Origin of the sequence: Pseudomonas cichorii (assembly GCF_019719005.1) — a bacterium.
Taxonomy (GTDB): domain Bacteria; phylum Pseudomonadota; class Gammaproteobacteria; order Pseudomonadales; family Pseudomonadaceae; genus Aquipseudomonas; species Aquipseudomonas cichorii_E.
Genome location: NZ_JAIGPJ010000041.1, coordinates 1 through 48,741 on the forward strand (window position 1 = coordinate 1; position 48,741 = coordinate 48,741).

Sequence of the window (48,741 nt, forward strand, 5' to 3'; positions counted from 1 at the left end):
CTGTCGTTGACATCTATAGGATGCCACCGTGGCGCATAGACGCCTCGGCGGGGGCGAGTCCATCTGATTACCGCGAATTCATTCGCGAAACCCCGACACCCCCTGTCTACTTGCCCTACAACACTCAACGCCCCGCCTGATTCTCCCTTCCCGTACAGCTCGTAAACTCACCTGTAACTTCAATGCCCATTCAATAAAGGAATCAGGGATGAATCCTCGCACCAGCGCGTCCGGCAACTATCAGCAGACTGAAAAAAATACCGCTGAGGTCTACGAACCTCTGCCCGTTGCAGCCCGTTTTGAAGCGGGTCAGGGCGAAAAAACCAAGGCCACTCACGGCTCGATCGAAGCGATCCTTGAAACGGCGGGCTTCAACAAGCATCAAATACGCGCCATCTATTTCGGTAACTGGCTGCGCGATTACTCGCAACTGCTCGACCCGAAGATCGTCCGCGCCACCACAACACCCAAGAACTTCCCGGACGTGCTGTCTCGCGAGGCCCTGACCCGAATCGTGGACGTGCTGGCCGTAAAGGAATTCACCGACCTGATGAAAGCCGACCGGTCGAGCTTCACCGTAACGCAACAAAGGCTCGGCGTTTACCGCCCCAGCGAACACATAGATAACCCCAGGACCGTCAACCCGAGCCCCGCCAACCCCAAGGAGCGTGACGCCGATTTCGAGGATTGGGTAAAACCCGACGACCCAGCCTTGCAGGTCGACTTCCAGACATCCATGAAGCGCTATATACAGCGCTCCGTGGATGTCATGAGCGCCGAGCTGAACATGGCGACGCAGGCTGGCCCGCAATCCACCGATGGCTTGCGGGCACTCGGTTCGGGTTTGCATATCCTCGAAGACTTTTTCTCCCATTCCAATTTCGTCGAGTTGAGCCTGATAAAGCTTGGCCACACCAACGTGCTGCCATGGACATCCGAAGCAGACTGCAGGCATCGACTGCCACTGGTGACCGGCATGTTTGGCGGCAGCGACATCATTGCCAGCCTGGCTGCACCGCTCGGCAAGATCCTGTTCTCGACAGAGGAAAAACCCTTTGAAGCCATCAAGGCCGGAGAACGCTACGAGCGCGACCAGATCATTCAGATCCTGCTCAGCGAACACCCCAACGAGGAACTGCTTCAGGGCTATGAAACATTCCTGGCCACCCGCGACCAATGGGCCAGCCTGCCTTTCTCGGAACAGGTTGAACGGTTCTATGCATTCATTGGCACACCGGGAAGAATCGTCAGCAACGCAATCGGCACAGCCATGCAAGGCCTGACCACCTGGCTTGGCAACAGCATCGACGATGTCCAGACAGCCTTGGGGGATGACCCGAATACCAGCGGCTCTACTGACCCGTCGCACTCACAGCTTGCCAAGGACCATGCTGAGCATCCGCTGCATTCTCTGGCTGCACTGCTGGCAGAAAAAGCGGTATTGCAAGTGGGTCAGGCGATATTGGGTCAGTGGCTCAACAAGGACGGAGCAGAGCATCCTGCACAAGTGGCCGCGAAATTCTTTGCTCATCCCATGGACAGCGACTGGCAGGACGCACTGGTTCGCGACTGGGCAAGCAAGAACCCTGGACGGGTGAAACATGCGACGACCAAAAGCGATCTGGACCGTACTCAGGAGCAACTGCGAATCAGCACAGCAAAAGCGCTGCAGACATTTAATAAGGAAAGCTCCGGCTTCCTGCAGACCTTCTACGAAAGCACTTCGCTGTCAGACCTGTGGAATAAAATCACGGGCAAGTAAGAGCGTTGTCCGACTCCTGACAAATGCGGCACTATCCGCTGTCTATCTGCACGTTGATATTCAGAACGGTTATTGCCGCACTTTGCGAGGGGTTTCATGGGACATACGATCTTCAAACCGCTGCTGTTGACCACTGCCCTGCTGGCCTGCGCTCCTTTGGCTCAAGCCGCCAGCACTCTGGTGTACTGCTCCGAAGCCAGCCCGGCCGGCTTCGACCCGAGCCAGTACACCAGCGGTACCGATTTCGATGCTTCGGCCGAAACGGTGTTCAACCGCCTGACCCAGTTCAAACGCGGTGGAACAGAAGTGGAGCCAGGGCTGGCGACTCGCTGGGAAGTGTCTGCCGATGGCCTGACCTACACCTTTCATCTGCGTGAAGGTGTGAAGTTCCACACCACCGACTACTTCAAGCCAAGCCGGGCTTTCGATGCCGACGACGTGCTGTTTACCTTCAACCGGCTGCTTGACCCCAATCAACCGTTTCGCAAGGCCTACCCGTCCGAATCGCCCTACTTCACCGATATGGGCCTTAACACCACCATCAAGAACATCGAAAAGGTCGACGCACACACCGTCAGGTTCAACCTGAACAATGTCGATGCCGCGTTCGTGCAGAACCTGGCCATGAGTTTCGCCTCGATCCAGTCCGCCGAATATGCCGCGCAACTGCTCAAGGAAGGCAAGGCCGCCGACCTGAACCAGAAACCCGTCGGCACCGGCCCCTTCGTCTTCAAGCGCTATCAGAAAGACTCGCAGATCCGTTATGTGGGCAACAAGGAGTACTGGAAGCCCGAAGACGTGAAGATCGACAACCTGATCTTCTCCATCAACAGCGATGCCGCGGTGCGCCTGCAAAAGCTCAAGGCTGGTGAATGCCAGGTCAGCGGCTACCCTCGCCCGCAAGACATCGAAGAGTTCAAGAAGGACCCGAAGATCAAGGTCCTGAGCCAGCCGGGCTTCAACCTGGGCTTCCTGGCTTATAACGTCACTCATCCGCCGCTGGACCAGCTCAAGGTTCGTCAGGCGCTGGACATGGCCATCGACAAGCCAGCCATTATCAAGGCCGTCTACCAGAGCGCCGGGCAACTGGCCGAGAACGCGCTGCCGCCAGGCCAGTGGAGCTTCGACCCGACCATCAAGGACGCACCTTACGACCCGACCAAGGCAAAGCAGTTGCTCAAGGAAGCGGGCATTGCACCGGGCACCCAAATCAACCTGTGGGCCATGACGGTGCAGCGCGCCTCCAACCCCAATGCGCGGATGTCGGCGCAAATGATCCAGTCCGACTGGGACAAGATCGGCATCAAGGCCAACATCGTTACCTATGAATGGGGCGAGTACATGAAGCGCTCCCGTGCAGGCGAGCATGACGTGATGATCTACGGCTGGACGGGCGACAACGGTGATCCGGACAACTGGCTGGGCGTGCTGTACAGCTGCGCGGCGGTCAAGGGCAGCAACTTCGCAAAATGGTGCGATCCGGCCTACGACAAGCTGGTGCAACAGGCCAAGGTGACTACCGACCGCGATGAGCGGATCAAGCTGTATCAACAGGCGCAGCGCGTGCTCAAGACACAGGTGCCGATCACACCGATTGCCAACTCCAAGGTCTTCCAGCCCATGCGCCAGGAAGTTCAGGACTTCAAAATCAGCCCGTTCGGCCTGACACCTTTTTATGGTGTCAGCCTGAGCAAGTAAGACAGATCCGGTAACAACCTCACGCCAATCGGGTGCATTCAACACGCCCGGTTGCGCGTTTATGGTGCGATAAACGGCAAAAATCCTTTGCGCAAACGATCAACTGCGCAGAAATTACACTTACGCGACATTCATGTACGCTCGTTCCACTTTTTACCGCCCCTTTGTCGTCAGCACCTTGCTTCGGGTACGACCCCTGCATAAGTATCGGATGGATCGGCTCACGAGGTCGTTCCCTCCAAATGACAATAACTGAGGCCTCCATGCTCAAACACGCAGTCATCCCGTTCATCGTCGGCGCAAGCCTGCTCGCCAGCGCACCCTTCGCTCAGGCGGCATCCAACCTTGTGTTCTGCTCAGAAGGCAGCCCGGCGGGCTTCGACCCGGCCCAATACACCACCGGTACCGACTTCGACGCCTCGGCAGAAACCATCTTCAACCGGCTCGCCCAGTTCGAGCGCGGCGGCACGGCTGTCGAACCAGGTCTGGCGACCAGTTGGGACGTTTCCCCGGACGGGCTGACCTACACCTTCCATCTGCGCAAGGGCGTCAAGTTCCACACCACGCCGTACTTCAAGCCAAGCCGCGATTTCAATGCCGATGACGTGCTGTTCACGTTCAACCGCATGATCGACAAGGACCAGCCGTTCCGCAAAGCGGCTCCGACCGAATTCCCGTATTTCACCGACATGGGCATGGACAGCAACATTGCCAAGGTCGAGAAAGTCGACGACAACACCGTGAAGTTCGTCCTCAACACCGTCGATGCAGCGTTCATCCAGAACCTGGCCATGTCTTTTGCCTCGATCCAGTCTGCCGAATACGCCGACCAGTTGCTCAAGGAAGGCAAGGCTGCTGACATCAACCAGAAGCCTGTGGGCACTGGTCCGTTCGTCTTCAAGAGCTATCAGAAAGACTCCAATATCCGTTTTACCGGCAACAAGGATTACTGGAAGCCTGAAGACGTCAAAGTCGACAACCTGATCTTCGCCATCACCACCGACCCGTCGGTACGCATGCAGAAGCTCAAGAAGAATGAATGCCAGATCACCGCTTACCCTCGCCCGGCCGATCTTGAGCCACTCAAGGCTGACAAGAACCTGAAAATGCCCGATCAGGCCGGTTTCAACCTGGGTTACATCGCCTACAACGTGATGGACAAGATCAAGGGCAGCGACACGCCAAACCCGCTGGCGCAACTGAAAGTTCGTCAGGCGCTGGACATGGCGGTCAACAAGCAGCAGATCATCGATTCGGTTTATCAGGGCGCGGGCCAACTGGCCGTCAACGCCATGCCGCCGACCCAGTGGTCCTATGACACCACCATCAAGGACGCCAAGTACGACCCTGAAAAAGCCAAGGCCCTGCTCAAGGAAGCCGGTATCAAGGAAGGCACCGAAATCACCCTGTGGGCCATGCCTGTTCAGCGCCCTTACAACCCCAACGCCAAATTGATGGCCGAGATGCTTCAGTCCGACTGGAAGAAAATCGGTATCAACGCCAAGATCGTCAGCTATGAATGGGGCGAGTACATCAAGCGTTCCAAAGGCGGTGAACAAGGCGCGATGCTGATTGGCTGGAGCGGTGACAACGGTGACCCGGACAACTGGCTGGGCACCCTGTTCGGATGCGATGCCATCAATGGCAACAACTTCTCCAAGTGGTGCGACAAGCCTTACGACGCAATCATCAAACAGGCCAAGGCAACACCTGACCAGGCCAAGCGCACCGAGTTGTACAAGCAGGCGCAACACCTGCTCAAGGATGCCGTGCCGATGACACCTATCGCGCACTCGACCGTCTATCAACCGATGCGCAATACCGTTCAGGACTTCAAGATCAGCCCGCTTGGCCTGAACTCCTTCTACGGTGTCAGCGTGAAGTAATAGCAATATGCCTGCGCTGTTATTGCAGCGCAGGCAATTGAATGTCGGCCTGAAAAATAAATTCGCCAAGTTGCGTAATTGCAGCTAAAAGCAATTACCTACTTGGTGAAAGTTTTTTTCCTACAACAACTAGAGCCTGCGAACCTATTTACCGAAAGCGCTGGCCGACATACCGTCGTGGCAGTTTTACTTACTTCAGATATTGTTTTCGGACGCGTCGTTACATATGAGCGCTATCACTCGCCCGTGGAAGGACAGGAATCCTTATGCGTAAAACAATCGCAATAACATCATTAGTTGGCCTTGGGCTACTCAATGCGGCGACTGCAACCCAGGCCGCCAGCAGCCTGGTGTTCTGCTCGGAAGCCAGCCCTGCCGGCTTCGATACGGCTCAGTACACGGCAGCCACGGACAACGATGCCGCCGAGCCGATCTACAACCGCCTGACCGAGTTCAAGCCCGGCGATACCAGCGTCTTGCCGGCACTGGCCACCAACTGGGATGTATCACCCGACGGCCTGGTCTACACCTTCCATCTGCGCGAAGGCGTCAAATTCCACAGCAACAAAGACTTCAAGCCCAGCCGCGACTTCAATGCAGACGACGTGGTGTTCACGTTCAACCGCATGCTCAAGCCTGACCACCCGTTTCGCGTGGCTTATCCCACAGAGTTCCCTTATTTCAACGGCATGGGCCTGAACAAGAAGATCAAGTCCATTGAAAAGACCGGGCCACTGACCGTCGTATTCACGCTTAATACCGTCGACGCCGCGTTCATCCAGAACATCGCGATGAGCTTCGCCGCGATTCTTTCTGCCGAATACGCCGAGCAACTAATGGCCAAGGGCGACCCACGGGATATCAACCAGCAGCCTATCGGCACTGGCCCGTTCGTATTCCAGCGCTATCAGAAGGATTCGCAGATCCGCTACAAGGCCAACAAGGAATACTGGGACCCGAGCCGCGTCAAAGTCGACCAGCTGATTTTCGCCATCAATACCGACGCCTCGGTACGCATGCAGAAGCTGCGCAAGAACGAATGCCAGGTCACGCTCAACCCAAGGCCCGCCGATCTCGAAGCCTTGAAAGCCGACAAGCAGTTGCAGGTACTGCAACGTCCCGGCTTCAACCTGGGTTACATCTCCTACAACGTGCGTCATGAGCCGCTGGGCAATCTGCAAGTGCGTCAGGCGCTGGACATGGCCGTCAACAAGCAGGCCATCATCAACGCCGTTTATCAGGGCTCCGGGCAACTGGCGGTCAACGCCATGCCACCGACCCAGTGGTCTTATGACGACAGCATCAAGGACACGCCTTTCAACCCGGAAAAAGCCAAGGAGCTGTTGCGCGCCGCAGGCGTCAAGGAAGGCACGGAGCTGACACTCTGGGCCATGCCAGTCCAGCGCCCCTATAACCCCAACGCCAAGCTGATGGCCGAAATGCTCCAGTCCGACTGGGCCAAGGTCGGGATCAAGGTCAAGATCGTCAGCTACGAATGGGGCGAATACCTCAAGCGCACCAAGAATGGCGAGCACGATATCTCGCTGATCGGCTGGACCGGCGACAACGGTGACCCGGACAACTGGCTCGGCACCCTCTACAGCTGTGCGGCCATTGGCGGCAACAACTACTCGATGTGGTGCGACGAGAAATACGACGCGCTGATCAAGTCGGCCATCTCCACCACCGACCGGGAAAAACGCACCGACCTTTACAAACAGGCGCAGCGTTATCTCAAAGAACAGGTGCCCATCACGCCGGTTGCCCACTCCACGGTCAACCAGCCACTGCGCACTGAAGTCGAAGGTTTCTACGTAAGCCCCTTCGGTCGCAACAGCTTCTCGGGCGTCAGCGTCAAAGACTGATCCTCAATCCCTCCGCTTGCATCACTCACGCTCAGACGTTGAGTGATGCAAGCGGGTGGCCGGATACATAAAAAAAGCCGGTTCCAAACCCGGCACCACCAAGCCAGACAGAAAAAACTGGCGCTATAAAAGTGATAACAAAGGAGCGGTACCCCTTGAAAAAAACCAGCACGGCATTGCTTGCCCTCTCTCTGTCCTCCTTCGGTGCGGTCGCCCAGGCAGATGAAAGCAATACATTCGTCCCGACTCAACTGAGCACCTCCAACGCTCAGGACGAGGCAAAAGGTTTCTTTGAAGACCAGCATCTGACGGGCACTACCCGTAACTGGTACTCCAATGAGCTCCTCCGTGGAGACGACCGCTTCAGCTATCGGAAGAACGGTGTAGCTACTCCAACCCCTCGCCGCATCAACTGGGTGCAAGGCACTATCGTCAACTACAGTTCGGGCTTCACTCAAGGCACGGTTGGTTTCAGTACCGAAGTGGCGCTCTACAACGCCATCGCTCTGGACAGGGATCGCAAGCACATTGCCGGTGGCGGTAACCGTACACAGGCCGAAAACGACGGCGATGCAGTCGGGCAATGGAGCAAACTGGGCCTGGGCAACGTCAAGGCACGCATCTCCAACACCACCCTGACCGCCGGTCGCCAGTCGATCAACACACCGGTCGTTGCCTATCTCGGCAACCGGGCCTTGCCTTCCAGCTTCCAAGGTTTTGCCCTGCAGAGCGACGAGTTGAACAACCTGTCCATTCAGGCTGCCACCTTTGACCGGATTTCACCTCGTAGCGAGCAAAGCCTGACGAAGTTCCGCTCCACCTATACCAACATCAATGCCACCTCAGACCGCATGAGCATGGTAGGTGCCGACTACAAACCTTTCAGCAACGTGACCGCCAGCCTGTACGCATCGGATCTGGAAGATTTCTGGAAGCAGTACTACTTCGGTTTTACCCACGAGATCGGTGACAGTAAGGCGCTGGCTCTGAGCAGCAACCTGAACTACTACAAGACCAAGGACTCGGGCCAGAGCAAGCTCGGCGCTATCGATAACGATACCTACAGCCTGTCGTTCACCGCGACTCACCAGGCGCACAGCTTCGGCATCGCGTACCAGGAAGTCATGGGCAACGAATACTTCGACTATGCCCGGGAAACCAACGCCATCTTCCTGGCCAACTCCCTGCTGTCGGACTTCAACGGCCCGAACGAAAAATCCCTGCAGCTCAGCTATGTCATCAACATGGCCGACTACGGCGTACCAGGCCTGAAATTCAATATCTATCAGGCACGTGGCTGGGGCATCGACGGGACCCATTACAGAGGCACCGGCTACTCTGACGTCATCAATCTGAATGGCGAAAGTCACTACGAGTACGGCATCGGCACCACCTACGCCGTACAGTCCGGCCCACTCAAGGCCACAACAGTGCGTGCCACTTACACCACCCATCGCGCCACTGGTGCGCAGATCGATGGCGATATCAATGAATTCCGCCTCGTAACCACGATCCCATTCAAGATTCTGTAAACAGCCATGCCACTGCGGCGTGCGTCGTGCCTGGGCATGACACACGCCGCAGCCATAGCCTTCGCACTACTAAAGGAGGTTTCTATTGAAACTGCTCACACTACGCGCCTCGATTGCCATCGCTCTGTTCGGCGTCGCCGCCAGTGTCTGCGCCAAACCGCTGGTGGTCTGTACCGAAGCCAGCCCGGAAGGCTTCGACATCGTGCAATACACCACCGCAGTGACGGCAGACGCCTCGGCAGAAACCATCCTTGAGCGCCTTGTCGCGTTCACGCCTGGTACCACTGATACCGTTCCAGGTCTTGCCGAAAGCTGGGAGATCAGCCCTGACGGCCTGACCTATACCTTTACGCTGCGACGCGGGGTCAAGTTCCAGACCACCGATTACTTCAAGCCCACCCGCGACATGAACGCCGACGATGTGCTCTGGAGCTTCAAGCGACAGATGGACACCAACCATCCCTGGCATGCGCGCTCACTGGTGGGTTACCCCTATTTCGAGAGCATGGGCTTCAAGGACCTGCTCAAGAATGTCGAAAAAGTCGACGACTACACCGTAAGGTTCACCCTCTCGAAACCCGAGTCGCCTTTCCTGCGCAATCTGGCGATGCCTTTCACCTCGATCTACTCGGCCGAATACGCCGATCAGTTGCTCAAGCGTGACAAGACCGCCGAACTCAACAGCAAGCCGATTGGCACCGGCCCGTTCATCCTGACGCGCTATGCCAAGGATGCCCAGGTCCGCTATAAAGCCAACCCGGACTACTGGAAGCTGAAGGTTCCCAGTGAAGCGCTGATCTTTGCGATCACTCTGGACAACAACACTCGTTTACAAAAACTCAAAGCAAATGAATGTCAGGTTGCGCTTTATCCAAAACCTGACGATATTGCGAGCATCAAGGCTGACCCGAATCTCAAGATCGACGAGATGGAAGCCATGATGACCAGCTATGTCGCCATCAACACATCCCACAAGTACCTTGGCGATGTGCGTGTGCGGCAAGCGATCAACCTGGCTTTCGACAAGAAGTCCTACATCAGGGCTCTGTTTGGCGAAGGCAAGGCCACCGAGGGCGTCGGCCCATACCCACCGACCATGATCGGCTACGACAACGATAGCCAAAGCCCGCCGTACGATCCGGCCAAGGCCCGTACCTTACTCAAAGAGGCCGGTGTTCCTGAAGGACAGGTGTTTACCCTGTTCGCTCGCAATGGGGGTGCAGTGACCAACCCCAATCCGTTGGTGGGGGCGCAGATGCTTCAGGGCGATCTGGCCAAGGTAGGCATCAAGCTGGACATTCGCGTCATGGAATGGGGTGAAATGCTGAAGCGCGCCAAGAATGGCGAACATGACATGGTTTTTGCGGGCTGGGCAGGCGACAACGGCGACCCGGATAACTTCCTGACGCCGAACCTCGGCTGCGAAGCCGCAAAAAATGGCGAAAACTATGCTCGCTGGTGCAACAAGGAGTTCGAAGACGCGATCACCCGGGCCAGGGAAAAAACCGACCCTGCCGAACGGGCCGCGCTCTACAAAAAGGCCCAGCAAGTGTTCAACCAGGAGCAACCATGGATAAGCCTGGCCTATCCAAAACTGTTCGTAGCAATGCGCAAGAATGTCGAAGGCTTTCATATCAGCCCGCTGACCAATAACAACTTCACCACTGCACAGGTGAAGTAAGAAAAACAGCCGCCCGCGTCCACAAGATCAAGGGCGGCATGCCTGAAAGGCTGATGAGGTACACCACAAGATGTTTAGTTTTATTGCCCGCCGGGTGGGGTTACTGATCCCTACCTTCTTCGGCATCACCCTGCTGACCTTCGCCCTGATTCGCCTGATTCCGGGCGACCCGGTCGAAGTCATGATGGGCGAGCGCCGGGTCGACCCGGAAATGCACGCCCAGGCCATGGAACGCCTTGGTCTGAACAAACCGCTTTATGCGCAGTACATCGATTACGTCAGCAAGCTCGCCCAGGGCGACCTCGGTGAATCCCTGCGTACCCGTGAAAGCGTCTGGACCGAGTTCACCTCGCTGTTTCCCGCGACCCTTGAGCTGTCGATTGCAGCGTTGATCTTCGCCGGCATTGTCGGCCTTCTGGCCGGGGTGATCGCCGCACTCAAGCGCGGCTCGCTGTTCGACCACGGGGTCATGGGGATTTCCCTGGCGGGCTACTCGATGCCGATCTTCTGGTGGGGCCTGATCCTCATCATGTTTTTCTCGGTATCCCTGGGCTGGACCCCGGTATCGGGACGCATCGACCTGCTGTATGACATTCAGCCGGTGACCGGTTTCATGCTGATCGACACCCTGCTCAGCGATGAAGAAGGCGCCTTCCTCGATGCCCTGCATCACCTGATTCTTCCGGCCATCGTGCTGGGCACCATCCCGCTGGCGGTGATCGCCCGGATGACCCGCTCCTCGATGCTCGAAGTGCTGCGCGAAGATTACGTGCGTACCGCACGGGCCAAAGGCCTGTCGCCCGCCCGCGTGGTGTTCGTCCACGGTCTGCGCAATGCGCTGATCCCGGTCCTGACCGTCTTCGGCCTGCAAGTCGGCGCGCTGCTGGCAGGTGCCGTACTGACCGAAACCATCTTTTCCTGGCCCGGCATCGGCAAATGGCTGATCGAAGCCATCGGCGCACGGGATTATCCGGTCGTGCAGAACGGCATCCTGTTGATCGCCTGTCTGGTGATCCTGGTCAACTTCGTGGTGGATATCCTCTACGGCTTTGCCAACCCACGCATCCGTCACCAGCGCTGAGATCCTGACCAATGAGCACACCTACTCCTGAGGTAGCAGTCGATCAAAGCCTGCTTTACCCATCGCCCTACAAAGAATTCTGGCACGCCTTTTCCCGGAACAAAGGTGCCGTTGCCGGCCTGATGTTCATGATCCTGATCGTGTTCTGCGCACTGTTCGCCCCCTGGGTTGCACCCCACGATCCGAGCGAGCAATACCGAGACTTCCTGCTGACCCCGCCGGTCTGGCTGGAAGGCGGTCAATGGCAGTTCATTCTCGGCACCGACGAGCTGGGCCGCGACCTGTTGTCCCGGTTGATCCAGGGTTCACAGCTGTCGCTTCTGATCGGCCTGTCGTCCGTGGTCATGTCACTGATCCCCGGTATCCTGCTGGGCCTGCTGGCCGGTTTCTTCCCGCGCTTCCTCGGCCCTACGGTCATGCGCCTGATGGACATCATGCTCGCCCTGCCCTCGCTGCTGCTGGCTGTGGCCATCGTCGCGATCCTCGGCCCTGGCCTGATCAACACCGTGATCGCCATTGCCATCGTGTCGCTGCCTTCCTATGTACGTCTGACCCGTGCTGCGGTCATGGGCGAACTGAACCGCGACTATGTGACCGCTGCCCGTCTGGCGGGCGCCACACTGCCACGCCTGATGTTCGTCACTGTGCTGCCCAACTGCATGGCGCCGCTGATCGTTCAGGCAACCCTGAGCTTTTCCTCCGCCATCCTCGATGCCGCCGCACTGGGTTTCCTGGGCCTTGGCGTGCAACCGCCGACGCCTGAGTGGGGCACCATGCTCGCTTCGGCCCGCGATTACATCGAACGTGCCTGGTGGGTCGTGAGCCTGCCCGGTCTGACCATTTTGCTCAGCGTGCTGGCAATCAACCTGATGGGCGACGGCCTGCGCGATGCGCTGGACCCGAAACTCAAGAATGCCGCCTGAGGAGATTCGTATGTCACTTCTGCAAATCCAGAATCTCAACGTCCGCTTCGGCGACGCCAAGGCCGTGCCCGTTGTGGATGGCCTGTCCCTGAGTGTCGAGAAAGGCGAAGTCCTGGCCATCGTTGGCGAATCCGGGTCCGGCAAGTCCGTGACCATGATGGCGCTGATGGGGCTGATCGATGCTCCCGGCATCATCACCGCCGATGCGTTGAATTTCGACGGTAATGACCTGCTCAAGCTCAATGCCCGTCAACGTCGCCGCATCATCGGCAAGGACCTGGCGATGGTCTTCCAGGACCCGATGACCGCTCTGAACCCCAGCTACACCGTGGGCTTTCAGATCGAAGAAGTCCTGCGTCAGCACTTGAAGCTGTCAGGCAAGGCCGCCCGCCAGCGCGCGCTGGAGCTGCTCGAAAAGGTGGAAATACCCGGTGCTGCTTCGCGCCTGGATGCCTACCCCCATCAACTGTCCGGCGGCATGAGTCAACGTGTGGCAATTGCCATGGCCATCGCCGGTGAACCCAAGCTGTTGATTGCCGACGAACCGACCACTGCGCTGGACGTCACCATCCAGGCACAGATCATGGACCTGCTGCTGAGCCTGCAAAAAGATCAGGACATGGCACTGGTGCTGATCACTCACGACCTGGCCGTGGTTGCCGAAACTGCCCAGCGCGTCTGCGTGATGTATGCCGGGCAAGCCGTGGAAGTCGGTCAGGTGCCGGGGCTTTTCGATGTCCCGGCTCACCCTTACAGCGAAGCACTGCTGGCGGCGATCCCGGAACACAGCATGGGTGCAGCGCGTCTGGCGACATTGCCCGGCATGGTGCCTGGCCGTTATGACCGCCCGTTTGGCTGCCTGCTGTCGCCGCGTTGCCCTTACGCCCAGGAAAACTGTCGCATCCAGCGCCCGGCACTGGACCCTAAAGCCCACAGCCTGGCTCGTTGCTTCTATCCGTTGAATCAGGAGGTGGCGTGATGAGCGTCGTACTTACCGCCCGCGACCTTACCCGTCACTACGAAGTCTCTCGCGGCCTGTTCAAGGGCAATGCACTGGTGCGTGCCCTCAACGGCGTCTCCTTTGAACTGGAAGCGGGCAAGACACTGGCTGTGGTCGGTGAATCCGGCTGCGGCAAATCCACCCTGGCCCGCGCCCTGACGCTGATCGAAGAGCCATCGTCGGGCTCCCTGAAAATCGCCGGGCAGGAAGTTGCGGGGGCCAGCAAGGCCGAGCGCAAGCAATTGCGCAAAGACGTGCAGATGGTATTCCAGAGCCCTTACGCTTCCCTCAACCCCCGACAGAAAGTCGGTGACCAGTTGGGCGAGCCGCTGCTGATCAACACGGACCTCAGCCGTGCCGAGCGCCGGGAAAAGGTCCAGGCGATGATGAGTCAGGTAGGCCTGCGTCCAGAGCACTACCACCGCTATCCACACATGTTTTCCGGTGGTCAGCGTCAGCGTATCGCTCTGGCCCGTGCCATGATGCTGCAACCCAAGGTGCTGGTGGCCGATGAACCGACTTCGGCACTGGATGTGTCGATCCAGGCGCAAGTGCTGAACCTGTTCATGGACCTGCAGCAGGAATTCAATACCGCCTACGTGTTCATCTCCCACAACCTGTCGGTGGTGCGTCACGTGGCCGACACGGTATTGGTGATGTACCTCGGGCGGCCTGCGGAAATGGGGCCGAAGGAAGAAATCTACAATCGCCCTCTGCACCCTTACACCCAGGCGCTGCTCTCGGCGACCCCGACCATTCACCCGGACCCGCTGAAGCCGAAGATCAAGATTGTCGGCGAACTCCCCAACCCGCTCGACCCGCCAAGCGGCTGCGCCTTCCACAAGCGCTGCCCCTACGCGACCGAACGTTGCGCCAAGGAAGTACCCGAGTTACGGGCGGTGGATAACCGTCAGGTAGCCTGTCATTACGCGGAGCAGTTTGTGGCCGCGTAATCCTTCGCGAATGAATTCGCTCCTACGGTACAGACCGTGTGAAAACGTAGCGAGCGAAGGTCAGGCAAGGCGAAAACAGGCGAGGAAGCGGAGTTTACGTATTGTAAATGAGCATTCCGAGCCTGTTTTCAACGCAGCATGACCGAGCGCAGCAGTTTTCACACAGTCTGGGAGCGAATTCATTCGCGATTTCCATCAGTAAACATCCCTTCTGTAACGCCCCTGCTCGACCAGCTCGGTCACCGCCTGTTCACCCAGCACATCCTTCAACACCTGATCCACACCCGCCGCCATCCCTTGCAGGCTGCCGCAGATATAAATGGCCGCGCCCTGATCCAGCCATGCACGCAACTCATCGGCGGCTTCGCGCAAGCGATCCTGTACGTAGACCTTTTGCGCCTGATCGCGAGAAAACGCCAGATCCAGCCGTTGCAGATCGCCACTGGCCAGCCAGCCTTGCAGCTCGCCGGAACAATAGAAATCATGGGCCTCATTGCGCTCGCCAAACAGCAGCCAGTTGCGCGATTGCCCCTGAGCGATGCGCGCCTTGAGCAGGCTGCGCAAGCCCGCAAGGCCAGTACCGTTGCCCAGCAGGATCAGCGGGACCGGCTCGCTTGGCAGGTGAAAACTGCTGTTACGACGCAGACGCAGGCTGATTGCGCCATTCAGCGCAGCATGCTCGGTCAGCCAGCCAGACCCCAGCCCCAGGCTGCCATCGGGATGCAGCTCCTGACGCACGATCAGTTGCAGCGCACCATCTGCCGGAATCGAAGCAATGGAGTATTCGCGAGCGGCCACTGGCACCAGCGCATTGACCAAGGCTTGAGCATGCAGGCCGACAAGGTGCGCCCGATGCTGCGGCAACTGACGGGTAGCCAAGGCCTGAGCCAGGGTTTCCTGCAAGCCATCCACAGTAACCGGCGCATCCTGAGCGATGCCCAGCCCGCTCAGGAAATGTTCGATGCTGCCTGCGCTGTTGCGTGGCAAGACCTCGATCAGATCACCGGCCAGCCAGGTCGCCGGCCCTGGTGCGACCAGGTCCACCAGAAAGACTTTTGCACCGCTGCTGCCAGGGTTCAACAGTTCGCGACGCACCAGCGTCCAGTTCTCGAAAACCGGGGCCTGCCAGGTCGTGGAAGGCTTGCTGCCGGTCAATAGCCCAAGCTGTTGTTGCCAGTGCTGCAAAGCAGTCGGATCGGCACTGTCGACTTCCACTGGCGCAAACAACGTACGGCCACCGCGCTCGGCCAGCCAGTCATGCAACCGGTGAGCGAAACCGCAGAAATGCTGATACTGCCGGTCGCCAAGGGCGAGGACGGCGTAGTTCAGGTTTTGCAGCGATAACGGGCTGCCCAGCAATTTACGCTCAAAACCACGAGCGCTGTCCGGTGCCTCGCCATCGCCAAACGTACTGACCACAAACAAGGCATTGCTGCTCTGGGTCAGGTCCTGCTCGGTCAGTTCGCCCAGGCGCTGCACACGCACCGGCAAGCCCGCCGCCTGCAATTGCCCGGCGGTCTGCCAGGCCAGTTGTTCGGCAAAGCCGCTCTGGCTGGCAAAACCGATCAGCCATGACGAAGCATCGTCGCTGGCCACCAGACCGCCACGGGCATTCTTGATCTCACGCTTCTTGCGGCGCCGGTCCAGATACAGCAACCAGCCGGTGATAAAGAACAGCGGCATCATCAACGACGCAGCGGTCATGACGATACGCCCGACAATGCCGAAATAACTGCCCACATGCAGCGCGTAATTACTGGCCAGCAGTTGCGCGCCCAGGCTCTTGTCCTCATAACGCACAACAAAATTGATCTTGCCGGTGGCCGGGTCCAGATTGAGGGTGCCAAAGGCACGCGGATGCGGCGAACTCTTTAGCAGGTAGAACACGGTGGCAGGCTGACCACCGCTCGCAGGCAGCCTCAGGTTATAGGAACTCAGTTCAGGCCCGGCCGCCTCCTGAATACTGGCCCAGACCGCATCGTAATCAACAACCAATGGGCCTGAAGGCTGCGTACGCTTCTCGCCTTTGCTCTGCACAACAGGCGGCGGATCGCCCAGCAGTCTGTTCATGCCATTGCTGAACCAGTCATAGGACCAGTTCAGGCCAGTCACGGCGAACAACAGATAAAACAGCAGGCACCAGGTCCCGAATATCGAATGCAGGTCCCAGTTGAAGCTGCGGCCCTTCTTCGCCCAGTCCAGGGTCAGCCAGACGCGCCAGTCAAGCGCCTTGCGCGGCCAGCGCAGGTAAAGGCCGGACAGGCAGAAGAACACCAGAATCAGGGTACAGGCTGCCGTGATCTGCTTGCCGACCTCGCCTGCCGCAAGATAGCGATGCACGTTCAGGATGAAATCGAAGAAACCTTCGCCCACACCACTGCCTCGGATCTCCCCGGTGTAAGGATCGAAATTGCGCTTGGGACCGCGTCGCTGGCCAGGTTCGGGCGTGAAATAGACCTGGGCAACGCGATTGCCCACCGTTTGAACACGAAGAATCGCCACCGTCAGCCCCGTGGCGGCCTCAAGCTTGCGGACCAGTTCAGGCGGCGGCAAGGTTGCGGCACGCTCCTGCACAAGCAGCACGTCAGGATTGAGCGCGTCGAGAATCTCATCCTCGAACGAATACAGCGCACCGGTAATGCCCATCAAGGCCAGAACCAGACCCGCCGTGACTCCGAAGAACCAATGAACCTGAAACAGGACTTTCTTCAACACACCCACTACCTCGCCGGCATTTTGCGGCGCGTAGTATGCGCTAAATGTTATTTGTTCTCATCTTTAAGAAATGGCGTTCCGCCACGCGTGGCGTTGCGCGCCGGGGGTTCATGGGGGCTCAAAACCCTGCACGGCATGTCGAGCGCCGTATGACAAAGACGCATTCTCATACCTTTTCCAACTTTCCACTTACTCAACAACACCAACTAACTTAATAAAAACCCATTCAACCACCGTCACAAAACCTTAACTTACCTACTTACCCACCCAAAATATTTATCCTACAAGACACGACTATCTTTCGCCTTTGACACTCACATTCAAAGCCCCCTAGTCTTCATCTCAAGCAACAAATGAAACACACAAACAGGGATCCAATAACGGTCCCCTTGGAAAATAAGGATATGTCCAATGACCGCACTACTTGAAAGATTAGCCTCTGATGATAATACAACCGGCGACCCGGTCACCGACGAAGCAGTAAAAGCACCCGAAGTGTTCTTTAATGTCTCTTCCGGTAATGACTCCGAGGTTCAACGCGCACCGGGCCTGATACTGACCAAGCAACAAATCGTCAACCTCAAACAATATGAACTGGTCGGTTTGGCATTGCCCACCGAGATTGACGCCGTCATTTCCTATCTGGGCTACAGCAGTGGAGCCGGTGCGGGGCTCGAACCTGAAGACTTTCTGAAAAGTTATAGAATTGTGCATGCGCATGCAAAACGCTGGAGCCCCCTGCGCACCCAATTACTGACGGTAGGCGACAAACTGAAACTGTTTGCCGGCCAGATGGTGGTCTACGGCACGAGCATGGACGACATTTATAACGACATCAGGAGTGGAGCTGTCGTAGAAAAGTTCGACATCAAGACACTGGAAGACGTAAAGCGACTGTCCCAGGAACTGGGTGATAAATTTCCGGGGATCGAACTGAGCGAGGGCGACAAGGAAACCGCAAAAGACATAGGGTTCTACCTCGCCGAGATACTGAGCAAGATCAAGAAAAGCCAGGAAGACGCTCAGGACATCAAGGAAGAGCTGGAGAAATTCGGCCTGGATCTGGCGCTTTACATCACGCCAGAGATCCAGCGCAAAGTCATCGCCATCGATAACAGCTCATTGCCCGCTGATGTAACAAAGCTCAATGACAGTATCGAGCGCAGAGCAAAAGATATCGATGAAAAGAACCGGGAGTACAAGGCAGCCGTTGAAAGATCCCTGGGATCAGTCAGCAAGCTGAATGTTGCCGGCCTTGCGCTGGGCATCTACTTTGGCGTTGAAGCTGAAGGTGTTCGTAAAGCAAGAAACGAACTGATTTCACAACAAACCAGAGAGATCGATGAACTGCAGCTAAAGAACAAGATCCTCGGCTCATTGAACAGAGTCAAATTTGATCTGCAGAATCTCGTGACCGTCGTGATTGACGCAGATATCGCGACCAAAAATCTGATCACCGTCTGGAACAAACTCTACATCTTCATTGAAGACTCCGCACAGTCGTCCGGCGAAATCAATGACGGCCTGTCACTTAGAGTCTTCATGAATCGTTTCAGAAAAGTTGTACAACCATGGAAGACCATCGAACAGGATTCCGATGCGTTACTTAACGTATTCAAAGAAGCCGACGAAGAATTCAAACGGATTTATGGAAAATAAACATGACTACTAGCATTAGCGCCATTGATACCCCACTGAATATAAAGACACCTGACCTGCTGGCCATGTCCGCTAGCCAGAATGCCTTGAGCAGCAAGCTGGTGATTGCAGATGTTCTTTATTCCAAAACTGCCTACCTGCCCAATATTTATCAACGCTTCAAGCGGATCAATAACGCGGTGATCGTTGAACGCCAACGCCTGGGCGGTGCTTGCATGAAGCTCAAGATCGATATCGAGTCCCGAATCGCCCAATTGAGAAAATACGATCAGGAACTCGCCGAAACCAAGGATCAGGATGATCTCAATGACATTCAGGCCGAACGTGCATACACCCTGAAAAACGCCATGACCGTGGCAAGTACAGAAGCAGTAAAGCAGGCCAATGCCCTGAACGAGATGAAAGAAGCCTCCGGTCGTCAGCAGACCCAGGAATTCCAGACAAGCCTTGAACAAGACGTGCTCAAGGCCACAACCGGGATCAACGATACCAACACACTGCTGGCCAGCCTTCAGGAAGAGCGCCGGGTGTTGACCGAAGCCATCGATGCCATTGAAAGCAAAGGGTTCGCCAGCATTGCCAAGGACACCCTTCTCACTGCAGAAAAAGTCATTGCCCTGGGTGTGCAGCCTCCGCAAATCGCGGTGATCACCCTGGCAATCGAGCAGATGAAAGCAACGCTGGAGTATGGTGCCGAGGGGATCAACTTCATCTCCATGATCAAGCGCCGTGACGGCATGCGCGAGCGAATCGACAAGCTGTTTGAAAAAGTGACCCAGAAGGAGAAGGACAAGCAGGCGCTGACTCAGCGTATCGAGTTGATCACATGCTTCCACGCCATGGACGATCAACGCACTCTTTACGTAGAGCAGTATCAGAAAATTGCTCAAACGATAGACAGCTTCCTTGCAATCAATCAGGCAGCCGCACTGGATGAAAAAGAGTTCAGCAGGCGCTTCATCAATACCGGGCTGCAACTGGCCAGCTATCTGCAACCCATCCGCTGATTAGTTCGCACGCTGAATACAAGGGAAATGGCATGTTCCATTTCCCTTGCCCACTACACGACCCATCAGGGACTCAATAATGACTGGGAATCTGATTCATCAAAGCGACCTCACGGGGCTCGACAACTACATGCAGGTCTTGCGCAGACTCCCGGACTCTACCCGCTCATTCAAGGTAGGCCTTGATCTGGTGCCGGCCCGAGAGTACGCCACCTACCGGATACCGGAAATTGCAGAGTTATTGACCAAGGCAAACCAGCACGCCTCCCTCTGGTCGAAAATCCTGCCAGCGATCACTGCACTGCACAGAGAACTTGAGACCTTCCTGGAAAAGCTCATTGAGTCCATCGAGAAGATCAGGAACAGTCAGGATGTCACTCAACAATTCATCGAGCAAAGCAGAAAACGGCTCAGCATGTTCCTGGATGAACTCGATGATCATATTAAAACGTTACAGTCGCTCACCGAAGGCATCTATGGCCTTCTTCCTCGCATCATCGACTTCATGAACAGCAACATCTATCGACACGCCAACGAATACAACCTGATCGTAAAAAACCAGGAGCTGGGTGCTGCGCTGCAAAAGCTCACCGCCTCAATCCCTTTCAATCAAAGAGGCCCAGCGCTTTCCCCCGAGGCCAGACTCAACGGAGCACAAAACTACACACGCCTCGTCCATAGGCAATATGCAGAAGCCTACTGCGCAGCAGCCAATATGAATGCCTACATGGCAAGGATGTCCGACTTGATGGGCGTTGCTTTCTCACACACTCTGAGAATGCGCAAAAACACGCCTGCTTCACGGCCCTATTTAGAGGCAAGGCTGATGCAGGTCAGCCTGAAGGAAATCCAGCGTTTCACACAATCGTTCAATAGCCTGACTGGCAGTTCCGCCTGAGCGGCTACCAGCCCGGCATCCAGAAAAAAGCCCACAATCGCTTGTGGGCTCTTGTGCAACAGGCTGAACGCTTAGACGTAATACGACTTCAGCGGCGGGAAGCCATTGAACTCAACAGCGCTGTAGCTGGTGGTGTAGGCACCGGTGGACAGCCAGTACAGGCGATCACCGATGGCCAGGTTCAGCGGCAGGCCGTACTTGTAGTTTTCGTACATGATGTCGGCGCTGTCACAGGTCGGGCCGGCGATGACCACTTCTTCCATCTCGCCTTTCTTCTCGGTCCAGATCGGGAACTTGATGGCTTCGTCCATGGTTTCGATCAGGCCGGAGAACTTGCCCACATCCGTGTACACCCAACGCTCGACAGCGGTACGCGACTTGCGCGCAACCAGCACGACTTCGCTGACCAGGATACCGGCGTTGGCGATCAGGGAACGACCAGGCTCCAGAATGATTTCCGGCAGGTCATCACCGAAGTCTTCCTTCAGGAAGCGGATGATTTCCTCGGCGTAGGTTTCCAGGCTGTTGGTACGGGTGATGTAGTTGGCCGGGAAGCCGCCACCCATGTTGATCAGCTTGAGTTCGATGCCGTCTTCTTCTTTCAGACGCTCGAAAATCACCTTCACTTTGGCAATGGCCGCGTCCCAGACGCTGATGTCGCGCTGCTGCGAACCCACGTGGAAGGAAATACCGTAAGGCACCAGACCCAGGTCACGAGCCAGGATCAGCAGGTCCATGGCCATGTCGGTCTGGCAACCGAACTTGCGCGACAGAGGCCAGTCGGCAGTGGTCGAGCCTTCGGTCAGGATACGTACGTAGACTTTCGAACCCGGCGCGGCCTTGGCGATGTTGCGCAGGTCAGCTTCCGAGTCGGTCGCGTACAGACGCACGCCCTTGTCGTAGAAGTAACGAATGTCCTTGGACTTCTTGATGGTGTTGCCGTAGCTGATGCGGTCTGCGCCGACGCCACGGCTCAGCACCTTGTCCAGCTCATAGATCGAAGCGATATCGAAGCTCGAGCCTTTTTCCTTGAGCAGGTCGATGATTTCGACCGCCGGGTTAGCCTTGACCGCGTAGTAGACCTGGGCGAATTCAAAACCGGCGCGCAGGTCATCGTAGGCCTGGCTGATCACCTGAGTGTCGATGACGACAAAAGGGGTCTCTTGCTTGTCAGCGAACGACTTGATCTTCTTGAAGGAAGCGTCAGAGAAATAGTCTTCGACCTTGATCGGCATGCTTGGGAACTCCACTTGGCAAACAGATGAATATAAATGGGTGCAAATGAACGCCCTCCGTATCCCCACTTTGGTTCGCCTACTTCCCAAGGCATGTCGCCGAAAGCAAAAAGGCCATGGGGATCATGCCCCTTGGCCTTGCTGTCTCGTCGTCAGTACTTGAGCCGGATGGATCGTTTCCAGCATGGACGTTCGGCGCGAACTTTAGGACCTGAGGGGCCATAGATCAACAAAAAATGTCGCGTTTTGACACACGTTCGGCAGATTGCCGGGTTGATCGTCGTTATAACCGACCCTCATGACAGGCTGATGTTCATTTTCAGGGAACTTGAGTGACGAACAGAGAGCCTTGAAAAGCCTCATTCGGGCACAAAAATGTGTCCACACCGAAAGACTGATCCCTATCTCTTGAGTGAAATTTCCTAGAAAATCCAACCCGCTTGCACCTGAAAACTTCTGCCACTAGCCTGCGCTGCATAGCTGAGAAATCAGTGGTCGGGGGTGAGAGCCCGTTTTCAAAGGTGCATCAATCTGCCAAACCAACGTCAAGACTCATGTATCGATGAGCACGTTATGGCAGCTGTGTGCAGGCAGACTTAAGTCTGGCCGGGTTCCCTTTGATCCGGTCTCTCACCCTGTACATAGCTGCCGCCCTTTGCCGTGTGAGAGCGACAAGTGGTGGTTCAAGACTTTCATAGGGAAAGAACCATGATCAAAATCTCCAACAAATCACCATCCAACCTCGAACAAGACCTCCAACACGCATCAGATCTGCTGCGCTGCGCAGTGGCCACGGCTTATGAAACCAGCGACCAACTCACCGGCCAGAAACGTGACTTGGCGTTTTCAGTGATGCATCTGGTTACTATGGCGCAAGGACTGGTTGAAAGGTCATTGTCAGCTGTCGAGACGTGATGCTGCCGTAGGAATAATGCCGATCAGTTAAGTCAGATTTTCAGGCCTTGTCGCCAGCAAGCTGCCTCCTACAAGTTTGTGCTGTGCCTTAACTGATCGGTATTACGCCGTAGGAGCGACTTCAGTCGCGAATACCGCCCTTCGCGAATGAATTCGCTCCTCCCCCGCATTAGCTCAGCGCTTCAGCCGGAGAAACAATACTGGTCTTCATACCCCGCGAACGGCCGGAGCTCAGGTAAGCGGCAATCGACTCTTGCGTCACCTCACCGAGGAACACTCGCTCGGCATCCAGCACTGGCAGCCAGGCGCGGTTGAACTCGTACATGCGCGACAGCAGGATACGCAAGTGCTCGTCGTAGGCGGCCGTGGCGTTGAACTCGCGCAGGAACTGGGCGCAGGTGCCCTGTTGGCGATGCAGGTCGCGGCGACGCACGTAACCCAGTGCTTTGTTCTCGGCATCGGTGACGACGATGTAGCGACGGTCGTTTTCATCCATCACTTCCAGCGCATCGGCCACCGGGGTTTCCGGGCTCACCGACGGGGCGTTGTCGGCAGCGTCTTCGGCCTTGACCAGCAGCAGGCGCTTGAGGGTGCTGTCCTGGCCGACGAAGTTGCTGACGAACTCATCCGCCGGGTGCGCCAGCAAGGTGTCCGGGTGATCGATCTGCAGCAGTTTGCCTGCACGGAAGATCGCAATCTTGTCGCCCAGCTTGAGGGCTTCGTCGATGTCGTGGCTGACCATGATCACGGTCTTGTTCAATGCACGCTGCATCTCGAAGAATTCGTTCTGGATCATTTCGCGGTTGATCGGGTCGACAGCGCCGAACGGTTCGTCCATCAGCAACACCGGTGCTTCGGCCGCCAGGGCACGAATCACGCCAATACGCTGCTGCTGACCACCGGACAGCTCCCGCGGGTAGCGATGCAGGTACTGCTTGGGCTCAAGCTTGATCATGTTCATCAGTTCGCGGGCACGGTCGTGGCAGCGCTTCTTGTCCCAGCCGAGCAGCTTGGGCACGACCACGATGTTCTCCTCGATGGTCATGTTCGGGAACAGGCCGATCTGCTGGATCACATAACCGATGTTGCGACGCAGGGTCACTTCGTCCAGGTCGGTGGTGTCTTCGCCATTGATCAGCACCTTGCCGGAGGTCGGCACGATCAGGCGGTTGATCATTTTCAGCGTGGTGCTCTTGCCGCAACCCGAAGGCCCGAGAAAGACGCAGATCTCACCTTCATTGACGGTCAGGCTTACCGAGTCCACGGCTTTGACGTCTTTGCCGTTGGAGGTGAAGGTTTTGGTCAGATTCTGAAGTTCGATCATTTGAGCAATCCTTTTGGAGTCAGGCTGCGTTGCAGCCATTGCAGGAGCAAGTCAGCAAAGATGGCCAGAATGCTGACCAGCACCGCGCCGACGATCAGCATCGACATGTCGCTGCGGCTGATTGACGCGAGAATGAGTACGCCCAGGCCACCGGCACCGATGGTGGCGGCGATGGTCATGACACCGATGTTCATCACCACGGCGGTGCGGACACCGGCGAGGATCACCGGCACGGCAATCGGCAACTCGACCATGCGCAAGCGCTGGCCGAAGGTCATGCCGATGCCTTTGGCGGCTTCGCGGATACCGGCGTCTACACCGGTCAGGGCGAGGTAGGTGTTGCGCATGATCGGCAGCAGTGAGTAGAGAAACACCGCCGTGATCGCAGGCAACGGACCAAGACCCTGGCCGAACTTGGAGTAGAACGGCAGCAGCAGGCCGAACAGCGCAATGGACGGCACAGTCAGCAAGACCGTGGCGCTGGCTTGCAGCGGTCCGGCCAGCGCCGGAAAACGGGTCATCAGAATACCCAGGGGAACACCCACCAGAATCGCCAGGCTCACGGCGACTCCGACCAGGGTGATGTGCTGCCAGGTCAGTTGCATGACCTGGGCCCAGTCAAGATGGGAGAAGGCGTCAAAGAAACTCATATCGTCTCCTTCCTTAATTGAGTGGATGCTGGCGCAGGAAGTCTGCGGCAACCGTGGACGGGCTTTCATGACCGACATCGACGCGGGCGTTGAGCTCGATCATGGTCTGGTTATCCAGCAGGTCAGCCAGCGGCTTGAGCAACGTGGCGATTTCCGGATGGGCATCCAGGTACTCCTGGCGGATCACCGGTGCGGCGGTGTAATCCGGGAAGTAATGCTTGTCGTCTTCCAGCACCTTGAGCTTGAAGGCATTCAGGCGTCCGTCGGTGGTGTACACCAGCCCGGCGAAGACTTGCCCGTTACGCAAGGCGGTGTAGACCAGCCCGGCGTCCATCTGACGGGTGTTCTCGCGACCGAGATTCATGTCGTAATGCTTGACCATGCCGAGCAGGCCATCGGAACGATTGGCAAATTCGGTGTCCAGCGCTACGACATGACCCTCTTTGGCTTCGTCCTTGAGCACCTTGGTCAGGTCGCTCATGGTGTTGACCTGCGGGTACTGATCGGCAACGTTCTTCGGCAAAGCCAGGGCGTAGGTGTTGTTGAAACGGGACGGGGAAAGCCAGACCAGACCTTTCTTCGCATCCACTTCCTTCACCCGTGCGTAGGTCTGCTCGCTGTCGAGCTTTTCATCGATATGGTTGTAGGCCACCAGCGACACACCGGTGTATTCCCACAACAGGTCGAGTTGACCGCTTTCCTGTGCGCTGCGGGCCAGGTTGCTGCCCAGGCCGCCCGTGATCTGCACGTCGTAGTTCTTGGTGCGCAGGTATTGCGCGGTGAGTTCGGCGAGCATGGTCTGCTCGGTAAATACCCGTGCGCCAATGCGCAGCAAAGGCTTTTCGGCTGCCTGGGCAAAACCGCTGAACAGCAGCCCGAGGCCCAGTAACAAAGCTAGTTTTTTCATGGTAATTCCTTTCTCTCAGCGGCTCAGGCCGCGCTCCAGCCAGAGACGACTCACCAGAGTGACCAGACCATCGAGCACCAGGGCCAGCAGCGCCGTACACGCCGCACCCAGCAGCAATTGCGGCTGATTGTTCAGGGCAATGCCGGGGAAGATCAGGCTGCCCAGGCTGTTGGCTCCGATCAGGAACGCCAGCGGCGCGGTCCCCACATTGATCGCCAGCGCCACACGAACACCGCCGACGATGATCGGCACGGCATTGGGCAGCTCGACACGCAGCAACACCTGACGCGGTGTCATGCCGATGCCGGTGGCGGCTTCCTTGAGTGAACCCTGAACGTTTTTCAGGCCTTCGTAGGTGTTGCGCACGATGGGCAACAACGAGGCGAGGAACAAAGCGAAGATGGCCGGACCACTGCCGATCCCGAGAATCCCGAGAGCGATGGCCAGAACAGCGAGAGGAGGAACAGTATTGCCAATGTTGAATATCTGCATGAAACGTTCGGCGCGGCCAACCATGTTCGGTCGGCTGAGCGCAATGCCGGCAGGAATACCGACCACGACAGCCGCCAACATTGAAACCAGAACCAGAACCAGATGAGCCTGCAGATAGAACAGCAGATCATCCTTGTACTTCACAAACGTATCGATGCCGATCCAGTGGACCAGCAGGGCCAGGAGTACGATGCCAGCTGTACCTCCCAATAGCCCCTTGCCATAGCGATTAGCCACGGGCGGACTCCTTATTTCAGTCGGCGAACGCGCTGTCTTTGACGCCCGGTAATGAGCGCCTGCAGTTACGTTCGCGAAGAGCAGCAGGTGGATCGCCAGTGAGGATTTTTCCTCGGCGAAGACACAGGCCATGAGCGCAGCTTCGTCAAGCTAACTTGCTGATTTATCAGCTCTTGAAGCAGGCTATACATAACCGGTTACAAGAGAGTGGACGTCTCCACGGTCTGAAAGGTTCCCACGTGAGACACCAATTGGCCACCCCGAATCGACTGAACGGCTCGGTTATTGCTTTGAGTTGAGCTATAATCTGCGCCCTTTTTTGACTCTCTTTCAGGCGATTTCCCATGACCCAACAGGCCGCCGAAGTCGCGAAACGCCGCACTTTCGCCATTATTTCCCACCCGGACGCCGGTAAAACCACCATCACGGAAAAACTGCTCCTGATGGGCAAGGCCATTTCCGTCGCCGGTACGGTCAAATCCCGTAAATCCGATCGTCATGCCACATCCGACTGGATGGAAATGGAGAAACAGCGCGGCATCTCCATCACCACCTCGGTCATGCAGTTCCCGTATCGCGAGCACATGATCAACCTGCTCGACACCCCGGGCCACGAAGACTTCTCCGAAGACACCTACCGCACCCTGACGGCAGTGGACTCGGCGCTGATGGTGCTGGACGGCGGTAAAGGCGTAGAGCCACGCACCATCGCCCTGATGGATGTCTGCCGTCTGCGCGACACGCCCATCGTCAGCTTCATCAACAAACTCGACCGCGACATCCGCGACCCTATCGAACTGCTGGACGAGATCGAAGCGGTCCTGAAGATCAAGGCTGCGCCGATCACCTGGCCGATTGGCTGCTACCGCGACTTCAAGGGTGTCTATCACCTGGCCGACGACTACATCATCGTCTACACCGCCGGTCACGGTCATGAACGCACCGAAACCAAAATCATCCAGAAACTGGACTCGGACGAAGCACGCGCTCACCTGGGCGACGAGTACGACCGTTTTGTCGAGCAACTGGAGCTGGTGCAGGGTGCCTGCCACGAGTTCAATCAGGAAGAGTTCATCAACGGTCAACTGACCCCGGTGTTCTTCGGTACTGCATTGGGCAACTTCGGTGTCGATCACGTGCTCGATGCCGTGGTGGACTGGGCACCGAAACCTCTGGCGCGAGTCGCCAACGAGCGCAGCGTAGAGCCGGTGGAAGAGAAATTCAGCGGTTTCGTGTTCAAGATCCAGGCGAACATGGACCCGAAACACCGCGACCGTATCGCCTTCATGCGCATCTGTTCGGGCCGTTACGACAAGGGCATGAAAATGCGCCATGTGCGTCTGGGCAAGGATGTACGGATCGGCGACGCCCTGACCTTCTTCTCCTCCGAGCGCGAGCAGCTTGAAGAGGCGTATGCGGGCGACATCATCGGCCTGCACAACCACGGTACGATCCAGATCGGCGATACCTTTACCGAAGGCGAAAGCCTGGGCTTCACCGGTATCCCGCACTTCGCCCCGGAACTGTTCCGCCGCGTGCGCCTGAAAGATCCGCTCAAGTCCAAGCAACTGCGCCAGGGCCTGCAACAACTGGCCGAAGAAGGCGCAACGCAGGTGTTTTTCCCGCAGCGCAGCAACGACATCATCCTCGGCGCCGTCGGTGTGCTGCAGTTCGATGTGGTCGCCAGCCGCCTGAAGGAAGAGTACAAGGTCGAATGCGCCTACGAGCCGATCACCGTCTGGTCTGCCCGCTGGATCGACTGCGCGGACAAGAAGAAGCTCGAAGAGTTTGAAAACAAGGCTGTGGAAAACCTGGCACTGGACGGCGGCGGTCACCTGACCTACCTGGCCCCGACCCGCGTCAACCTGGCCCTGATGGAAGAACGCTGGCCAGACGTGAAATTCCGCGCAACCCGCGAGCACCATTGATCTGTGGGGGGCGAATTCATTCGTGAAGATTTTCGCGAATGAATTCGTTCCTACCGGATTGCCAGCTTTTCCTGCATGAAATCCAGAAAACACTGAATCCTCAGCGCCAGCGTTGAATTGCGGTAATACACCGCATGAATCGGCTGTCGGTAACCGCTATTGGCTTCGGCCAGTACCACTACAAGACGTCCTTCGCGAATGTCTTCATGGGTCATGAAGTGCGACAGGCACACGATCCCCTCTCCCGCCAACGCCAAGTGCCGCAAGGTGTCGCCACTGGACGCCGACAAGGCAGGCCGAATCAGCCAGCGATCCCCCTCCGCATGCCGCAACGGCCAGCGATTCAGGGTTTCGCTATGGGAAAAGCCCAACAACGTATGGTTTGCCAGATCCTCCACCGAAGCAGGCATGCCATGCCGTTGCAGGTAATCCGGGCTGGCCAGGATATTGAGCGGGGAAGCCCCCAGAGAACGGGCATGCAGGGTTGAGTCGGCCAGAGGCCCGATGCGGATGGCGAGGTCGGTGTTTTGCTCAAGCAGGTCGATCACCAGATCGTTGCTGTTGAGCTCAAGCTGAATGTCCGGGTAAAGCTCGCGAAACTCGGCCACGTAAGGCACGACCGAGTGCAGCATGAACGGCGAAGCGGCATTGATGCGCAGGCGACCGGACGGCTTTTGTCGGGACAGGGACAAGTGCTCTTCCAGATCCTCCATCTGTTCAAGAATCTGCCGGGCACGCGCCAGAAAGAACTTGCCCTCCTCCGTCAGATCCATGCGCCGCGTGGTGCGGTTGATCAGTGTGGTTTCCAGCTTCGCCTCAAGGCGCGACAAGGTCCGGCTGACCCCGGAAGGCGTTTGCCCCAACTGCTCGGCAGCGGCAGAAATCGACCCGCTTTCGATCACAGAAACAAAGACCTGCAATTCATCGGACCTGGCTTTCATGCGTTCACTCGCCCTCATCAAACAAAACGCAACATCATGAATTAAATGGAGTTTCCGTAGGAGCGAATTCATTCGCGAAACGCCCGTCCATCCAAAAAATTCTATCGCTTTCAATGACGTTCGCGAATGAATTCGCTCCTACACCTCAAACACTTTGGCCAGATGCGCTTCATAGCGCTTCACATCGCTGTCGATATCCGGACGTTTCATCACGTCCACCGCCAGGAAGGTCGGCAAGCCGGTCATTCCCAGAAACTGGTTGGCCTTGTGAAACGGGAAGTACACCGCATCCACGCCCTTGGCTTCAAAGAAATCCGTCGGGTCATCGAAGGCCTGCTGCGGCGCATTCCAGGTCGCGGAGATCATGTACTGCTTGCCGTGCAGCAAACCGCCACTGCCGTATTTCTGCGAAGCATCGGAACGGGTGCGGCCGTCGTTGGCGTACAGGCTGCCATGGCCTTCGGTGAACACTTCATCGATGTACTTTTTCACGGTCCAGGGCGCGCCCATCCACCAGCCCGGCATCTGCCAGACAATGACATCCGCCCAGAGAAACTTCTGCACTTCTTCGGCCAGATCGTAACCGCCGTCGATAAAGGTTTCCTTCACGTCGAACCCGACGCGGTCCATGAATGCCACACCGGCTTCATGCAAGGTCGCGTTGTAGCGGCCTTCCGAGTGAGCGAATTGTTTGCCGCCGTTCAAAAACAGAATCTTTTTCATGCCAGCCTCATGGATAAATGCTTGAAGACCCGGCCGGTCGAAAGCCGGATCGAAAGTCAAAAACGATGGCAGCAGAATAAAGAAACACGTGCCGGTGAGTAATAAGCCCTCAGGCAAAATACTTTTGCCTGAGGATCACGAATCAGCCACCCATTATTGAGTTAAACGTGATCAGCCCGCTATCAGCAAATGCAGCCCCAAGGCTCCCATCCCGATAAAGAACACTCTCTTGAACACCAGCGCGCTGATGCGCTGGCGCAACCATTGGCCCAACAGCATGCCCAGCAAGGCCGGGATCAGCGCCAGCAGTGAAGCACCCAGCTCACCCCCACCCAGCGAACCGTTCCACAGCAAGCCAGCCGCCAGCGCCAATGTCGAAACGGTGAATGACAATCCCAGCGCCTGAACCAGTTCATTACGCTCAAGCCCCAGCGCTTGCAGGTAAGGCACGGCAGGAATCACGAACACGCCGGTGGCCGACGTGATGACCCCGGTGATGAAACCGCATACCGGCCCGAGCCAGCGCTCGGCACTGGCGGCAACCCTGAGCGTGGGCAGAAACAACCCGCTCAGCGCATAGAGCAACAAGGCTGCGCCCAGTGCCCGGGTCATGGAATGCCCGCCACTCATGCCCAGCCAGAACGAGCCCAGACTTGTGCCGATCACGATCAGGCTCAGTAGCGGCCACAGACGCTTGAGCAACGGTCGAAGATGCCCGCCGGTCGCCAGTTGCCAGAGGTTGGTGACCGTCGAAGGAATGATCAGCAGGGCCGCAGCCTGTGCCGGTAGCATGGCCAGCCCCAACAGCCCCATGGCCACGGTCGGCAAACCAAGCCCGATCACGCCCTTGACTGTTCCGGCCAGCAGAAACGTGCCGATCACCAGCGCCGTGATGCCCCAGCCGGCAGCCTGGTAAAAATCCAGGAGTGTATTCATGGCTCTATCCTGAGCCAGCCTCAATCAGTGATTGAGGCTGAATCTATAGGTTTACTCAGTAACCCAGCGACAACCCGGTATTGCGACGCGGGTCATTGGCACCGTAGAAACGGTTGTTGCCCACCGGCTTGCCTTCCAGCGAGGGGGCACCCACCAGAATTGCAGCGAGGTGGTTAAGCGGCTGAGCCCCTGCGAATTTGTGTCCCCAGCTTTCGAGGATCTTGCGCGTATCAGGGCTGACCGCGAACTCCTCCAGGTTGGTCGTCTCCGGCTGCCATTGCTGATGGAAGCGTGGGGCATCGACGGCTTCCTGAATGTTCATGCCGTAGTCGATCACGTTGAGCATGGTCAGCCAGGTCGCCGTAATGATCCGGCTGCCACCCGGCGTGCCGACGACCATCACCACCTTGCCGTCCTTGGTGACGATGGTCGGGCTCATGGAAGACAGCGGCGTCTTGCCCGGCGCGATGGCGTTGGCTTCACCCTGCACCAGCCCGAACATGTTGGGCACGCCGACCTTGGTGGTGAAATCGTCCATCTCGTCGTTGAGAATGATACCGGTCTTGCTGGCCATGACTCCGGCACCGAACCAGTTGTTGAGGGTATAGGTCACTGAAACCGCGTTGCCCCATTTATCCATGATGGAGTAATGGGTGGTGTTATTGCCTTCATGGGGCGCGACACCCGGCTTGATCTTGTTGGAATCACCGGCCTTTTGCGGCTCGATGGCGTCGCGCAGTTTGGCCGCGTAGCTCTTGTCCAGCAGTTGCGCGATAGGGTTCTTGACGAAATCCGGGTCGCCCAGATAGCTGTTGCGGTCGACATAGGCGTGACGCATCGCTTCGATCTGGTAGTGCGTGCCCTGTGCCGAGCGGAAGCCCAGCTCTTTCATCGGGTAGCCTTCAAGGATATTCAGCATCTGGCAGATAACCACGCCGCCGGAACTGGGTGGCGGAGCCGAAATCACGTGATAGCCACGGTAGTCGCATTCAACGGGGGCCAGTTCGCGGGGCTTGTAGTGGTCGAGGTCGGCCTGGGTGATGATGCCCTTGCCTGCCTGACTGGAATCCACCAGCGCCTTGGCGACCCAGCCCTTGTAGAAACCATCGTTACCCTTGCTGGAGATTTCCTCCAGCGTCTTTGCCAGATCTTTTTGCACGAGTTTCTGACCGACTTTCATCGGCTCGCCCTTGTCCAGGAAGATCGAACCCGAGTCGGCCATGTCCGCCCGGAACACATCAGTGGCGGTCGACAGCAGATCGACATCGCCCTGCTGCAGGACAAAGCCGTCTTCGGCGAGCTTGATGGCCGGTGCAATCACTTCCTCACGTTTGCGAGTGCCGTATTTGCTCAGCGCCAGCTCCATGCCCGCGACCGTGCCCGGCACGGCCACAGACAAATGGCCTTTGGAACTGAGGTCAGGAATGACATTGCCTTGCTTGTCCAGGTACATGTCGGCCGTGGCCGCCAGCGGGGCCTTCTCGCGGAAATCCAGGAACGTCTTGCGCCCGTCAGCCAGTTGAATGGTCATGAAACCACCACCGCCCAGGTTGCCTGCTGCGGGGTAAACCACCGCCAGTGCATACCCCACCGCCACCGCGGCATCGACAGCATTTCCGCCGTTCTTGAGGACATCGACGCCCACATGGGTCGCAAGATGTTGAGCGGTCACCACCATACCGTTTTCGGCGGCGACCGGTGCCTGGGAGGCGGCGTGAACGGGGGCGTAAGCCAGAATGAGTGCGGTCGCGATCAGCGACCTGGCGAGGGGTTCAAACTTCATGTCGTTCCTTCTTTTCCTGAGTCGGGGACGTTTGACAAGCGTCATGCAAAACGCCTCAAGGCCGTATGCGGCACTCTTGCGCGGGTCAAACGCCATCCAAAGTAGCGGTTCCTGCCGTCGCTGCCAACAACCGGGCCTGGCGAGACACTCAACGACCATGGGGTTTATGGGATAAGATCGCGCCTTGAAATGAGAATCATCCATATCACCATCGGCCCGCTGCCTTCCAGGAAACACCATGACATCCGCTGTCGCCGCTCCACGCATTCTGGTCGTCGATGACCACCGCAAGATCCGCGACCCGCTGGCCGTCTACCTGCGTCGCCACGAGTTCGAGGTGCGCACGGCGGAAGATGCTGCGGGCATGTGGCAGTTGCTCCGGCAGCAGGCATTCGATGTCATCGTGCTGGATGTGATGCTGCCCGATGGCGACGGTTTCGAGCTGTGCAGCAGGCTGCATCGTCGCGAGAACATTCCGGTGATTCTGCTCACGGCCCGCGACACCTGTGCCGACCGGGTTCGTGGCCTGGATATCGGCGCAGACGATTACGTCACCAAGCCGTTCGAGCCTCGCGAACTGGTGGCGCGGATCCACAGTCTGTTACGCCGGCGCGGCACTGGCCTGAGCCGGTCGGACAGCACGCTGCCACCCGCCGACACTTCGGAACGGGCACAGGGTTATGCATTCGCCGACCTGAGTTTCAGCGCAAGCAACAGCACCCTGACCCGTCCCGATGGCTCGGCGGTGCGGCTCAGTACTGTGGAAAGCCGTCTGCTGCAGGTCCTGCTCGCCAACCCCAATACCGTCCTGAGCCGCCAAAAACTGATCGACCTGACCAGCCGTCCCGGCACAGAAGTGTTCGACCGCGCCATCGACCGACAGATCAGCCGCCTGCGCCGCAAGCTCGATGACAATCCGCTGGAGCCGGATCTGCTGCGCACCATCTGGGGCGACGGTTATATGCTGGCGGCCACTGTTACCCTGCTCGACCCATGAAGCTGTTGCGTCGTTTATGGCCAAGGCGCATGGCCCATCAACTGGGTGTGTTGCTGCTGCTTGCACTGCTGGCTTCCAACGCCATCGCCATGCTCTACCTGCAACGCACCGGCGCCCTGATTCATCCACTGTCACGCACGCTGGCCATTGAACGACTGATCACCGCCTACCATGTCGCACAAGGCTTGTCCGCCGAAGATGCCTCGCGCCTGCTGGCCTCAATGCAGACACCTGACTCGCACTTCTGGGTCGCCAGCAACGCCATTGCCGATACCAGCGGCATGCGCCCGGAAGAACAGCGTCTGGTCAGCGATCTCAGAAAACGCCTGACGCTGCCCGCCAATCCACTTATCGGCATGCAGCTGGAGCGCATCAGCGGAGGCCCGGCACGGGAGCATGTCTTTGTGGCAGCCGGTTGGGCACCCCTGCGGCTGCGCACCAGCATCGCGTTGCCTGACGGCAAACAGTTGAACGCCATCCAGCATCCGGCAGGCGGTTACGAATGGGGCCGCATGCTGGCCTACACCTTGCCGGTCACTACCATTCCGGTATTGCTGATCGTGATCTTTTTCATGCGCCGGGTGGTGCAGCCGGTCAAGACACTGGCCCAGGCAACCGAGCGGGTCAGTCGCGGGGAATGGATATCGCCGCTGCCGCTCTCGGGCCCGCAAGAGGCTCGGGACCTGACCAAGGCTTTCAACGTGATGCAGGAACGCATCGCCCGCCACGTCGAAGGCCGCACGCGGATGCTGGCCGCCATCAGCCATGACCTGAATACGCCCATCACCGAATTGCGTCTGCAAATGGAATTGCTGGAAGACAGCCCTGAACGCGATGACATGCTCGACAGCCTGGATGAGCTGAGCGCCATGGTGCGCGAGACACTGAATTTTGTGCGCGGCGATGCAGTGCAGGAAGCGACGGTCAGAATATCCCTGAGCGCCCTGCTCGACGACCTCGCCCGCCGCTATCAGAGCATGGGCCAGCCGATAGTCTGGGAGCGCGGGCAAGAAGTGCATTGCCACTGCCGCCCACTGGCGCTCAAGCGAGCACTGACCAATCTGATCGACAATGCCTTGCGCCATGCCGGGGATGCGACTGTGAGCCTGGCTGTAGAAGGTTCGGAAATCCACCTGGAAATCCTCGACCACGGGCCGGGCATCAAACAAGCCTGGCTGACCCAGGTGTTCGAGCCCTTCGTGCAATTGAGCCACAGCGGCGCGGATAACACCCATGGCGGGCTAGGCCTGGGTCTGGCCATCGCCCGCTCCTGCATCCAGGCACACGGCGGCGAACTCACCCTGGAAAACCGCCCGCCTGCGGGATTATGTGCGGTTGTAAGGTTGCCCTCTGTTCGCGAATGAATTCGCTCCTACCCCGCTCGCCGTGGGAGCGAATTCATTCGCGAAAAAGCTCAATCAGAACCGCACTGTCGTACTCGCCCACAAGGTACGGCCATAGTTCACGGTGCCATAGGTTTCATCATCCAGACGGCGATTGGTCACGTTATACAGCGCGCCATTGAGCGATATGTTTTTGGTCAGCTCATAAGACCCGCCAAAGTCAGCCGTGGTGTAGGCCGGTGAGGCTTCGTCGGTGAGGGTGTTGCCGTATTCCTTGCCGTAGTAATTGGTGGCTGCCCACAGTTGGGTGCGGTCGTTCAGTTGCCATTCGGCGCGCAGGTTGGCTTTGCGCTCCGGCGTCAGGGCCAGTGGCGCGCCGGCGTTGGCACCGCTCTTCTGCTCGGAATCGGTATAGGTGAAGTTGCCCTTGATCGCGACGGCCGATGTCACATCCCAGCGACCATTCAACTCGACGCCCTGGATCACGGCTTTATCAACGTTGACCCGGTCCATGACCGTGAAACCGTTCCACACTTCTGTGGTGGTTACAGTCGACAGCTTGTCCTGGAAGTCGTTGTAGAACACGGTCGCGCCAGCGGACAGGTTATTGCGGTTGGACCACAACGCCGAGAGTTCATAGTTGGTGCTGGTTTCCGGCTTGAGGTCCGGGTTGCCGAACATCACGAACCTGTTGCGGCGCAGGTAGGAGTAACCGGGCACCACAGCCCGCACTTCGGGTGCCTTGAAGCCACGGGCGACACCGCCCTTGAAGGTCCAGTCATCCGTCGCACGCCACACACCATAAACCCGCGGGCTGAAATGCACGCCGTACTGTTCGTGATCGTCCATGCGCAGGCCGGTGGTCAGGGAGAACGTATCAGTCATCGACCATTCGTTTTCGGCAAACAACGCTTTCTGCACAACCGAGAATTCGTAGTTTTTCCGGTCGCCCAGGCCCTGATTCCAGTCGGTGACGGTGGTGTCGTTCCACTGCATGCCAACCGTGGTGATGTTGTGTTCGGTGGGCATCACCAGCTTGGCGTCGAATACGGTGTTCTCGACTTCCGGCTTGCGACCCAGCACATCGGTCTGGGTCGAATCGGCTCGACCTTCGCGGCTGGACTTTTCATACGCCAGCGACACATCGGAAGTCGCCCAGCCCCAGCGGCCCTGATGGGAAATGGACCAGTGATCGCGGTTGTTTTCCTGCTCGCGGGTCGCCCAGTTGGCGCTCAGGCCATCGCCGTTTTTCAGGCGGGTTGCACCGGCTTCCAGCAGGATTTCGTGGTCGGCATTCGGGGTAATCGCCAGGCGCGCCGTGAGGTCACGGTGATCTGCCTTGCTGAAGCCATTGGTCTGTTCGATGTCGTCATCGGCCTGACGGTCCAGATAACGTCCCCACACCTGCATACCCAGCAGGTCTTCCTTGATCGGGCCGCTAAGGTAGAACTGGGTCTGGCGGGCATTGCCCTGATCGCTGTGCTGGCGAGCCGAATAATCGTAAGTGATCGAACCGCCCCATTCCGGCGTTACCTTGCGGGTGATGATGTTGATGACGCCGCCGATGGCATCGGAGCCGTACAACGAAGACATCGGGCCACGTACCACTTCGATTCGCTCGATGGCTTCGGCAGGCGGAATGAAACTCTGTTCGTAACCGCTGTTGCCGTTGACCCGTGATTCGCGAGCGCTCTGGCGCTTGCCGTCCACCAGGATCAGCGTGTAATCGGCGGGCATGCCGCGAATGGAAATGTCGGTTTCGTTGGCACCACCGTTTACGGTGACACCCTCCACATCACGCACCGCATCGGTCAGGTCCCGGAAAGATTTCTTGCGCAGCTCGTCACCGGTAATGACGGTCATCGAGGCAGGAGCATCCTCCAGGTTCTGCTCATAACCGGCCGCCGTCACCACCACGTCTGCAATCGACAGCACGTTGGCCGACTCTTCGGTTTCGGTCTGCTCTTGTGCATACACCTGACCCGAAGCCAGACACGCCAGCGCCAGTTTGATCATCACAGCCGAAGGCCGCAAACGGAGGGGAGAATGCATGGAACGTCCTTACGATTCAAATAAGTAAAAGAGAATCGTATGCATCTGCATTCATGAAGGTTGGACAAGATGTGACAAGACGGCAAAAACACTCGCTGATTGCCAGAGATTCGCTGCCACGCTAGCGGGATGACTCTTGCTCTGCTGAGTGAAACTTCCGAGAAAGCCACGCCCTATTGCGTGCCGGAATCGGCCTCTCTAGGCTCTGTTCGCTGCTTCAATTACCTTCGAGTTGCCCATGCCCGACATCAAACCGTTCATCGTCAACGAAGCCCTCAGCCAGCAGGATGGACTCAATATCGCGTCCGACTTGCTGCGTTGCATCATTGCCACCGCCAATGAAGCCAGTGACGGTCATAACCATGACCTGACGATCTCGATCCTGCACCTGGCGCAAATGGCCAAGGCAATGGTCGACCGCTCACTGGATTCGATAGTGGCTTGAGCCTTCACTCCTTGCGTCGATACCCTTCAACTATCGCTGAAAAATCCTTGTTGCCATCACCCCGCAGACTCATCGCCTGATAAAGCTGCTGGGCCAGGGCACCAAGGATCACAGGCTGATGCGCTGCCTTGGCGGCTTCGGTTGCCAGGCCCAGATCCTTGAGCATCAGCTCTGCGCCAAAACCGCCGGTGTAGCCTCGCGAAGCAGGCGCGGTTTCCACGATGCCCGGCCAGGGATTGTAGAACTCTGAACTCCAGCAACGCCCGGTCGAAGTGTTGATGATTGCGGCCAGCACCTGAGGATCGATCCCCAGGGAATTGCCCAGGGCCATGGATTCGGAAATGCCGATCATGGAAATGGCCAGCAGCATGTTGTTGCAGATCTTGGCAATCTGCCCGGTCCCCACATCCCCGCAATGCACGATGTTACGGCCCATCTGCTCCAGCACCGGCTTGAGCACGGCAAAGTGTTCAGACGTTCCTCCCGCCATGAAGGTCAGTGTCCCGGCCTGAGCGCCAGCCGTTCCGCCAGAGACTGGCGCATCACTGACAACCACGCCTTGTTTCGCGGCAATGGCCGATATCTCACGAATGGTCTGTGGATCGATGGTGCTGCAATCCACGGCAGACACACCGGCAGCAATGCCTTCCAGCACGCCGTCCTCATCCAGATAAACGCTGCGCACATGGACTGCGGCAGGCAGCATGGTGATGACCAGTTCACTGCCCTGAGCAGCATGCTTCGGGGTTTCGCGAATGCTTGCGCCCAGGGCGGCAAGCTCCGCCAGCACGGTCTTGTTCAGGTCACATACCTGCAACTGGTGACCGGCCTTGATCAGGTTACGCGCCATAGGCGCTCCCATATTGCCCAGGCCGATAAATGCGATTTTCATTGTTGTTCTCCGTGGCAGATTGGCGTGTGAGAGGTCAGCTCGCAATACATAGAGTTTCGAGTATAGAAGAGCCCTGCCACGGGTAGCCGTGGAGCCTGCCGCGTCAATCAAATACGGGTGAAAACGGATTTATCCACAGAAGCGATGGTCGATATCGCTGTCCCGCCCAAGAACTCAACTGCACCAGCGCCTTCCGAGGAAAAAGCAATGAATCACGTCGCAATGTGGAAGTCCTGGCTACTGGCTTGCTGCCTGTTGCTCAGCAGTTGCTCCAATATCGAAGTCGGCCAGTACCGTAACGAGAAACCCGAGCTGGATCTGCCTGCTTTTTTCTCGCAGCCGGTAAAGGCCTGGGGCATGTTTCAGAAGCGTTCGGGTGAGGTGGTCAAACGCTTTACTGTGACCATCGAAGGCCGTAAACAAGGCGAGCAGTTGATTCTCGACGAACACTTTGTCTACAGCGACGGTACGCTGCAACGCCGGGTCTGGACCCTGACACCAGACGGTCCGGGGCGCTGGAAAGGAACCGCTGGCGATGTCATCGGCGAGGCCATTGGCGAAGTGGCAGGCAATGCACTGCGCTGGCGCTACACCCTCAACCTGGAGGTCGATGGCAAGTTCTACCCGGTGCAGTTCGACGACTGGATGTACCTGATGGACGAGGACACGCTGATCAATCGCTCGTTCATGTCGAAGTTCGGGGTCGAGCTGGGGCAAGTGACGCTTTTCTTCAGACGCGGTGCCGACAATCACTGAGTCGGCAGGCGTCCTCTGACAGTTTCGCTAAAGCCCCAGCATCAACCCGCTCAGACGCTTGACCTTGCGGCGCAGCGCCTCCTCGAATACGCCCTGGCGTGGCTCGATCAGGCTGAACCAGTGTTTGGCCCGGGTGATACCGGTGTAGATCAGCTCCTTGGTCAGCACCGGGTTAAGGGCTTCGGGCAGGATCAGGGCGGTGTGAGCGAACTCAGAGCCCTGTGATTTGTGCACGGTCATGGCGTACACGGTCTCCACATCATTGAGCCGGCTGGGCAGCACGAAGCGCACACCGTCGCTGCCGTCATTACGCGGGAAGGCCACGCGCAGTACCTGCTTCCCTGAGCCATCGCGCTCCGGCAGGTTCAAGGCGATACCGATGTCGCCGTTCATGAGGCCAAGGCCGTAATCGTTGTGGGTCATCAGAACCGGGCGACCTTCGTACCACAGTTGGTCCTTTTCGATCAGGCCTGCGCCAGCCAAGGCTTGAGTGATGCGCTGGTTCAAGCCCTCGACGCCCCAAGGCCCTTTGCGCACGGCACACAGCAACTGGAACGCATCGAAGGCCTGTAAAACGGCACGCGCCCAGCGGGTCCAGCATTCGTCCTCAAGCGCTGCTCCCTCGGCAGGCCGCTGCCCGTCCAGCACGCCCAGGTAATGGCGATAACCCTGCGGGCCGTCGCCATGGCCATCGAGTAACAGACGCTCAAGACGCTGATCCTGCTCGCCCTTGAGGGCCAGGCTGAACAGGTCCTTGTGACTGCGAGCCGCCAGCAGCCCGCGTGCTTCATGGTCCTGTTGCTGGTTGACCAGCCGTGACAACTGGCCGATACCACTGCCCTGCCCGAAACGCCGCGAGTGACGCAACATCACCACTTGCTGCGCGAGAGGATGCTGTTGGGCATCGCCTTGTTGCAGCGCGCTCCTGCTCAAATCCTCGCCGCTGATCGACTCCAGCCAGGCCTGAGTCTGCGGGCTGTAGAAACCCTGCTCCGCATCGCGACACAGGTCCCCAAGCACGGCGCCCGCTTCCACAGACGCCAGTTGATCCTTGTCGCCCAGCAGCACCATGCGTGCATCGGGCGGCAATGCATCCAGCAGGTTGGCCATCATTTCCAGGTCGATCATCGAGGCTTCATCGACCACCAGCACATCCAGCGGCAATGGATTACCTGCGTGATGACGGAAGTGTCGCGTTCCCGGACGACTGCCCAGCAGACGATGCACGGTGGTGACTTCACTGGGTATTTTCTGCCGCACGCCATCACTGACGTCCAGGCTTTGCACTTGCTGACTGATGGACTCGGTCAACCGCGCTGCCGCCTTGCCGGTGGGTGCCGCCAGACGAATGCGCAGCGGCTGACCGCTTTGCACGGCGGGCGCTTGCAGCAAGGCCAGCAAGCGCACGACAGTCGTGGTCTTGCCGGTGCCCGGCCCGCCAGTGATGATGCTGAAGCCTCGGCGAGTGGCCAGGGCGCAGGCCAGTTTCTGCCAGTCGATCACGGCGCCTGGCGCAGTACTGGCTGCGCCGAACAGAGCGTCAAGACGCTGGGCCAGATCCTGTGGCGCGCTTTCCGGCTGAGCCAGCCGTTGACGCAAGGCCGCTGCGATGCGGCGCTCATACGTCCAGTAACGGCGCAGGTACAGACGTCGGTCAGATAACACCAACGGCTTTTGCAGAGCTGCCGGGCTCACGTCTTCGGCCAATGCGACCAAAGGACTGCCAGCCAGAGCCTGACACCATGTTGCGCCATCCAGCCCTTTGAGCAGTTGTGAGGGCAACATTACCGGTACGCTCTGCATGTCGCCTTCCGGTGGCAGTGACAGAGCGAAATCCGGCTCCTTGAGGGTTTCATACAGATCCAGGCATACGTGCCCGTGACCCAGTTGATGGCTGCTCAAGGCTGCCGCCAGCAATACCCGGGAATCGGCGTGCGGGTCGAGTTCCCCAAGAAAGGCCACGAAGGCCCGGTCCAGCGCCCGCAACCAGCCACGCTCCACCCAGCGGTCGAGCAACAGCAGCAAATCGTCGACCCGGCTCAGCGGGTTCAGATGGGTCAGGCTCTCGGCATCCAGTTGCGCGGGCAAGAGTTCGGCAAACGTGCGGCTCATGCGAACGCTCCAGGCTGGGCGGTGGACAGGGGTTGGCCCTGGAACAGCAGGTCCAGGCTCTCGATCAGTTCACGGGGCGGTCGGGTGAAGTAAACGCCTTGAGTGGACGCGCGGCTGCCGCGCAGGAACAGGTACACCGCGCCGCCCATGTGCTGGTCGTAATCGTAATCGGCCAGCCGCGCCTTGAGCTGGCGATGCAGCGCCAGCAGGTAGAGGACGTATTGCAGGTCGTAACGGTTTTCGAGAATGGCCGCTTCCATGGACTGCTCGGTGTAGAACGTCTCGTCGCCGCCCAGCCAGTTGGATTTGTAGTCCGCCACGTAATAGCGCCCTTCATGCTCGAACGTCAGGTCGATGAAGCCTTTGAACATGCCATTGAGCGAAGTGGTCTGGGTCACCAGTCGCGGCGCATTGCCGTGGGTGTAATGACGCACGAGTTCATCCATCTGGGTCACGTTGACCTGGCTGCTGGCAAACCAGAACTCCATTTCAACCCGGTACTGATTGGGTTGATCCAGTTGTCCCAGAGCGACCGGCGTCACGTCATTGCCCAAGTGCAAAGGCATGTTGAGCAGGTGTGTCAGCCAGCCGGTCAGGGTGTTGATCCAGCCTTCCCAGCCTCGTCGGTTGCAGCGGCGGGCAATGGCGTCGCTCAGCAGTTCGGGGTCATGAGCTACGGCGGCAAAACCTTCGTTGCCTGCCCACTCCAGCAGACCATGCAAAAAGGTGCCGGGGTTGGGGCCACGGGGGAAACGGTGGATATCGTCACCCGCAGCCAGCACCTCGCGAGGCGCTTGCGGGTCCAGGCGTTCGTCGTCGAACAGCTTCTGCGCTTGCGGACTGTCGGGAGACGCATCGCCGCTCGTGGTCACGGTGTCGCCGATACGCAGAGCACTGTAGGAGGCGATCCACCAGTTTTCAGCGGCTCGGCGCTTGGGCATCAATGCCTTGACGAGCTTTGCCTCATTGCGTGGCGGGCTGAAGGTGTCGGCGGTGGGCTCGGGAACCGGTTGCAAGGCAATGCTTTCGCAGCCCTTGCTCAGATCCCGCAGCCACACTTGCAGATCGGCCGACTCGCCCAGCGCCACACCGCCGCCCAGCAAGTAACCCAGCGCAGAGCGGTGCAGCATGGAGCTGTTGAGGTTGCCGCGCTTGAGGTCGGCGACACCCAGCCAGCAAGCGTGCTCAGAGCGGGTCAGGGCGACATAGAGCAAGCGCAGGTCTTCGGCCAGACGCTCGTTGTCAGACAGCTCGATCAGTTCGTCCGTGGGTTGCAGGCTGATCTGCGCATGGCCTTCGGCATCGTGGAACTGCAAAGGCAAGCGGCTGCCATCCACCGGTTTGGTGGAGCAAATGAACGGCAGAAACACCAGCGGATATTGCAGGCCCTTGGACTTGTGAATGGTCACGACCTTGACCAGTTGCTCGTCGCTTTCCAGGCGCAATATCTGCTCTTCGGCGGCCTGACCGGACAACGCCAGTTGCTCGCCCAGATGCCGGATCAAGGCCTGTTCGCCATCCAGCTCGGCGGCGGCCTGTTGCAGCAATTCGGACAAATGCAGCAGGTTGGTCAGCACTCGCTCGCCATCGTTACGAGCGATCAGTGTCTGGGTCAAGGCAAAGTCATGCAGCAGACGGCGCAGCATCGGCAGCACACCCTGATGACGCCACAGGCTACGATAGCCGCGGAACTGCATGACGCGCTGTTCCCAGGCCAGTTCGTCCTGATTCAGGCGTTCCAGTTCGGCCAGCGGCAGGTTCAGCGTGATGCAGGCCAGCGCAGCGCGCAGGATGCGTTCGGCGTCGGGTTCGGCACAGGCCTTGAGCCAGGCCAATAGATCATGGGCTTCCTGCGCCGCGAACACCGAATCCTTGTCGGAGAGGTAGACGCTGCGCACGTTACGGACCGCCAACTCATTACGCACAGCCTGGGCTTCCTTGCCATCACGCACCAGAATCGCGATGTCGGCAGGCAGCAAGCCGCGCAGCGCTTTATCAGGTGCCGCAAAGCCGGTCTGACCTTGTTGCCCGCCCTTGAGCAGGCGCACGATTTCACTGGCGCAACTGGCCGCCAGTTGCTGGCGATAAACCGTGCCGGACACCGGCTGGTCGCTTGGCAGATGCCAGACCGTCAGGGCAGCGAGTGGTGCGCCATCGACCTGCAGGGTTTCCTTGCGGCCCTGGGCCAGCGCCTTGGTAAACGGCACCGGGTTCTTGTCGCCCTCGCGAAACAGAAACGCGCCACGCCCTTCGGCACGTTGCTCGGCCTGATAGAAGATGTGGTTGGCAGACTCGACCATGGCATGACTGGAGCGGTAGTTGGTGTCCAGGGTGTGCCAGCGCCCGGCGGTGGCACTGCGGGCGCGCAGGTAGGTATAGATGTCAGCGCCACGGAAGGCATAGATCGCCTGTTTGGGGTCGCCGATCAGGAACAGGCCGGTCTGTTCGTCGTTCTCTTCAAGGCGATAAATGCTCTCGAAGATCCGGTACTGCACCGGGTCGGTATCCTGGAACTCATCGATAAGCGCGACAGGAAATTGCTCACGAATCAGCGTCGCCAGACGCTCCCCGCCTGCACCTTGCAGGGCGGCATCGAGCCTGAGCAGCATATCGTCAAAACCCATTTCGGCACGACGACGCTTTTCTTCTTCAAAGCGGGCACTGACCCACTGCGCAGCGTGTTGCAGCACAGCGGCATCGGGTTTGGGAAGTGCGTCGATGGCCGCTTTCAGTTCGAGCATGGCCTCCAGAGCCGGGTGCGACGGTGGGTCGCTTTTCCAGGCTTCGGCAATGCCATCCGGGGTCAGGCGGGTGAAGCCGGTGCCAAGCTCCAGCACTTCCTGGGTTTCATCGGCGGCCCAGGCCTTGAGCTTTTCAAACCAGGGCGCAAAGTAGCGCTCCTGCATCTTGCGGCCATCGACGATCTTGCGTTTGACGCCGTCCTGACAAATCGCATGCAGCTCGTTGGCCCAATCGGTCCAGGGCGATTTCAGCGTTTGCAGCGCTTCGCGGCGCTGTTGCAGGGACGCCAGAATCAGCTCGGCCGGCTCTTGAGTCACCTGACTGCGCTCGCGGCCAAAAAGGCCCCTGATACGTGGCAGCAAGGCGGCCGGACCACCCCATTTATCCCGCACCCAGTCCAGGGCATCGCCACTCATGGGATAGCAGAAACGCCGCCAGTAATCGCGCAGCACTTCGCCCAGCAGATCACTGTGATCGGTTTCCAGGCTCTGGGTGAACAGGCTTCCGCTGTCGAAAGCGTGCTCGCGCAACATGCGCTGACACCAACTGTGAATCGTCGAGACAGCCGCCTCGTCCATCCATTGCGCAGCGATATCCAGACGGTTGGAGCAGCCCGGCCATTGTTCGGCGCTGAACTGGGCACGCAAGTCGGCGATCAGGTCGTCGGGCGCGGCGATTTCGTCACGAAAGAAACGGGCGGCTTCGGCCAGACGGGTACGAATCCGGTCGCGCAGTTCCTTGGTCGCGGCATCGGTAAAGGTCACCACCAGAATCTGCGGTGGCAGCAGCTCGCGGCCAAACCCTGAGGTTTCATCCCCGTGGCCAAGTACCAGACGCAGGTACAACGCCGAGATGGTGAAAGTCTTGCCAGTACCGGCGCTGGCTTCGATCAACTGGCTGCCACGAAGTGGAAAGCGCAGTGCCAGAGGAACGGTGTGTTCTTGCAAGGTACTCATGCGCTGGCCTCCCCGCCGGACAGAGACTGCCAGGGTGCTTCGTAAATCGGTTTGTAGAGTGCTTCGCACCAGCCGACGAACTCTTCACTTTCCATCAACGCATTGAAGTCCGGGAACTGCCGGGCCAGCGCGGTGCTTTCGCCGAGTTCGCCATTACTGGTCACGCCATCGCCCTCATAGGTCTTGCGTGCAGCGGCTTCGGCCTTGTCCAGTGGTTGCCCCAGCCAGGCAAAGGCGGTCTTGACCGCTACCGGCAAAGGTTGCTGCATGCCGAACATCCAAGTGGTCAGCAGGTCGTTGAGGATTGCGCTGGCAGCGTCTTTGTCCAGCGGGGCCAGCATGAGCGTGTCATCGGTGGCCACCAACGCTGTATTGAGCGGCAAGCCGCACGCGCTGGCGACCAGATGAGTGACCCATGGACGAATCAGCCGGTGCCATTTGCGGGTTCGTTTCGAGCCAATGCCATTGGGAATGACCGTTACGGTCAGCAACTGGTTTTGCCCATTACTGTGCAGACCGCCCAGCCAGCCTTCGAGGCTCACATCGTTGTGGGCAAAGCTTACCGGCAAGGCGCTGCTCAACGGTTCAGGCCACAGGGTCAGCAACGCCTGATAGCGCTCAAGCACATCCGGCAATGGCTCGATCAGCTCAGCCTGAAGGCGAGTGCCGAATCCGGCCATGGGCAGCAGACCGCTACTTTGCAGCTTGATTGCCTGAGCCTGCAAAGCTGCCTCGATATCGTCTGGATTGGCCATGGCAGCGGCCAGCAGGCTTTCACTCAGGCTGTAACGCTCAAGGGCGTTGAGCACAAAAGGTTCTTCGTCAGGCACCGGCGCTTCGGCGGTCTCGAAGTAGATCTTCAAACGCTGACTGAAAAAGTGCTTTACCGGGCTCCTCAGGAAGTCCTGCAACTGCGCAATCGTCAGGGGTTCATCCTGCTCGTGAGGCGGCAAGACAGCAGCGCTGATCGGTGCCGGTTTGTCTTCATGCAGCAGCCGCCATTCCTGGGCAAAACTGAAATAGCCGGTGCCGGCATGGAAATAACTGGCACTGAAAGGTTGCAGCGGATGATGCAGGGTCAAGGCATCGAGCAGACGTTCGCCGGGGTCTTGGTTGCTGTCAGGCTCATCGTCGGAGGCGAGCTTCCAGCCGCTGGCCAGATGGTCGCGTAACTGACCGATCAACACCGAAGCCGGGCGATCGCTGTTGTCACGAATGCTGTGGCCGACCCAACTGATATAGAGCTGGTCCCGTGCCGAGAGCAATGCTTCAAGCAGCAGGTAACGATCGTCTTCACGCCGCGAACGGTCCCCGGGGCGGTAGTCGCTGCCCATCAGGTCGAAGTCCAGTGGTGGCTGAGCGCGAGGGTAATCGCCGTCGTTCATGCCCAGCAGACAGACCACTTTGAAAGGAATCGCACGCATGGGCATCAGGGTGCAGAAGTTGACCGAGCCCGCCAGGAAGCGCTGGGACAGACGCCCTTTGTCCAGGCCGGCCAGCCAGGCCTCACGTACGACAGTAAGTGGCAACTCATCGAACAGATCGACTGTCTCACAGGTCTTCAGCCAGGTTTCCCGAAGCGTCTCAAGCTGACCCAGCAGGTAATCGTCATGTTCGCTTTCGGCCTGGAAAAACACCTGTACCAGAGCTTGCAAGCGTATTCCCCATTGCTCGGGGGTCGCAGGCAGGGACAGTTCGGCGTGGGCAACCTGCAATGCGTCGATCAAGGCAACCAGTGGGCCGATCAGTGCAGCATCCAGCCCGCCGATTTCGTCATAGGGTTCGATACCTTCATAAGCTTCGCCTGCTCCGACGGCATAGCCCAGCAGCATTCGACGCAGGCCGAAGTACCAGCTGTTCTGTTCCAGCTCGTCGGGCAATCCCAGGCCGGCACGCTGTTGTGCATTCAACCCCCAGCGCACCCCGGCACCTTCGATCCAGCGGTGCAGGGTCGGCAAGTCATGCTCCTGAATCTTGAAACGTGCCCGCAAGGCTGGGACGTCGAGCAAGTCGAGGATTTCGCTGACCGGAAAGCGGCTGTCGGGGAGCTTCAACAGATGCTCGACCGCAATCAGCAGTGGCTCGCGGCCACGTTGGCCCTGGTCGGCCAGGGTGAAGGGAATGAAGCGCTGATCATAAGAATCGATCTGCCCGAAGACGGCACGAATGTGTGGGGCATAACTGTCGATGTCCGGGACCATGACAATCACATCTCGCGGCCGCAGGTTCGGGTCCCGGCTGAAACGTGCCAGTAGCTGATCGTGCAGCACCTCGACTTCACGCTGGGCACTGTGGGCTACGTGAAAGCGGATCGAGCGATCCTTCAGGGAGTCGACAGCGGGCCAGTGTTCGCGGGTCTCGTCGAGAGGCCGGAGTTCAAGGATGTCATCCTGCAATTGGTTGAGCAGGGTTGTCGGCTCGCTCTCGCTGAACAGGTCGATGCGCTCATCCTTGAAAGAGGAGCGGTAGCTGTTGGGTTCGTCATGACTGTCGAGCAGGTTGATGTAGTCACGGCCTTGCTTGCCCCAGGCGGCGAGCAGGGGATGGGCGTGCTGGTGCAAAGCCTCCGGATCAAGCGCTATTGGCATGCCGTTCTTGCGCGCCTGACGTTTGTATTGATGGCGGAGCAGATCCTTGTCGGCAACGATATCAGCCCAATGATGGCGGCAAGGGTTATGCACACAGAGCAGCACCTGGCTGAACTTCGATAATCCGGCGAGGGCTTCCAGCGCTTGTGCGGGCAGGGACGAGATTCCAAAAACGATAACCCGTGCTGGCAGGCCTTGCGGTGCTTCATCGAGGGTGCCAATACGCTTCAGAAAACGCTGGTGAACACCTGCCCGGCTCTGCGCCATGCCTTCGGTTCCAACATCCTCAAGCAAAGCGCGCCACAATTCGGCTTGCCAGCAATTGGCGGCACTCAGCGGCTTGGCTTCCCCTCGAACATTTAGCAGTTGATGGCGGCCTTGCGCCCAGTCTTGCAACCAGTCGGCCCGGTACACCTGGTATTGGTCGAACAGGTCAGCCAATCGCTCGGACAACTGGTAGCGCTTGCGCAGGTCAGTATCGTCAGTGAGGAAGCGCTGCAACGGCTCGAAATGGGGCTGGTTGATCAGTTGCGGCAGGAGGCGCATCAGGCGCCATGTCAGCGGAGCCTTGTCGAGCAAGGAGACTTCCGGGATTTCATTGCGGCCCAGTACAGAGCGATACAACTGCCACATGAAACTGCCGGGCAGTTGAACATCTATCGCTGCAGCAATGCCACAGCCACCTTGATCTTCATCCTGGGCATCTTCGGCCAGGGCCAGCTTGAGCCATTGGGCGATGCCGTTGCTTTGCACCAGAGCAATTTCGTTTTCCAGAGGAGCAAGGGGATAGCGTCGCATCCAGGAGACAACCAGACTGCGCAGTTCATCGGGGCGGTTGCCATGAACCACCATGAAGCCGGCGCTCAGAGAGGTTGTGACGGACATGTATGCTTCCTTGACTCGAACGAGTAAAACCTGAAGCCAAACCATAAGGGCAAGCGACCGGGATTGCCATAAGCAATCCACCACATTTGATGTGGCAAGCCAGCAGACAAAAGGTTGGGACCAGAAAGACAAAACCCCCACCTGCGTGTGCAGATGGGGGTTTCGGAATTTAATCTTGACGATGACCTACTCTCACATGGGGAAACCCCACACTACCATCGGCGATGCATCGTTTCACTGCT

The 48,741-nt window shown here is 58.3% G+C and carries 34 protein-coding genes; 19 read left to right on the plus strand and 15 right to left on the minus strand.

Translation table 11 applies throughout. From position 1 onward, the window contains the following. Positions 1-208 precede the first annotated feature (208 nt). The 10 genes from K5D32_RS22375 (at position 209) to K5D32_RS22420 (ending at position 14,381) form a co-directional block, all read left to right on the plus strand. On the plus strand, positions 209-1,762 hold the full coding sequence (locus K5D32_RS22375; RefSeq protein WP_221577685.1) for an HET-C-related protein: 1,554 nt from the start codon (positions 209-211) through the stop codon (positions 1,760-1,762). Between the two features lie 96 nt (positions 1,763-1,858). Then, on the plus strand, positions 1,859-3,460 hold the full coding sequence (locus K5D32_RS22380; protein WP_221601854.1) for an ABC transporter substrate-binding protein: 1,602 nt from the start codon (positions 1,859-1,861) through the stop codon (positions 3,458-3,460). Positions 3,461-3,723: 263 nt separating this feature from the next. Beyond that, entirely contained in the window at positions 3,724-5,346 is a 1,623-nt protein-coding gene (locus K5D32_RS22385; protein ID WP_260407504.1) for an ABC transporter substrate-binding protein, read from the plus strand. A 266-nt stretch (positions 5,347-5,612) separates the two neighbouring features. Beyond that, positions 5,613-7,211, plus strand: a complete 1,599-nt coding sequence (locus K5D32_RS22390; protein ID WP_221601855.1) for an ABC transporter substrate-binding protein — start codon at positions 5,613-5,615, stop codon at positions 7,209-7,211. Between the two features lie 155 nt (positions 7,212-7,366). Beyond that, complete coding sequence (locus K5D32_RS22395; RefSeq protein WP_221601856.1) at positions 7,367-8,743, plus strand: OprD family porin; 1,377 nt, start codon at positions 7,367-7,369, stop codon at positions 8,741-8,743. Between the two features lie 85 nt (positions 8,744-8,828). After that, complete coding sequence (locus K5D32_RS22400) at positions 8,829-10,424, plus strand: ABC transporter substrate-binding protein (protein WP_221577681.1); 1,596 nt, start codon at positions 8,829-8,831, stop codon at positions 10,422-10,424. 70 nt (positions 10,425-10,494) lie between these two features. Then, positions 10,495-11,505 carry an ABC transporter permease subunit gene (locus K5D32_RS22405; protein ID WP_198729230.1) on the plus strand — a complete coding sequence of 337 codons (1,011 nt, stop codon included), beginning with the start codon at positions 10,495-10,497 and terminating at the stop codon, positions 11,503-11,505. A gap of 11 nt (positions 11,506-11,516) precedes the next feature. After that, a complete protein-coding gene (locus tag K5D32_RS22410) occupies positions 11,517-12,428 on the plus strand; it encodes an ABC transporter permease subunit (RefSeq protein ID WP_025258421.1) in 912 nt (303 codons plus the stop codon). 10 nt (positions 12,429-12,438) lie between these two features. After that, positions 12,439-13,407, plus strand: coding sequence for an ABC transporter ATP-binding protein (locus K5D32_RS22415; protein ID WP_025258420.1), 969 nt, complete (start codon positions 12,439-12,441; stop codon positions 13,405-13,407). Further along, positions 13,407-14,381, plus strand: coding sequence for a peptide ABC transporter ATP-binding protein (locus tag K5D32_RS22420; RefSeq protein ID WP_025258419.1), 975 nt, complete (start codon positions 13,407-13,409; stop codon positions 14,379-14,381). The genes K5D32_RS22415 and K5D32_RS22420 overlap by 1 nt, the downstream gene beginning before the upstream one ends. Positions 14,382-14,576: 195 nt before the next feature. On the opposite strand, the gene K5D32_RS22425 is transcribed toward K5D32_RS22420, so the two are convergent. Beyond that, complete coding sequence (locus K5D32_RS22425; protein WP_221601874.1) at positions 14,577-17,093, minus strand: sulfite reductase flavoprotein subunit alpha; 2,517 nt, start codon at positions 17,091-17,093, stop codon at positions 14,577-14,579. 414 nt (positions 17,094-17,507) lie between these two features. Between K5D32_RS22425 and K5D32_RS22430 the strand changes: the two genes are divergently transcribed. The 3 genes from K5D32_RS22430 to K5D32_RS22440 all read left to right on the plus strand — a co-directional run bounded on the left by K5D32_RS22430 (position 17,508) and on the right by K5D32_RS22440 (position 20,660). Continuing rightward, positions 17,508-18,755 carry an alpha-xenorhabdolysin family binary toxin subunit A gene (locus K5D32_RS22430; RefSeq protein WP_221601857.1) on the plus strand — a complete coding sequence of 416 codons (1,248 nt, stop codon included), beginning with the start codon at positions 17,508-17,510 and terminating at the stop codon, positions 18,753-18,755. Between the two features lie 2 nt (positions 18,756-18,757). Beyond that, entirely contained in the window at positions 18,758-19,762 is a 1,005-nt protein-coding gene (locus tag K5D32_RS22435) for an alpha-xenorhabdolysin family binary toxin subunit B (protein ID WP_221577679.1), read from the plus strand. A gap of 79 nt (positions 19,763-19,841) precedes the next feature. Then, on the plus strand, positions 19,842-20,660 hold the full coding sequence (locus K5D32_RS22440) for a hypothetical protein (protein ID WP_221601859.1): 819 nt from the start codon (positions 19,842-19,844) through the stop codon (positions 20,658-20,660). Positions 20,661-20,731: 71 nt separating this feature from the next. Here K5D32_RS22440 and K5D32_RS22445 read toward each other — a convergent pair whose 3' ends face one another. After that, the gene (locus tag K5D32_RS22445; RefSeq protein ID WP_025258414.1) at positions 20,732-21,895 is read right to left on the minus strand and encodes a type III PLP-dependent enzyme; all 1,164 of its coding nucleotides are present in this window, start codon (positions 21,893-21,895) and stop codon (positions 20,732-20,734) included. A 708-nt stretch (positions 21,896-22,603) separates the two neighbouring features. Here K5D32_RS22445 and K5D32_RS22450 point away from each other — a divergent pair. Then, positions 22,604-22,810 (plus strand): DUF6124 family protein, encoded by a 207-nt coding sequence (locus K5D32_RS22450; protein ID WP_221593843.1) that lies wholly within the window; start codon positions 22,604-22,606, stop codon positions 22,808-22,810. Between the two features lie 169 nt (positions 22,811-22,979). Here K5D32_RS22450 and K5D32_RS22455 read toward each other — a convergent pair whose 3' ends face one another. The 4 genes from K5D32_RS22455 to K5D32_RS22470 are packed head-to-tail and all read right to left on the minus strand — an operon-like array spanning position 22,980 to position 26,420. Next, positions 22,980-24,134, minus strand: coding sequence for a betaine/proline/choline family ABC transporter ATP-binding protein (locus tag K5D32_RS22455; protein ID WP_221601861.1), 1,155 nt, complete (start codon positions 24,132-24,134; stop codon positions 22,980-22,982). Further along, on the minus strand, positions 24,131-24,784 hold the full coding sequence (locus K5D32_RS22460) for an ABC transporter permease (protein ID WP_221601863.1): 654 nt from the start codon (positions 24,782-24,784) through the stop codon (positions 24,131-24,133). The genes K5D32_RS22455 and K5D32_RS22460 overlap by 4 nt, the downstream gene beginning before the upstream one ends. Positions 24,785-24,797: 13 nt before the next feature. Next, the gene (locus K5D32_RS22465) at positions 24,798-25,691 is read right to left on the minus strand and encodes a glycine betaine ABC transporter substrate-binding protein (protein WP_200994818.1); all 894 of its coding nucleotides are present in this window, start codon (positions 25,689-25,691) and stop codon (positions 24,798-24,800) included. Positions 25,692-25,706: 15 nt separating this feature from the next. Further along, entirely contained in the window at positions 25,707-26,420 is a 714-nt protein-coding gene (locus tag K5D32_RS22470; protein ID WP_198727343.1) for an ABC transporter permease, read from the minus strand. 344 nt (positions 26,421-26,764) lie between these two features. On the opposite strand from K5D32_RS22470, the gene K5D32_RS22475 reads away from it, so the two are divergent. Then, positions 26,765-28,348, plus strand: coding sequence for a peptide chain release factor 3 (locus K5D32_RS22475; protein ID WP_198727345.1), 1,584 nt, complete (start codon positions 26,765-26,767; stop codon positions 28,346-28,348). Between the two features lie 50 nt (positions 28,349-28,398). Here K5D32_RS22475 and K5D32_RS22480 read toward each other — a convergent pair whose 3' ends face one another. The 4 genes from K5D32_RS22480 to ggt all read right to left on the minus strand — a co-directional run bounded on the left by K5D32_RS22480 (position 28,399) and on the right by ggt (position 32,731). Continuing rightward, on the minus strand, positions 28,399-29,289 hold the full coding sequence (locus tag K5D32_RS22480) for a LysR family transcriptional regulator (protein ID WP_221601865.1): 891 nt from the start codon (positions 29,287-29,289) through the stop codon (positions 28,399-28,401). 138 nt (positions 29,290-29,427) lie between these two features. Then, positions 29,428-30,012, minus strand: a complete 585-nt coding sequence (locus tag K5D32_RS22485; protein ID WP_221601867.1) for an NAD(P)H-dependent oxidoreductase — start codon at positions 30,010-30,012, stop codon at positions 29,428-29,430. A gap of 171 nt (positions 30,013-30,183) precedes the next feature. Next, a complete protein-coding gene (locus K5D32_RS22490; RefSeq protein WP_221601868.1) occupies positions 30,184-30,948 on the minus strand; it encodes a sulfite exporter TauE/SafE family protein in 765 nt (254 codons plus the stop codon). Between the two features lie 55 nt (positions 30,949-31,003). After that, positions 31,004-32,731, minus strand: a complete 1,728-nt coding sequence (gene ggt, locus K5D32_RS22495) for a gamma-glutamyltransferase (protein ID WP_221577671.1) — start codon at positions 32,729-32,731, stop codon at positions 31,004-31,006. 238 nt (positions 32,732-32,969) lie between these two features. Between ggt and K5D32_RS22500 the strand changes: the two genes are divergently transcribed. Further along, a complete protein-coding gene (locus K5D32_RS22500) occupies positions 32,970-33,728 on the plus strand; it encodes a response regulator transcription factor (RefSeq protein ID WP_221577670.1) in 759 nt (252 codons plus the stop codon). 29 nt (positions 33,729-33,757) lie between these two features. Continuing rightward, positions 33,758-35,092, plus strand: coding sequence for an ATP-binding protein (locus K5D32_RS22505; RefSeq protein ID WP_221601869.1), 1,335 nt, complete (start codon positions 33,758-33,760; stop codon positions 35,090-35,092). Positions 35,093-35,146: 54 nt separating this feature from the next. On the opposite strand, the gene K5D32_RS22510 is transcribed toward K5D32_RS22505, so the two are convergent. After that, positions 35,147-37,123, minus strand: a complete 1,977-nt coding sequence (locus tag K5D32_RS22510) for a TonB-dependent receptor domain-containing protein (protein ID WP_221601870.1) — start codon at positions 37,121-37,123, stop codon at positions 35,147-35,149. Positions 37,124-37,361: 238 nt separating this feature from the next. Here K5D32_RS22510 and K5D32_RS22515 point away from each other — a divergent pair, with 238 nt between their 5' ends. After that, a complete protein-coding gene (locus K5D32_RS22515) occupies positions 37,362-37,568 on the plus strand; it encodes a DUF6124 family protein (protein ID WP_095068145.1) in 207 nt (68 codons plus the stop codon). Positions 37,569-37,572: 4 nt separating this feature from the next. Here the strand turns inward: K5D32_RS22515 and mmsB are convergent, their stop codons facing one another. After that, complete coding sequence (gene mmsB / locus K5D32_RS22520; protein ID WP_221601871.1) at positions 37,573-38,460, minus strand: 3-hydroxyisobutyrate dehydrogenase; 888 nt, start codon at positions 38,458-38,460, stop codon at positions 37,573-37,575. A gap of 222 nt (positions 38,461-38,682) precedes the next feature. Between mmsB and K5D32_RS22525 the strand changes: the two genes are divergently transcribed. Beyond that, on the plus strand, positions 38,683-39,216 hold the full coding sequence (locus tag K5D32_RS22525) for a DUF3833 domain-containing protein (RefSeq protein ID WP_095068147.1): 534 nt from the start codon (positions 38,683-38,685) through the stop codon (positions 39,214-39,216). Positions 39,217-39,243: 27 nt separating this feature from the next. Here the strand turns inward: K5D32_RS22525 and recD are convergent, their stop codons facing one another. Genes recD through recC form a run of 3 tightly spaced genes read right to left on the minus strand, consistent with a single transcriptional unit; the run spans position 39,244 to position 48,499 of the window. After that, positions 39,244-41,328 (minus strand): exodeoxyribonuclease V subunit alpha, encoded by a 2,085-nt coding sequence (gene recD / locus K5D32_RS22530; protein WP_221601872.1) that lies wholly within the window; start codon positions 41,326-41,328, stop codon positions 39,244-39,246. Further along, on the minus strand, positions 41,325-45,026 hold the full coding sequence (gene recB, locus K5D32_RS22535; protein WP_409372889.1) for an exodeoxyribonuclease V subunit beta: 3,702 nt from the start codon (positions 45,024-45,026) through the stop codon (positions 41,325-41,327). The genes recD and recB overlap by 4 nt, the downstream gene beginning before the upstream one ends. Further along, complete coding sequence (gene recC / locus K5D32_RS22540) at positions 45,023-48,499, minus strand: exodeoxyribonuclease V subunit gamma (RefSeq protein WP_221601873.1); 3,477 nt, start codon at positions 48,497-48,499, stop codon at positions 45,023-45,025. Before recC ends, recB begins: the two co-directional genes overlap by 4 nt. Positions 48,500-48,741 lie beyond the last annotated feature (242 nt).

Coding starts and splice junctions, on each gene's coding strand:
- K5D32_RS22510 (WP_221601870.1), bottom strand. CDS start 37,123: ATGCATTCTCCCCTCCGTTTGCGGCCTTCGGCTGTGATGATCAAACTG.
- K5D32_RS22465 (WP_200994818.1), bottom strand. CDS start 25,691: ATGAAAAAACTAGCTTTGTTACTGGGCCTCGGGCTGCTGTTCAGCGGT.
- K5D32_RS22480 (WP_221601865.1), bottom strand. CDS start 29,289: ATGAAAGCCAGGTCCGATGAATTGCAGGTCTTTGTTTCTGTGATCGAA.
- K5D32_RS22430 (WP_221601857.1), top strand. CDS start 17,508: ATGACCGCACTACTTGAAAGATTAGCCTCTGATGATAATACAACCGGC.
- recD (WP_221601872.1), bottom strand. CDS start 41,328: ATGAGCCGCACGTTTGCCGAACTCTTGCCCGCGCAACTGGATGCCGAG.
- mmsB (WP_221601871.1), bottom strand. CDS start 38,460: ATGAAAATCGCATTTATCGGCCTGGGCAATATGGGAGCGCCTATGGCG.
- K5D32_RS22445 (WP_025258414.1), bottom strand. CDS start 21,895: ATGCCGATCAAGGTCGAAGACTATTTCTCTGACGCTTCCTTCAAGAAG.
- recB (WP_409372889.1), bottom strand. CDS start 45,026: ATGAGTACCTTGCAAGAACACACCGTTCCTCTGGCACTGCGCTTTCCA.
- K5D32_RS22490 (WP_221601868.1), bottom strand. CDS start 30,948: ATGAATACACTCCTGGATTTTTACCAGGCTGCCGGCTGGGGCATCACG.
- K5D32_RS22455 (WP_221601861.1), bottom strand. CDS start 24,134: ATGATCGAACTTCAGAATCTGACCAAAACCTTCACCTCCAACGGCAAA.
- K5D32_RS22415 (WP_025258420.1), top strand. CDS start 12,439: ATGTCACTTCTGCAAATCCAGAATCTCAACGTCCGCTTCGGCGACGCC.
- K5D32_RS22410 (WP_025258421.1), top strand. CDS start 11,517: ATGAGCACACCTACTCCTGAGGTAGCAGTCGATCAAAGCCTGCTTTAC.
- K5D32_RS22435 (WP_221577679.1), top strand. CDS start 18,758: ATGACTACTAGCATTAGCGCCATTGATACCCCACTGAATATAAAGACA.
- K5D32_RS22525 (WP_095068147.1), top strand. CDS start 38,683: ATGTGGAAGTCCTGGCTACTGGCTTGCTGCCTGTTGCTCAGCAGTTGC.
- recC (WP_221601873.1), bottom strand. CDS start 48,499: ATGTCCGTCACAACCTCTCTGAGCGCCGGCTTCATGGTGGTTCATGGC.
- K5D32_RS22380 (WP_221601854.1), top strand. CDS start 1,859: ATGGGACATACGATCTTCAAACCGCTGCTGTTGACCACTGCCCTGCTG.
- K5D32_RS22405 (WP_198729230.1), top strand. CDS start 10,495: ATGTTTAGTTTTATTGCCCGCCGGGTGGGGTTACTGATCCCTACCTTC.
- K5D32_RS22485 (WP_221601867.1), bottom strand. CDS start 30,012: ATGAAAAAGATTCTGTTTTTGAACGGCGGCAAACAATTCGCTCACTCG.
- K5D32_RS22390 (WP_221601855.1), top strand. CDS start 5,613: ATGCGTAAAACAATCGCAATAACATCATTAGTTGGCCTTGGGCTACTC.
- K5D32_RS22385 (WP_260407504.1), top strand. CDS start 3,724: ATGCTCAAACACGCAGTCATCCCGTTCATCGTCGGCGCAAGCCTGCTC.
- K5D32_RS22420 (WP_025258419.1), top strand. CDS start 13,407: ATGAGCGTCGTACTTACCGCCCGCGACCTTACCCGTCACTACGAAGTC.
- K5D32_RS22515 (WP_095068145.1), top strand. CDS start 37,362: ATGCCCGACATCAAACCGTTCATCGTCAACGAAGCCCTCAGCCAGCAG.
- K5D32_RS22450 (WP_221593843.1), top strand. CDS start 22,604: ATGATCAAAATCTCCAACAAATCACCATCCAACCTCGAACAAGACCTC.
- K5D32_RS22460 (WP_221601863.1), bottom strand. CDS start 24,784: ATGAGTTTCTTTGACGCCTTCTCCCATCTTGACTGGGCCCAGGTCATG.
- ggt (WP_221577671.1), bottom strand. CDS start 32,731: ATGAAGTTTGAACCCCTCGCCAGGTCGCTGATCGCGACCGCACTCATT.
- K5D32_RS22505 (WP_221601869.1), top strand. CDS start 33,758: ATGGCCCATCAACTGGGTGTGTTGCTGCTGCTTGCACTGCTGGCTTCC.
- K5D32_RS22475 (WP_198727345.1), top strand. CDS start 26,765: ATGACCCAACAGGCCGCCGAAGTCGCGAAACGCCGCACTTTCGCCATT.
- K5D32_RS22375 (WP_221577685.1), top strand. CDS start 209: ATGAATCCTCGCACCAGCGCGTCCGGCAACTATCAGCAGACTGAAAAA.
- K5D32_RS22500 (WP_221577670.1), top strand. CDS start 32,970: ATGACATCCGCTGTCGCCGCTCCACGCATTCTGGTCGTCGATGACCAC.
- K5D32_RS22440 (WP_221601859.1), top strand. CDS start 19,842: ATGACTGGGAATCTGATTCATCAAAGCGACCTCACGGGGCTCGACAAC.